Genomic DNA, 57,671 nt, shown 5'->3' on the forward strand with positions numbered 1-57,671 from the left:
TACGTGGACCCGACGGGGCGGGGGGGATGCTGCCCAGGTAGGGACGTGGTTGTGCCCCCGGCAGGACTCGAACCTGCGGCCAAGCGCTTAGAAGGCGCCTGCTCTATCCACTGAGCTACGGGGGCCGGACAGTGGCCGCGGCTGTCTCCGCCCCTGGGTGGTTCCGTGACCTCGTATCGCGGGGTCAAGGATAGGGCGTCGCAGGCATGCTGCCGGGCGCTTCACTCGCGTGAACGCTTGTGGAGGTTCGGTGAAGCGGTCCGATAATCGCAGGCAAGGCCAAAAGGTGCACCGCTTTTGACGGGTCGAAATCCTGCTGTTGTGCAGTCGTTATGCCGGTGGCTCATTCTGTCCCCTGCCTCCCGTACGTCACACGGGGAGCCCTAGCGGGCCGAATAGGGCAAATTGCCACGAATACGCTTCAAATGTTCCGCGTAGTGCGGCATTCTGCCATTGTGGTGATCTTGGACGTACGGCCCGAACTGATCGACGCGCTGTCCGCTCTGCGTGACCGTGTCGACGCCGCGCGTTTCCCCTTCCCACTGCCCGGAGCGGCCCGGGCCCGCCGCACCCGGCAGGAGCTTCTCACCCAGCTCGACGACTATCTGGTCCCCCGGCTCAAGTCCCCGGAGGCGCCGCTGCTGGCCGTCGTCGGCGGCTCCACCGGCGCCGGCAAGTCCACGCTCGTCAACTCCATCATCGGACGCCGCGTCAGCGCCTCCGGGGTGCTGCGGCCCACCACCCGCATCCCCGTCCTCGTCTGCCACCCCGAGGACCGCGCCTGGTTCGCCGACCCCCGGGTGCTGCCGCGGCTCACGCGCACCTGGTCCGTCAGGCAGCGCACCCGCGCCGACGAGGACGGCCCCGACCGGGCCGAGACCGAGCGCTCCGCGGCCGCGGAGGGACGGCCGGCCGAACTGCGGCTGGAGACCGACGACTCCCTGCCCCGGGGCCTCGCGCTCCTCGACGCCCCCGACATCGACTCCCTCGTCACCCGCAACCGGGAGATGGCCGCCGAGCTCATCTGCGCCGCCGACATCTGGATCCTGGTCACCACCTCGGCCCGCTACGCCGACGCCGTGCCCTGGCACCTGCTGCGCACCGCCCGGGACCACGACGTCACACTCGCCACCGTGCTCGACCGCGTCCCGCACCAGATCGCCGACGACGTCGGCGGCCACTACGCCGCGCTCCTGGCCAAGGCCGGACTCGGCGACGTCCCCCGCTTCACCGTCCCGGAACTCCCCGAGTCGGCCGGCGGCGGCGGACTCCTGCCGCAGACCACCGTCGCCCCGCTGCGCGCCTGGCTGGCCCACTGCGCGGAAGACCCGGCCGCCCGGCAGCAGGCGGCCCGCCGCACCGCGGTCGGCACCCTGGACTCGCTGCGCCGCCGGCTGGCCTCGCTCGCCGGCGCCTCGGCGGCCCAGCACGCCGCCGCCGTACGACTGGCCCGTGCGGCTGAAGACGCCTACCAGTCGGCCGCCGACACCATCGACACGGCGATCCGCACCGGCCACCTGCTGGCAGGCGAAGCCCTCGCTCACTGGCAGGGCTATCCGGCCTGCGGGCCCGAGGCGCTGCAGCGCACCCTCACCGACGAACTCGCCGCGCTGCTGCGGACCGAGACCGACGCTGCCGATGAGCGGATCGCCGAGGCCTGGCGGCGCGATCCCACCGGGACGGCGCTCCTCGAAGCGCCCGACACCCGCCCCGACCGCGACCGCGTGGCCGTCGCCGCCCGCATCGACAAGGGGGTGCGGCGCTGGCGCCAGACCCTCGCGGACCTCGCCTACGCCGAGGTTCGCGCCCTGCGCGCGGCCGAACGGCCGCCCGCCGACCCCGAGGACGTCACCGCCCTGCTCGTCACCGTGGTGCTCGGCGGCCGGGCGGGACGCGCCGCCGGCGAGCAGCTCGCCGAGACGGTGGGCGCGCAGTCCGCGCTGTCGCTGTGCGACACCGCGCGGGACCGGCTCGACGACGCCGTCGCCGCCCTGATGGGTGGCGAGCGCGAGCGGCGGCTGGCACCCGTCGACCGCAACGACGTCACTCCGGCCCAGCAGTCCGCACTGATCGCCACCTTGTCCGTACTGCAGAAGGAGAGGTGATCGGGTTGGCCACCACCCGACCGTCCCAGGCGGCCCACGCCGCATCGGCCGCCGTCGTCCGCTCCGGCGTTGCCACCCGCGGCGACGCCGACCCGCTGGGCGAGCGGATCGGCGCGCTCGGCGAACTCCTCGGCCTGTCGCGGACCCGCGTCAGCCCGGACGCGCTGGCCGAGCCGACCGAACTGCTGGCCCGCGTCGGGGAACGCCGGCGGCTGTCCCCCCACCACACCGTGGTGGCCCTGGCCGGTGCGACCGGGGGCGGCAAGTCGACCCTCTTCAACGCGCTCGTCGGACGGGAACTCTCCCGCACCGGCGTACGCCGCCCGACCACCGCCCGCCCGATCGCCTGCACCTGGGGACCGGAGCGGGCCACCGGACTGCTGGACCGCCTGGGCATCGCGCCCGAGGACCGCCACACGGGATGGGACTTCCCCGTGCAGGCGGCCCCCGGCGGGGCGGTCGGGGCTTCTCGGGGCCCTGCACACTGTTCAGTTGGCGACGAGGCGGGGACCGGTGAGGATCCCGGCGACGCCAAGGAGCGAAGCCTCGAAGGGCTGGTGCTCGTCGACCTCCCCGACCACGACTCCGCCGCGACGGGGCACCGCGAGCAGGTGGACCGCCTGCTGCGGCTGGTGGACGTCGTCGTGTGGGTGCTGGACCCGGAGAAGTACGCCGATGCCGCTCTGCACGAGCGCTATCTGCGGCCCCTGGCGGGGCACGCCGACGTGACCGTGCTGCTGCTCAACCAGGTCGACCGGCTGCCCGGCGACGCGGCCGATCTGGTCCTCGACGACCTGAGGCGGCTGCTCGACGAGGACGGGCTCGCGGTCGGCGAGCACGGAGAGGCCGGGGCCGTCGTGCTCGCCGCCTCCGCTCTCACCGGGCAGGGCCTGCCGGACCTGCGCGCCACGCTGGCCCAGATGACCGCCGAGCGCGCCGCGTCGGGGCGGCGGCTGGCGGCGGACATGGACCACGCGGCGAGCACGCTCCATCCGCTCTACGTCGGCGAAGGCGGCGCCGGGCTCACCGATCCGGCGCGGGAGGAGTTCATCGACCGGCTCGGCGACGCGGTGGGCGCCTCGGGAGCCGGTCAGTCGGCGGAAAGGGAATGGGGACGTGCCGCCCGGGACGCGTGCGGCACACCGTGGACTCGGATGATCGGGGAACGGGCGGGCAGCCAGGGCTGTTCCCGATTCGGCCGGAAAACGCCTGGTTCACGCGTTCGAGTGATGAGGGCGCCGGCGGCCCGGCCGCCGGCCGCCCGAACGGCCGCCGGCCCCCCGGCCCGCCGCCCGCGGCCCGCCGGGTCCCGCGCCTCCAGGTCCGCCGTGGACGAGGCCGTGCGCTGCCTCGCCGCCGACGCCGCCCGCGGGCTCCCGGCGCCGTGGGCCCAGGCCGTCCGGGAGGCCGCGCGGCGCGGCGGCGAGGAACTGCCGGACGCGCTCGACACCGCGCTCGAACGGGCCCGGCCGGGCGGTCCCGAGCGGCCGGGCTGGTGGTCGGCCGCCGCGGGAGTGCAGTGGCTGCTGATGACTCTGGTTCTCACCGGCACGGTCTGCCTGGTCGCGGTGCTCACCGGCTCGCTCGGCTGGGCGTGGTGGCTGCCCCTGGCCATGATCGCCGCCGGAGCGGCCGGCGGCCCGCTGGTCTCGGCGGCCTGCCTGCTGGCTGCCCGCGGGCCGGCCCGGCGGTACGGCCAGGCCGTCGAGCGGCGGCTGCGGGACGCCGCCGCGGACTGCGGGCGGGCACGCGTCCTCGAACCGGTCGCGGCCGAGTTGATGCGGTACCGCGAGGTCCGCGAGCAGTACGCGGTCGTCGCCGGAGCCGCTCCAGGACCGCGTCGCCACTCACACGAGTGACGAAGATATCCACAATCTCGCGGTTATCCACAGATTCCAGCCGATTTCTCCATGAAGGCCGGAATTCGAGCACGATGTCCTCAACGCGGTCCGCACGGGACCGCGGGTGATGGAGGAGGACAGTGCGATGAACGAGACCTTGCTGACCGTCGTGGGGAATGTCGCCACCGAGCCCGAGACGCAGGTGACGGCCACGGGTGTGAGCGTCACGCGGTTCCGGCTGGCGACCACCACGCGCCGCTTCGACGCCGAGCGCGGCGCCTGGACGGACGGCCCCACCAGCTTCTACACCGTGCGCGCGTGGCGCGCGCTCGCGGGGAACATCAAGGATTCGGTCTGCCTGGGCGAACCCCTCGTGGTCCAGGGCAGATTGAGGATCCGGGAGGAGGAGGTGGAGGGGCGCCGCTTCGTGTCCGCGGAGATCGACGCGCAGTCCCTCGGCCACGACCTGTCGCGCGGCGTGGCCCGGTTCACCCGCACCCACTCCAACCCTGCGGCGCCACGCCGGCAGTCAGGAGCCCCCGCGCCGCCGCAGCCCACAGCGGTGCCGTGACCCGGGGGGACGCGGGCAGGCGCTCACCGGGCGGGCCGAATTCCGCCGGGCAGCGTCGTACCTGGCGGACATCGTCGCCGAGCTGCGAGCGATCCGACGTTCCGGCCCGCCATGCTCGCGGTTCCCGAGAGCTTCGGCTTGGACGACGAGGAGGGCGCGTAGGCACCTGCTGGGCCGTCTCGGGGCCGTCTCCGGGCCGTGCGGGGATGATCGAGGAGCCTGACGGCGACCAATGGCGACGAACGGCGACCAATGACGACCAATGACGACCGGCGACGAGGGCCGGTCACCGGCGGCGCGGCGAGGGAGCGCGGGTCAGTGCAGGCCAGGAGCCTGGGGCGGGCCGCTGGAGTACCCATTCGCCCCCATGGGTGGACGTACGGCAAGATGGGGTGTATCTGCCCTCACACGGCGGAGCCGCACATTGGCCCCTCTCGAATGCCGGACGGTTTCTCTTGGCTGAGTACATCTACACGATGCGCAAGACGCGCAAGGCGCACGGCGACAAGGTCATCCTCGATGATGTGACGCTGAGCTTCCTGCCCGGTGCGAAGATCGGTGTGGTGGGCCCCAACGGCGCCGGTAAGTCCACCGTGCTCAAGATCATGGCCGGCCTGGAGCAGCCGTCGAACGGCGACGCGTTCCTGTCGCCCGGGTACAGCGTCGGGATGCTGCTGCAGGAGCCGCCGCTCGACGAGTCCAAGACCGTGCTGGAGAACGTGCAGGACGGTGTCGCGGAGACCAAGGCGAAGCTGGACCGCTTCAACGAGATCGCCGAGCTGATGGCGACCGACTACTCCGACGAGCTCCTCGACGAGATGGGCAAGCTCCAGGAGCAGCTGGACCACTCCAACGCCTGGGACCTGGACGCCCAGCTGGAGCAGGCCATGGACGCCCTGGGCTGCCCGCCCGGGGACTGGCAGGTCACCAACCTCTCCGGTGGCGAGCGGCGCCGCGTGGCGCTGTGCAAGCTGCTGCTGGAGGCGCCGGACCTGCTGCTGCTGGACGAGCCCACCAACCACCTGGACGCCGAGTCCGTGCAGTGGCTGGAGCAGCACCTGGCGAAGTACCCGGGCACCGTCGTCGCCGTCACCCACGACCGGTACTTCCTGGACAACGTGGCGGAGTGGATCCTCGAGCTCGACCGCGGCCGTGCGATCCCCTACGAGGGCAACTACTCCACCTACCTGGAGAACAAGGCGTCCCGTCTGAAGGTCGAGGGGCAGAAGGACGCCAAGCGGCAGAAGCGCCTCAAGGAGGAGCTGGAGTGGGTCCGCTCCAACGCCAAGGGGCGGCAGGCCAAGTCGAAGGCGCGACTGGCCCGCTACGAGGAGATGGCCGCAGAGGCCGACAAGATGCGGAAGCTGGACTTCGAGGAGATCCAGATCCCGCCGGGCCCGCGCCTGGGCTCGGTCGTCGTCGAGGTCGAGCACCTGTCGAAGGCGTTCGGCGAGAAGGTCCTGATCGACGACCTGTCGTTCACGCTGCCGCGCAACGGCATCGTGGGCGTCATCGGCCCCAACGGAGCCGGCAAGACCACCCTGTTCAAGATGCTGCAGGGCCTGGAGCAGCCGGACTCCGGCACCATCAGGGTCGGCGAGACGGTCAAGATCTCCTACGTCGACCAGGGGCGCGCCAACATCGACCCGAAGAAGACGCTGTGGGCCGTCGTCTCCGACGAGCTGGACTACATCAACGTCGGTCAGGTCGAGATGCCGTCCCGGGCGTACGTGTCGGCGTTCGGCTTCAAGGGCCCGGACCAGCAGAAGCCGGCCGGAGTGCTCTCCGGCGGTGAGCGCAACCGGCTCAACCTGGCGCTGACGCTCAAGCAGGGCGGCAATCTGCTGCTCCTCGACGAGCCGACCAACGACCTCGACGTCGAGACGCTGTCGTCGCTGGAGAACGCGCTGCTGGAGTTCCCGGGTGCGGCCGTGGTCGTCTCCCACGACCGCTGGTTCCTGGACCGGGTCGCCACGCACATCCTCGCGTACGAGGGCGACTCCAAGTGGTTCTGGTTCGAGGGCAACTTCGAGTCCTACGAGAAGAACAAGGTGGAGCGGCTCGGAGCGGACGCCGCCCGGCCGCACCGCGCCACCTACAAGAAGCTGACCCGCGGCTGATGGCACGCCACGTCTTCCGCTGCCCCCTGCGCTGGGCGGACATGGATGCCTACGGGCACGTCAACAACGTGGCCTTCCTCCGGTACCTGGAGGAGGCGCGGATCGACTTCATGTTCCGCCTGGCGCCGGGGGAGGGGGACGCGTCCTTCACCGGTGGTTCGGTGGTGGCCCGGCACGAGATCGACTACCTGCGCCCGCTGGTCCACCGGCACGAGCCGGTGGTCATCGAGACGTGGGTGACGGACATCAGTGTCGCGTCCATGACCGTCCGCTACGAGGTCAAGGACGAGGACGTCCTCTACGCGAAGGCGTCGACGGTCGTGGTGCCGTACAACCTCGCACAGCAGCGGCCGCGGCGGATCAGCGCGGAGGAGCGGGAGTTCCTGGAGAAGTACCGGGACGACGAAGGGGTCGTGGCCGCATGACGGTGCGGCTGGGGCTCGCCGGGGATCCCGGCGCCGTCCAGGCCGTGGAAGGCCGGCTGGCGGCGTTCCTCGGGCGATTGGTCCGGTGGGACAAGACCGCGGTGGTGCGGTTGCGTTCGGCCGAGGGCGAGCCGGCGCTGGGAGTGTTCGGGCACCCGCCGTTCGGCGGGGTGCTCGCGGTGCAGAGTCTCGCGCTGGGCGGCCCGGCGGTGGCGGCCCCGGTCGACGCGACGGTGTCGGCGGGGGAGCTGCTGGAGGGGCTGGGCACGACCGGGCGGAGCGCGGAGTTCGCCGTCCCCGCGTCGGTCACCGGACCGGCCTGGGCGGGGCTGCTGCCACCGCGCGGCGGCTGGCACCGCGAGGCCGTACTGGAACCCGGGGCGGTCCGGGAGGCGGCGGCGCGCACGGTCGCCGAGTTCCGCTCGCGTTCCGAGGAGCTCGTCCCGCACCAGCGGACCCGGGCCGAGATGGACGCGCTCGCCGAGGAGTTGTGGACGAGGCCGCTGCCCGGTCCCGTCCGCGGGGTCACGCTGCGGATGGTGCACGCCGCGCACGCGCTCGGCTTCCTCCAGCCGGGAGCCGTGGCGGAGGCGGCCGGCGAGCGGATCGCCGTGCTGTCCGCCGGGCCGTGGCTGCGGCTGCGCACCGGCTACGGGTCGGTCGCGATGCGCAGCGCGTCGGCCGCGTCGGGGCTGACGGTCTCCCCGCGGTCGTAGTCGGGCTGACCGGGGCCCTGACGCCGGCGCCGGCCCGGGCGGCCGTGCGGCGCCCGGACCGGTCCCTTGGCGGGTCAGTCCCGCTGTTCGGGCTTGGCCTCGCCGGGGCGGTCGGGCCACACGCCGATGTGGTCGGACTCCAGCTCCAGCAGTACGCGGGTGCGGATGTCGAGGGCGTCGGTGTAGTCGCGGGGGAGCTGCAGGCGCCCGGCACGGTCGACGGTGGCGTACTCGCGGGCGACCACCGACTCCTGGCCGTGCTCGTCGACCTCGGTGTGGCGGACGACCTCGGAGGCGGTGCGGCCGTCACGGATGGCGACCGTGCGGCGCACCGCGTTGGCGACGGCGTGGTCGTGCGTGACGACCACGACGGTGGTGCCCAGCTCCTCGTTGGCGGTGCGGAACGAGGCGAAGACCTGCTCGCCGGTCGCGGAGTCCAGCTCGCCGGTCGGCTCGTCGGCGAGGATCACCGAGGGGTTGTTGGCGAGGGCGACCGCGATCGCCGCGCGCTGCTGCTCGCCGCCGGACATCTGCCCGGGGCTCCGGTCGTGGCAGTAGCCGACGCCGAGCATGTCCAGCAGCTCGGTGGCGCGGGCGGCACGCTGCCGCTTGGCACGGAAGCCGCCCCGGCGCCCGGCGAGCTGCATGGGCAGGATCACGTTCTGGGCCGCGGTCAGATAGGGCAGCAGGTTGCGGGCGGTCTGCTGCCACACGAAGCCGACGACGTCGCGCCGGTAGCGCAGCCGGGAGCCGGCGTCCATGGTGAGCAGGTCGTAGCCGCCGACGGAGGCCGCGCCGGCGGTGGGGACGTCCAGCCCGGCGAGGATGTTGAGCAGCGTGGACTTCCCGCTGCCCGACGCCCCGACCAGCGCCATCAGCTCGCCCTTGCCGACCAGCAGGTCGAGGCCCTGCAGGGCCTGCACCTCGACGCCGTCCGCGGTGAAGATGCGTACCAGCCGGTCGCAGGTGATCAGCGCGTCCTCGCCGTACGCGGGCCCCCGGCGGCGCGCGGTGACCTCCCGCTCCAGCTCCGCCAGGCTCCGCACTCCGCCGCCGTCGCGCACGCTCGTCGCGCCGTCGGCACCGGTGGTGCCGCTCGCACCGCCGCTCGCGGCGGCCGCCTCGTCCGTACCCTGCCGCACCGTGTCCTCGCCAACCTCGCCGCTCATGTCCGGTCCCCCGCTCTCAGTTCCTGGCTCTCTCGCCGTCGCCCGCTCACCCACGCCTGCGCCAGCAGCACCACGCAGGCCAGTACCACCAGTCCGGCCGACGGCAGGGCCAGCGACCACACGTCGGCGTGCAGGCCGAGTCCGAAGTCGACCGGGGCCAGGGACTGCGGCCCGGTCCCGAAGGTCAGCGACCGCAGGTCCACGCCCGGCCCCAGCAGCGGTATCACCGCCAGGCCGACGAGGACGCCGCCGATCGCGGCCAGCAGTGCCTGCGGCAGCATCTCCAGCAGCACCAGCCGCCGCGACTGCCGCTTCGTCATGCCCATCGTGCGCAGCCTGGCCAGCAGCGTGGCCCGCTGCGGCGCCGCCTGCAGCAGCGACAGCAGCAGGGCCAGCGCGCTGTACAGGGCCCCGGCCGCGACCGCCCACAGGTAGATGGTGCGGGCGCCGTGCTGGAGGGCGCTGTCGGTCATCGCGGCCCGCTGCTCGCCGCGGGTCAGCACCGTCACGTACGCGGTGCTGTGGCTGGCCGTCCGGTGCAGCGCCGCGGCGTCGATGTGCCGGCCCGGCGCGTCCATCGCGAGCAGTGTCGTCGCGCCCAGGTACTGGTGGAACGCGGCCATGTCCGGGTGGACGGCGGCCAGTTGGGCGGACGACACGATGACGAAGTTGTCACCCGGCGCGGCCGGGGTGGTCGGCAGCGTGCCCGCGCGGCGCACCTGGATCTCCCCGACGCCGGCGGAGATGGGCGCGGTGTCGTGGCCCAGGGCCTGCGCCATCTTCGTCGACAGCACCGCGGGCAGCGGTCCCGTGCCGTGCCAGCCGCTGTACACCGAGGCCGGGAACGCGGGCAGCCCGATCTCCCGGGTGAGCGCCGCGTAGTCGGCCGGGGCGACGATCACCAGTGAGTACGGCATGGGGAACTGCGTGTTGGGCCCGTTGGGTTCGACCCGCGCGGTCACCACGTGCCCGACGCCCGGCACCTTCTTCACCTGGCCCGGAAGCTGCTGGGGCAGCGCGGTCGCGGCGTCGATCCGCGCGTCGGCGCCGACCGTGGCGGTCGCCGCACGGTCCCGCCCGTGGTCGATGCCGGCGAGCACCGAACCGCCGAACGAGGCGACGGTCAGGGCTACCAGCAGGGCCAGCAGGGGCAGTTGGTTGGTCGACGGCGTGCGGCCCGCCCGGGCCAGGCCCAGATGGGTCACCGCTCCGGTCAGCCGCGAGGCCGGGCGGGCCAGCAGCCGCAGCGGCAGCGGATAGACCCGCAGCAGCACCAGGGCCGCGGCCACCGCGACCAGGACCGGCGCGGCGGCCAGGAACGGGTCCGTGCCGTGACCGGTGCCGCGCTGCCGCAGGGCCACCACCGCGCCCACCACCAGCACGGTGACGGTCAGTTCGGCGACCAGCCGGCGGCGGGAGGGACGGGCCGCGGCGATGTCCTCGCGCTCGGCCGGCCGGGGCCGCCGGGCCGCCCAGGCGCCCCGCAGCGGCAGCGCCACCACGGCGATCACCGTGACCAGCGCGCCCAGGAACACCGACATCGTCCAGCGCTGGGTGGGCAGGACCAGCAGGGCGAGCGCGATCCCGAGGACCCCGCCGGGCAGTGCGGCCGCCGTGGTCTCCCCGGCGAGCCGCCGCGCTATCCCGCGCAGCGAGCCGCCGCGCGAACGCATCAGCGCGATCTCGGGCCGCCGCCGCTCGGCGGCCAGGCCGCCGGCCATCAGCAGCACCGCGAACGCCGTGGTGCCGACGCCGATGGTGGCGATCAGCACCAGCGGCCACGCGGCCGTGCGTGCGGCGCTGAAGTCGTCCAGCAGTGAGCCGATGTTGCCCTCGATGTGCGCCATCGACTGGGTCCTGTTCTGCAGGGTGACCGCGACCGGCCCGCTGTCGAACGAGGCCAGCTCGCGCTGCAGCGCGGGGACCTGGTGCGCGGCCAGCGCGCCCGTGTCCAGGGGGTGGTGCCAGTACATGGTGACGCTCTGGTCGAGCACCGGGACGCTCAGCATCGCCGAGATGTCCACCAGCACGGTGAAGTGCCAGTAGGGCTTCGCATCGTCGCCGGGCGGGACCGGCGGCACCGAGACCAGCGGGCGCTGCAGGTCGTTGTCCTCGTTCCAGTACGCGGCGGCCGGGTCGCGCGGCGCGACGATGCCGACGACGGTCACCGCGACGTTGGTCGGCGGGACGCCGTTCAGGTGCACGACCTGGCCGACCCTGATGTGCAAGACCTGCGCGATCTTCTGGGTCACGACGCCCTCGACGGCCTGCCCGTTGCGCGAGTGCACCTGGCGCGGCAGCCGCCCGGAGACGATCCGCACGTGGTCGTCCAGGTGCTGCTGCCAGACCAGGGACGCGGCCGGGAGGTGCTCCGACATGCGCGGGATCTGCGGGTCGGGGACGTCGACCTCCCTGGCCTGGCGCATGCCGACCACGGCCTGGCCCTTCAGCAGCCGCAGCGGGGGTGCGACGAGCTTCTGGAACTCGTCCTCGACCATCTGCATCCGGTCGATCGACGGGGGCTGCGATCCGTCCATGGCCGTGGCGGACCAGTCGTCCATCACCGAGATGCCGCGCGTGTGCACGGGCGCGCTCTGCACGGCCCGGCGCAGCGCGGTGTCCTCGTAGCGGTCGACCGCGCGCGGGAGTGCCGCCGCCAGGAACGCGGTCACCAGCACCAGCAGGCCGGTCGCGACCGCCGCGGCCGGCGCCGACCGGAGCCTGACCCGCACCCAGTCCAGCCCGTCCCGCGCCTCCGGCCCCGACGCGCCGTCCGCCCGGCCACCGCCCGTCCGGCCGGCCGTCTCCGGCCCCTCGGGCTCCGGGCCGCCGGTCTGCCCGGCTCCTGCCTCCACGCCGCCCCGCTCCGCGTTCTGCTCGTCCGCCATCTCAGTCCTCCCCCTGGCGCCGCAGCGCCGACGCCGGATCGCCGCGCCGCAGCGCGGTGGCCACCACCACCAGCAGCGGCACCACCAGCACCACCCCGAGCAGCTCGGCCAGCGGCCCGACCGGCATCGACACCCGCAGTTCGGGCACCGGCCGGGTGGCCTGCGTGGTCAGCACGATCAGCGGCGTCACCAACTGCGTCAGCAAAGCACCCAGCACCACCCCGACGATCAGCGAGACGAGCACCAGGAGCCCCTGTTCCGCGGCGATCATCCGGGCCAGTCTGCGGCGCGGCGCGCCCAGGGCCCGCAGCACCGCGAACTCCCCGTTGCGCTCGCGGATCGCGCCCACCGACGCGACGGCGAAGCCGACCGCGGCGAGCACGGCCGCCGCGATCACCGCCGCGGGCAGCGCCGACTGCGGGCCGGCGCCCAGCGGGTCGCCGCGCAGCTCGTCCGCGGACTCCTCGCGCACCAGCACGGTGTCGACGTCGGTGCGGCTCCGGAGCGCCGCCGCCACCTTCGCGCTGTCGCCGGGCGCGGTCGCCAGCCACCACTCGGAGGGCGTCAGGGGGCGGGCGTCGTTCGCCTGCAGCACCTGGTCGAGGGCCCGCAGGTCGAGCAGCAGCGCCCCGGCGTCCTTGGCCTGCGTGACCGTGTCGACGGAGGCGCCGGTCGCCGGGGCGTCGGAGAACGTGGGGTCGTTGCCCGTGGCGGGCATCTCCTTGACCGCAGCCGTGATCCGCACCGGTATGACGATCTGGTTGATCTGCACGTTCACCTGGTTCCCGACCTTCGCGCCGACCGCATTGAGGTAGGAGTCGGTGGCGATGCCGGCCAGCGCCGGCAGCGGGCCGGAGTGGTCCGTCCGCAGCCGCAGGGTGATGCCCGGCGTCTCGCCGTAGGGCTGCGGGATGTTGATCTCGGAACCGGTGGTGTAGTCCACGGTCATCACCGGGCCGCCGCTGAAATCGGGGTCGGTCGCCGCGGGGTTCACGACCCCCGGCAGCGTGTTGGTGGCCTCGTTGTCGTAGGCGGCGAACGACGACCAGGACGAACGGGCGGGCATCCGCAGCATTTTCGTGCTGCCGTTCCGGTCGGTGGTCTGCACGGCGGAGATGGTCAGCCGGCCCTTGTCGGCCTGCTGGGGCACGGCATAGGCCATGTCGATGCCGGTCAGCTGGAGCGATCCGGAGGGGGAGCCCTGGCTGCCGGACTGGGCGGCCAGCGACAGGACGAGCCGGTGCGGCCTGCCGTCCGCCGGAAGCTGGCCGGCGCTGAAGGGGTAGTCGACGCCCCAGGCGTCGGTCAGGTTGGCCACGATGGCGGCGGGCGTCGCCGTGGCGTCCGGCCGGCCGTCGGCCTTCCCCAGCGCTGTCAGCGTCGCGGTGAACGTGATGTCGCGGGTGGTGCCCGGCACCATCGGGCCGCTGGCGGTCCCGCTGGTGGCGGTCTGCAGCGGCTTCATCAGGTCGGCCGCCTTGCGTCCGCCCGTCAGGTCGGAGCGGAACAGCATCGTGCTGCCCGCCGACTTGGTGTCGACGGCGAGGGCGGTGGCGTGCCTCTGCTCGGTGAGGAGCAGGTCCTGGCGGGTCGCGGGGGTGGCGGCCTTGATCCCGGGCGTCGAGGCGAAGATGCCGGCCTGCCCGAAGGGCGGGGTGGTCATGCCGGTGACCCGGATGTCGGAGCCCACCGCGAAGTCGGCCTGGTCGCGCTGCGAGCGGTCCCAGCTCGCGCCCTGCCCGATCGCGAACATGCCCATCGCGACGGCCAGGACCAGCAGCAGCGCGGCGCCCGCGCCGCGGCGGGGCCGGCGGGCCAGCTGCCAGCCGGCCAGCGGCCACGCGAGGCCGCGGCCGCGGGCCGCCCGCCGCTCGCCGAGCTTGGCGACCACCGGCAGCAGCCGCAGCACGAGCACGGTGCCGGCCAGCAGGCACAGGGCCGGCGCGGCGACCAGCACCGGGTCGATGCCGAGGCCGCCGCCGGTGGTCGTGCTGAGGGCGCCGCCGCCGGAGGCCCTGCGGTGCAGCTGCCAGAACGCGATGCCGGCGACCAGCAGCAGGGCGACGTCGCCGCCGGCCTGCACCGCCCCGGGGACGGCGCCGCGCCGGAAGCGTGCCGCGCGCTGCACCGCGAAGGCGCCCCCGGACCGCAGCGCGGGCACCACGACGGCGAAGGCGCAGGCCAGAGCGGCGACCACGGCGACCAGCCAGGCCCCGGGGCCGCCGGCGCCGTTCAGGCTGACGCCGGTGCGGGCCATCGCGCCCGTCCCGGCCAGCAGGCGGGTCACCGGACCGGCCAGCAGCGGGGCGACGAGGGCCGCGGGCACGGCCAGCAGCAGCGCCTCGATCGTGGCGAGCCGTCCCACCCGGGCCCGGGAGCCGCCGCGGGCCCGCAGCAGCGACGTTTCACCGGCGCGCTCCTCGGCCAGCAGCTGGGCGACCAGCAGCAGGGCGAACGCGGCCAGGATCACCAGCTGCAGCGCGCCGATCAGCAGCGTGGAGCGGGTGACCAGCATGCTGCGGCGCAGCGAGTCGATCAGGTCCGGCAGCGAGCTCTGGGACTGCGCCTGACCGGTGGCCCGCGCGTTCTGCAGGTTCTCCAGCGTCTGCTTCACGGAGTTCTCGAGCGTGCCCATCCGCGCGGCGGACGCCTGGCGGAAGTCGCCCACGGCCTGCCAGACCATGGCGGCCGACGCCACGCGGCCCGAGGTGAACGTGCCGCCGTCCACCACCATCGGCCCGTAGGTGGTGAAGGCGACGGTGTGCACCCCGCGCCCGTTCAGCGGGTCGAGCTGCCAGTACGGGGAGGTGCTGTCGGTCGGCTTGTAGACGCCGGTGACGTGGATCCGCAGCGGCGGGCCGCCCAGCCGGTTGGTCAGGGTGACGGACGTGCCGGGCGTGGTCCGCAGCGCCTCGGCGGCGACCTGCGGCACGGCCACGTCGACCTCGGTGGCGCCCTTGGCCGCGGGCGCCGGCCAGGAGCCGGAGACCAGGGTCAGGCGCGACCGGTCGAAGGTCGCCAGCAGGGTCAGGTCGGGGTCGCTGCTCTTGACGCTGCCCGGGGCCCGCAGCGAGAACGGCAGCCCGTACGGTCCCGACTGCGTGCTGCGGTGCACCGTCGCGGGCGGGCTGCCGAACGATCCGGCCAGTTGCCGCTGGACGGCGGCGTCCAGCGGGCCGGGCGCGGTGCCGGAGACGTCCGCCCGCACGTCGACGGTCGCCCGGTCGGCCGCCTGGTGCTGGAGCGTCCTGCGCAGCGCCGCGTCGCCGATGGCGCCGGTGAACGCCGTGAAGGTGGCCAGCACGCAGGTGGTGAGGACCACGGTCAGTGCGGCGGCGGCGAGCAGGAGTCGGTGCGCGCGCACGCGCAGCAGGACAAAGCCGGTCACCAGCATTCCCCCCGTTCTGTTACTGAGCGGATGCTCTCAAAGGGGGGCGCACTGTTGAACCATGGCGGAGATTGTCGCAATGCGATCGTGACCGACCGCACGGCGAAAAGGAATCCCGCAGTCCGGCAGAAAACCGTCTGCGGGGAGGAAATCCCAGGTCAGCCCGCTGTGTTGACCATCGAAGCGGCCGCATACACCAGGTAGTCCCAGAGTTGCTGCTCGTGAGCGGGCTGCAATTGCAACTCGTCGACAGCGGTACGCATATGGCGCAGCCACGCATCGTGAGCGGCCCGGTCCACGGCGAAAGGCGCGTGGCGCATGCGCAGCCGCGGGTGCCCGCGTTCGTCGCTGTACGTGCGCGGGCCGCCCCAGTACTGCACGAGGAACAGCCGCAGCCGCTCCTCGGCCGGGCCCAGGTCCTCCTCCGGGTACATCGCCCGCAGCTCCGGGTCCTCCGCCACGCCCTGGTAGAAGCGGTGCACCAGCCGGCGGAAGGTCTCCTCGCCGCCCACCAGCTCGTAGAACGTCTGCTGCTGGAGCGCGCCGCGCGGGATCTCAGTCACCCCCCTATGGTCGCAGACGCCCCGGCCGAGGACCCCGGTCGTAGGACCCCGGCCCGGGGAGCACGATGGAACCATGGCCGGGGCTGCCTACGAGGCCGGTTACGACGAGCGCTACCGGGTGGCGGCGCGGGCCCTGCGCGCCCGGATGGTGCGCAGGATCGTCGCGGGCGGCGGGCTCACCGACCCGGCCTGGCGGGCGGCGTTCGCCGAGGTGCCGCGGCACCTGTTCGTGCTCGGCTACGGCCTGGACGAGCCGCCGGCCGACGACGGCGATCCGCGCCGCGGGCTGCGGCTCCTGGCCTCCGCCTACGCGGACCGGCCGATCGCCACGCACGTGGTCGGCGGCGAGCTGGTCTCCTCCAGCAGCCAGCCGTCGCTGATGGCCCTGATGTGCGAGGCCCTCGAGGTGGACGACGGCCAGCGGGTGCTGGAGATCGGCGCGGGCACCGGGTACAACGCGGCGCTGCTCGCGTACCGCCTCGGACCGGACACCGGCACCGTCACCACCATCGACATCGACGAGGTGATCACCGGTGCCGCCCGTGCGCACCTGGACGCCTACGGGACGCCCGAGGCCCGCTCGGTCGCCGTCGTCACCGGCGACGGGGCGCTCGGCCACGCCGCCCGCGCGCCCTACGACCGGATCGTGGCGACCTGCGGGCTGCCGTCGATCCCCGAGGCGTGGACGGAGCAGTGCCGGCCCGGCGGGCTCGTCCTCGCGCCGCTGGCGACCGGACTCGTCCTGCTCACGGTGCTCGGACCGGGGCGGGCGGAGGGCCGCTTCCTGCACACCCCCGCGTTCTTCGTGTCGCTGCGCGGCGCGGCCGCCGGCAGCGCGCACCGCCGCCTGGGCGACGAGCTGTTCGGCGGCCGGCACCCGGACCGCAGCCGGTTCGGCATGACCGTGGACCGGGAACGGCAGTGGCTGTGGCTGGACGACCCCGGCGGCCCCGACACCTGGGAGATCACCGGCTGAGCGGCCGGTGCGGCGGTGTGCGTACCGCTCAGCGGGTCGGCTCCCACACCGACGCGTCGTGCGCGAACAGCACCCGCCTCGGGTCGAACTCCAGCAGCCGCCGTGGCCAGTCGTCGGGTTCCGGCAGCGGGGGGCGGGCGCCTTCGGCGACCGCGGTGGCCGCCAGCCGGGACGCGGCGAAGTCGGAGGCCGTGGCGTGGGTCTGCCCGGCGAGGACCACCGTGCCGTCGGGCCGCCTGACGACCAGCGACTGGTGCCCCGCGGTGTGCCCGGGCGTCGGCACCACCCACAGGCCGGGCCGCACCTCCGCCTCGCCGGACAGTTCCTCGTACGCGGCGCCGGGGAAGTCCACCAGGTGCTCGGGGGTGTGCTCGCCGCCGCGCACCAGCGCCATCTCCGCGGCCTGGACGAGGATCGGGGTGCCCGCGAACAGCGGGTTGCCGCCGATGTGGTCGAAGTGCAGGTGGCAGTTGACGACCACGGACACGTCCCCGGGCGCGAGACCGGCCGCGGCCAGCGCCTCGGACAGCGGGCGCCGGAAGGGCCGGTAGTGCGCGTCGGTCCCGGCGTCGGCGGTGCCGATGCCGGTGTCGAACAGCAGCACCTCGCCGCCGTGGCGCACCAGGTAGGCCAGTGCCGGTTCCACGCGTGGCGCCCCGCCGGCGGTCTCCGTGCCCGGCCGGACGAACCAGCCCAGGTCCAGGCGGCGCACCGCGGGCTGCTCTGCCATCGGATCGGCTCCTTCCGGCCGGAACGCGGGCCCGGTCAGGCCCGCATGAGGGTGATCGTCGTCCAGGCGCCCACGTGCACCCGGTCGCCTTCGGCCAGCGGCACCGGCGTGTACGGCCGGATCGACTCCTCCGCGAGGTTGACCGTCGTGCCGTTGGTGGAGTCCTGGTCCACCACCGACCAGGTGCCGTCGGCCTGCCGCACCAGCACCGCGTGCTGGTGGGACACCCCCGGGTCCTCGGGTGCCCGGGACAGGTCGATGTCCGGCGCCTCGCCGGTGCTGTGCCGGCGACGGCCGATGGTGACCTGGTGGCCGTCCAGCGGCAGTCGCACCTCGGGCGAGAACGCGGGGAAGTACAGGGCCTGCGCGTCCGGACCGCTGCGGGCCATCATCGCGGTGAAGTACTCGCGGTCCGCCGCGACCACCACCGTCCACGACGTGCCGCGGTCCGGCTGCTGCGGCACGACCGTCGGCACCGAGGAGGGCGCCGGGGAGACGGCGGTGGCGGACGACGCCGGGGCGGGTGCGGACGGGACGGCGGTCGCGGCGGGGCCGGCGGCCTGACCCGGGTGCGGCACGGGCACCGAGGGTGGTTCGAGCAGGAAGTCGCCCGACCCGGCCAGCGTCACCGACTCCGAAGGCACCGGCTCCGCCGGGCGGTTGATCTGCGAGGGCCGGGACCGCTGCGACTCGTGGCGCTGGTACGGCGGATAGCCCGGGGCGGTGGGCGGCACCCCCGTGGGCGCACCGGTCGGCACGCCCGTCACCGGGCCGGGCGGCATCCCGCGGCCCGGCGCCGGGACCGGCCCGAGCGGCGACGCGGCCGCCGGGGCCCGGAAGTTGTACCGGCACTCCTCGCAGAACAGCGCCGCGCCCTCCCGGGGCGTGCCGCACCGCGGGCACGCCTCGACCGCGGCCGTCAGGTCCGGGGCGAACCCGGGCGGCTGCGGCGACGACGGCGGCGCCGACGCGGGCGACACCGACGACGAGGAGTAGGACGACGGCTGGTGTGAACCGTGACTCGACGCGGTCGAGGCCGGGGGCGGAGTCATCCGCATCCCGCAGACCTCGCACCAGTCGTCGGTTCCCGACTGGTGTCCGTTCGGACAGATCGGCATGGCACCGGCTCCCCCTCCGCCCACCGGGGGCGGATCCACAGGTCGTGCGCGAGCACTATGTACCCGTCGGCTACTTCTTCACGCGTACGGTCTTCGTCGACCGCGTCTCCAAGGTCATCTCGTCGGCGTCGGCCACCCTGGCCTTCAGCCGCACAGTACCGCTCGCCGCGTCGACGACGTCGACGACCTTGGCGAGCAGCTTGGCCGTGTCCTCGTTGCCCGACGCGCTCGCCAACTGCACGGCGCGGCCCAGCTTCGCGGTCGCGCTGTCCAGGTCGCCGGCCTTGCGCGCCTCCAGTCCCTGCTGGATCACCTGGGCGAGTTCGGCCTGCCCCGTGTAGTGCGCGACCTGCGGGCTGATCCGGGTGGAGGCGGCCATGTCGTCGGTCCACACCGCCCGGACCAGGCCCTGCGCCAGCACCTCGGAGGCACCGCCGGACTGCGGCAGCACCAGCGACACCCGGGCGGCCAGCATCTCCTGGCCGATGCCGGCGGCCGGCACGCGCACGCACACGTGGTAGTCGCGGGACTCGTCGCCCCACGACCCGGTCGGGTAGTCGCCGGCCCGCGGACCGGCCTCGGTGCGGCGGCCCGTGAGGTCCTCGACGGTCGGCGCCACCTGCTTGACGTAGGCGATCTCCGAGCCCTGCGGGGTCCACAGGCGCAGCGCGACGTCCGCGACCTCCTTGCCCATGGCGTTCTCCATCATCGCCTGGAAGTCCGCGGCCAGGCCCTCGGGATCGGCGACGATGTCGACCGAGCCGAGCATCGCCGACGCGATCCCGGTGAGTTCCTTGACCTCCCAGTCGGTGCCGACCCCGCGCGCGTCGCACGTGAAGCGGCCCGCGCAGGCGGCCAGGGCGGCCTGCAACTCCTCCGGCTTCTCGTGCTCGTTGCGGCCGTCGGTGAGCAGGATGCCGTGCCGTATCGCCACGTCGCCGGTCGCCAGCAGCCGGTCGGCGAGCTTGAGCCAGGTGCCGATGGCGGTGCCGCCGCCCGATGTCAGCTTGCGCAGCGCCTGCTTGGCCTGCGCGCGCGTCGCCGGATCGGCCGTCGCCAGCCCGCCGTCGGCCGGGTAGACCTCCCGTGCCTGGTGGGTACCGGCGACCACCGCGAAGGCCACGCCGTCGCGCAGGGTGTCGATCGCCGCGGCGGTGGCGTCGCGGGCGTTGCGCATCTTCGTCGGCGGGTACTCCATCGAGCCCGAGCAGTCGACCATGATGACCACCGCGGCGCTCGTCCCCGGCGCGCCGTCCAGCGGCCGTCCGCCGGACGTGCCGCCGCCGGTCGCGGTGACCGTCACGATGGCGTTGACCTCGCGGGCCCCCTCGGGCAGGAACTCGTTCTGGTAGACGTCGACGCTGAACTGCGGAACGTTCGACTTGGAAAGACTCGGCATTGCCCACCCCTGTGCTCGTGAAGCCCTCTTGCCTGACCTGCTGCCCCGACCCCGCTCCGGTCCGCGGCGCCGCCGCGGGCCCGGCCGCTCCCGGACCGCCCCGGTCTTCCGGGTGTCCAGGTGTCCGCGCGTCCGGGCGTCCGGGTGTCCGGAGTGCCCGGGCCTCCGGACACCCGGGTCCTCCCCGGGCTTCCCCCGCCGGTTCAGGCGGAGGGGGATCCTGCCCGCGACACGGCCGCCGGGAACGGCAGCACGGCGACTGTTACGTTGTCGTGGCCGCCGCCGTCCAGCGCCAGGCCCAGCAGGGCGCGGGCGCTGTGCAGCGGCCGGGCGCGGGCGTCGGCGGGAACGGCCTCGGCCATCTCCGCCGCCGACTCCGCGTAGTTCCACAGCCCGTCGGTGCACACCAGGATCACCCCGGGCTCGTCCGGCTGGAACGCGGCGACGTGCGGATCGACCTCCACCGCGTCCGCGCCGAGCCACCCGGTGATGGCGTGGGCCCGCGCGTCCGCGTAGGCCTCCGCCTCCGACATCAGCCCGGCGGAGACCATCCGGGCCGCCCACGAGTCGTCCTCGGTGAGCCGCGACGGCGGCCGCGTGCGGTCGTCGGGGATCCAGTAGGCGCGGCTGTCGCCGATCCAGCCGACGGTGAACACGTCCCCGGTCACCACGGCGCTGACGCAGGTGCAGGCCGGGGCGTTGTGGTGCGGCCGGCCGCCGGGCTCGGGCTCCTCGTCGGCGAGTGCGGTCACCGCGTCGAACGCCGCCATCAGCGCGCCACGCATCGCGTCGTTCGCGCTCGCCCCCCGCTCCAGCGCCTCCAGCAGCGCGTCGCTGCCGGCCGCCGAGGCGGCCGCGGAGGCGTCGTCCGGCCGGTACGCGGTGGACACGCCGTCGCACACCACCGCGGAGACCGCGGGGGTGCCGTCGGGCAGCGAGGCCGCCGCGAGGGCGAACGCGTCCTCGTTGCGGTGGTGCCGCAGGCCGCGGTCGCTGACCGCGGCCACGCCCTCCAGCTCCTTCTCCTGGTGGTCGCGCTGGCGCGGCTGGGCGTGCCCGCAGTGCTCGCAGTAGCCGTCCTCGTCCACGCCGCCGAGGCCGCACGCGACACACACCGGGCCGCTGTCCGCGGCCGCCGCCGGTTCCTCCTCGCGCGGGTCGGACAGGCGGCTGGGCACGCTGAGCACGAGGGTGTCCTCGGCGCCGTCGCCGGCCCCCTCATCGGCCGCGGCCCCCTCACCGGCTCCGTCGCCGCCGGGCGCGCCGTCACCGGCGTCCGCGCCGGCCGTGCGTCCGGCCGGCACCGCGGGGGCGGCGGCCGGTCCGGCGGACGGCGGGGCGATGCGGAACCCGCCGGAGGCGTGCCCGTCGCCCTCTCCCGCGCCGCTCCCGCCGGGGGCCGCGCCGGGCGGGGTGCCTGCCGCGCCCCGCGGGCCGGGCGGCGCCTCGGCGGTGCGGGCGGCGGCCGGCGGGGCCGTCACGTCCTGGCCGCAGTGGCCGCAGAAGCGGTCCTCGGCGTCGAGTGGTTCGGCGCACGCCGGGCAGGCCGCGGGGATCGCGGGGGCCGCGGAGGGCGCTGACTCGGGCAGTGGTGGCATGTGGTTACACCCAGGTCCTGGGGCGGAAGCGGTTGGCGCGCTCCACCAGTTCGATCCTCGCACCGTCCTGGCGGGCGAGCCGGGCCAGCACCCGGTACGAGCGCTCCAGGCCGAACCGCAGCCCGCGCTCGCTGAGTTCGGCGCCGAGCACGCCCTGTCCCGCCCCCGACGGTACGCCCGCAGGGGCGCCGTGGGGCGCGCCGACACGTCCGGCCAGCACCCAGTCGAGCGCGCTGCCGAGCACCTCGGTCGCCAACTGCTCCCGCCGGTCGCTGTCCAGGCCCTGCCGCTGCAGCGCCTCCACCTGCAGCGCCGCGGCCTGCAGGTCGGACAGCAGGGGATCCTGGGGCGAGCGGTCCCGCAACCGGGATCTGATCGCCGCGACACGTGCCGCGGTGAAGTGGATCGACGACTCCGGCACCGACTCCAGGGTGCGCACGGCCCGTTCCCGGTCGCCGGACTTCAGCAGCACGCGGGCCAGGCCGAACGCCGCGCTGACGTAGGCCCGGTCGGTCGTCCACACCAGCCGGTAGTACTCGGCGGCATTGTCCAGCTGGCCCAGCACCTCGGCGCAGGCGCCCAGCGCCAGCTTCGGCGCGGGCTCGCCGGGGAAGGCGTCGTAGACCGCGTCGAAGCTCAGTGCGGCGGTCGTGTTGTCGCCCTGGCACAGCGCGCTCAGCCCGCGGTGCCACACCACGCGCCAGTCGTCGCCCTCCTCCGCGGCCTCGTCGGTGAGGTTCCGCATCACCTGCCGGGCGCCCTCCGCGTCGCCGAGTTCGAGGCGGGCGCGCAGCTCGCGCAGCCGCAGCTCCGGCGACTCGGCGGGTGCCGACGCGAGGGCCGCGACGAGTTCGGCGGGTGCGGTGGCCGAAAGCCCGGCGAGGAAGCCCGCGTTGGGGTCGGAGGGGTCGACGTGCGGGACGGGCAGGGCGAGTGCGGCCGCGACCGGGTCCATCCGTGCCATCGCCGGGGCGCCGCCGCGCAGCCCCGGGACGCCGGGCAGTGCGCCGCCGCGGCCGGTCAGCGCCGGCGGGGGAGGGCCGAACCCGGCCGGGACCGCGCCGCCCGCCGGTCCGGCGGCCCTCGCGGGCGGGTTCGCCCGGTCGCGCCTGCGGGCCGCCTTCTCCAGCGCCCGGTCCGCACCCAGCACGGACGTGTCGCCGAGCAGGGGCATCACCAACTCGGTGTCCACCACGCGCAGTTCGGGGCCGAACAGGGTGGACAGGGCCGGCCGCGGCACGCCGGTCTCCAGCGCCACGACCTCCCGCAGCACACCGAGGAGCTGGTCGGACATCTCCTCCGCGGAGGCGAACCGCTTGCCCGGGTCGGGGTCGGTCGCCCGCACCAGCAGGCGGTAGAACGACTCGTACCGGGAGAACACCTCGATGTTCGCCGGGTCCGGCAGGCTGTCCACGAACACGTTCGTGTAGCCCTGGAAGTCGAAGGTCAGCACCGCCAGCGTGCGCGCCACGGTGTAGAGGTCGGACGCCACCGACGGACCCACCTCGGCGACCTCGGGCGCCTGGTAGCCGACCGTGCCGTAGATCGCCGACTCGGTGTCGTCCATCCGCCGGACGGCGCCCATGTCGATGAGCTCCAGCCGGTCCTCGGTCTGGATCGCGTTGTCGACCTTGAAGTCGCAGTACAGCAGGTTGCGGCTGTGCAGGTGGCCGAGGGCGTCCAGTGCCTCGATGGCGAACGCGATGGCCTGCGCGACCGGCAGCGGTTCGCGCCGGCCGTCGGGCGTGCGGCGCTCGTTGGCGATCTCCTTCAGCGACTTGCCGCCGACGTAGGCCATCACGATGTAGCCGTCGAGGGTGCCGCTGCGCTGGTCGAGGTGCTCGACGAAGTTGTAGATGCGCACGATGTTGGGGTGCTCGATCTCGGCGAGGAACCGCCGCTCCGAGACCGCCGCGGCCAGCGCGTCCTCGTCGCCGGTGTCCAGCAGGCCCTTGAGCACCACCCAGCGGTCGGAGACCGCGCGGTCGATGGCCAGGTAGATCCAGCCGAGGCCGCCGTGCGCGAGGCAGCCCACCACCTCGTACTGCCCGTGGACGACGTCGCCGGGGCGCAGCTTGGGCGAGAACGAGTACGGGTGGCCGCACTTGGTGCAGTAGCCCTCGGTACGGCCCGGGCGGTCGCCGCGGCTGCGCCCCACGGGGGACCCGCAGTCGCCCTTGCTGCAGTACCGCTTGCGCTCGGGCACCTCGGGGTTGCTCATGACGGCCGCGACCGGGTCGGGGCGCGGGATCGGTGGCACGCTCACCAGGCCGGCGCCGAGCTTGCCGCGCGACGGGCCGCTGCCGGTGCCCTTGCTGCTGCGCACCGACACCGAACGGCCGCTGCCGGAGCCCGACATCGCCTGTGAGAGCCGGCCGGAGACCGAGCGCCTGGACGCCTGCGAGGTGGACCGCGACGAGCGCGAGGAGCGGCTGGACGAGGAGCGGCCGGAGTCCGCCCCGGCGCGGGCCGCGGGGATCGCGGGGGAGGCCTGCGCGGGCGGCAGGGACGTGCCCTGCGCCGGCGGCACGGCGGCGGGCACCGGTGCCAGGCCGCAGGTGTCGCAGTACAGCACCCCGCCGCCCATGTCCTCCAAGGTTCCGTCGCACCCTGGCCGTTGGCACTTGCTCACGGTCTCCCCCTCATCCTTCCCCTGACACACGACGTGACGCCCGACGGCACTCGCGGCACCGGCGCCGCCGCTCGCACCGCCACTCGCAACGGACCTGCACGGCACGGCACTTCACTGGTGAGGACGTCTGCGACGGCCCCTGCGGATCCGCGGATCGGCGCGATTCGCGCAATCGCGCCGGACGCGCGGCGGGCGGGCGGTCACGCCGGTCCCCGGCGGTCGCTGGGCGCGGTGGGCGGGGTGCCGAGGTCGGCCAGCGCCTGCTGGTACCGCTGCACCGAGCGCTCGGCCGCGGCCAGGTCGCACGGCGCGCTCCACAGCAGGCGCCGGGCCTGGTCGTACCGCTCGATCAGCAGCGGGTCCTCGGCCATGCCCAGGCGTGCCACCTTCGCCCGGTAGGCGTCGAGGCGGCCGCGCAGCTCCGCCCGCACGGCCAGCGGCGCGGTCACCGCGGTCAGCGAGTCCCGGGCCCGCAGCAGCTCGTCGTCGGCGTGGTCCTCCAGGGCGTCCAGCAGCGGCGACAGCCGGTGCCACTGTGCGGTCCTGGCGAACTCCTCGGCGCCGGCCAGCTGTTCGTGCAGCGCCGCGGCCGGGCCGCTGACCGCGGGCACGTCCGAGGCGAGGATCTTGGACAGCACCTCGACGCGGGCGGCCCGCGCCTCGGTGAGCGTGCGGTCGGCGCGCGAGAGGACGTCCCGCAGCCGCTTGAGCCGGTGCTCGGCGTCGTCGCGGACGTGCAGCACCGCCTCCACCTCGCGGCGGATGTCCTCCAGCCGGTGGCCGCACGCGTCGTAGCGGGCCATGTCGGGCCGGCCGGGCGCCGGCCGTGCCCGCCAGAACGACAGCGGGTCCGAGACGCTCCGCGCCCGCAGCGCCGCCAGGTCCGCGACCAGGCCCTCCAGGTCGTCGCCCGCCGGGTGCGTCCCGGGGCGCACCCCGACGGAGTGGGCGAGCGAGCGGACCCGCTGCGTCTCGGCGGCCAGCAGGTCGATCCTGGCGGGCAGGGCGGACCACACCGAGTCGGCGGCGGCGACCGTCTCCATCGCCTGGTCGTACCAGCCGTTCATCCGCCGCAGCAGCTCGTCCAGGCTCAGCTGCTCGGTGAGGCGGGCCGGACCGGTCAGCGAGCGGGCCGCGTCGGGCACCGCGGCGCCGGTGACCGTCACGCCCTCGCCGCGCAACAGCTCGGTGAGGCGGCCCAGTTCGGTCTGCGTGGGCCAGCGGCGGCGGGCCCGCAGCGTGCGGGCGTCCTCCAGCGCGGCGGTGTACGCCTCGAAGTGGGTCCACAGCACGGTGATCGCGGCGTCGGTCTCCGCCCACCGCTCCTTGGTCGGACCGGTGAGCTCCGCGCCCTCCAGCAGCCTGCGGCCCGAGTGGTCCTGCAGGGCCAGCAGGGACGACTCGATCGCCTCGTGCTCGGCGGCGAGCCGCGCCAGGGCACGGTCCACGTCCTCCCGGCTCATCACCGGCCCGGATGGTCCAGCGACCGCCATCGCACCCTCTTCCGTCACGTCCGTCACCCCCCGGCCGCCGCCGATTCCGCCCGGTCCGCCGTCACTGCCGGTACTTCGGTGCCGGCGGCCCGGTGAGCCCCGGCAGGTCCTGGGCGAGCCAGCGGCGGTACGACGTCATCCACTCGCTGTCCGCGCCACCAGAACGGTACGCGGCCAGAACGGCGTTGACCTTGCGTACCAGATCGGGCTCGCCGGTGTTCATGGCCACACCGTACGGCTCGTCGGTGACCGGGTGGCCGACCAGGTGCACCGACGGGTCCTGCGCCGCCTGTCCGGCGGCCAGCGCGTTGTCGGTGAACACCGCGTCGGCCAGGCCGAGTTGCAGCCTGACCAGGCAGTCCAGCTGGTTGTCCACCAGCAGGATCGAGGCGCCGTGCCGGTTGCCCTCCAGGGTCTGCTCGCCGGTCGAACCCCGCGCGGTGCACACCGTCTTGCCCTGGAGCGAGTCGTCGAACCCCGTGACGGACGAGCCCTCCGGGGCGAGGATCTGCTGCCCGGCCTCGAAGTACGGGGTGGAGAACGCCACCGGGTTCTTCGGGTCGTCGACCCGCTGGCAGTTGATGGTCATGGTGCGCACCACCATGTCGACCGTGCCGTTCTTGATCAGCGGGATCCGCTGGCTGGTGGGCACGGTCAGGAACTGCACCGCGTCGGGGTCGCCGAGGATCGACCGGGCCAGGGCGTGCACCAGGTCGATGTCGAACCCGGCGAGCTGGCCGGTCGCCGGGTCGCGGAAGCCCCACAGGTAGCTGTTCTGGTCCACGCCGACCTTCAGCCGGCCGCGCTGCCTGATCCGCTCGACCGCCGGGCCGTCCGTGGGGCCCGTCGAGGGGTCGAGGCTGGCGTCGCAGTTGTCGTGCGCCTGCTGCGGCGCGGACGCGTAGCGGGCCGTCGTCAGGGGCGTGGCCGCGCCTCGGCTGATCGGCCCCCGGTCGCCCAGCGGCGTGAGGGTCCCGCCGATCGCCAGCGTGCACACCGCCGCCATCGCGGCGACCCCGCCCCAGCCGCGCCGCCGCCACAGTCTGCGGCCCCGCAGGTATCCCCAACCGCTCACCGCACGCCTCCCGCCCGGTCCACCGGGCACCCCTCTCACCGGTACTCCGCCAGCCGGCGCCCGATGCCGAGCGCCGCCCCCGCCGCCGCCAGCACCGCGAGCACCGCGGCGCCGTAGGGCAGCATCGCCATGGCGTTCCTCCCGGTCTCGGCGGCCGTCCTGAACTCGTCCTGCTCCTGGGCCACGGCCGTGCCCAGGCTGGCGTCCACCGTGTGGAAGCACTGCGCGGTCGTGGCGGTGACGGTCCTGCCGCTGCCGTCCTTGCCGCCGATGACCTGGGCCACCGCCGAGGCGTAGTCGCCGTTGTCGTCGCTGGCCCGTTCCGTGGCGTGCCGGTCGCGCCAGGCCTGGACGCCCTTGATCGCCGCGTTCACCGGGTCGCGGCCCTTCGGCGCGTCCGCCAGCGCCAGCGCCTGGGCCAGTTCGCCGCCCACGCCGTGCGGGTCGCTGCCTGCCAGGTCCGTCATGCCCGTGCTGAAGTCGTCGTCGTAGCCGGGGTCGGAACCGCGCGCCACCAGCGTCAGGTTCTCGTTGCTGCGGGCCTGGAGCACGTGGATCCGGGCGTCGTTGAGGACCTGCATGGACCGGGCGCCGTGCGTGTAGGAGTCCGCCAGCTCGCTGCGGGCGACGGTGTGCCCGACGACCAGCCACAGCAGGGCCAGCGCGCAGGCCGTGCTGGCCGCGAGCATGCCCCGGTTGAACACCCGGTTGGTGCGCCGGTAATGGCGGCGCTGCGCCCACAGCAGCGTGCCGAGCGCGGCAGCGCCCAGCACCCAGGCCACCCACGGCAGCGACTTGGCGTCGGCGTAGTCGGCGTCGAGCCGGCCCGTCTGGGCCCGGTACAGCTGGTCGGCGAGGTCCAGCAGGCCGCCCTTGCCCTGCATCTTCTGGTCGGCGTACCGCAGATAGGCGCCGCCCAGCGGCAGGCCCTGCCGGTTGTCGGCCTGCGCCGTGGCCACCAGGTTGGTGTAGACCGGCAGCCAGGTGTTGAGCTTGCCGATTAGGGCGATGGCCTCCGCGGAGCCGTCGCTGTTCGCGGCGGCCTCGGTGATCAGGCGCGCGGCGTTGTCGATGTCGTCCTGGTACTGGCGGGAGACGTCCCTCGGCTCCTGGCCGCCGGCCAGGAAGCCGCCCGCGACGGTCGCGTCGGCGTCCGCCAGGGAGCGGTATATCTCGGCGGCCTCCGCGCTCAACGGGCCGCTGTGGTGCAGCACATGGCCGGTCGCGGTGGACCGCTCGCTGATCTGCCAGGCGGTCGCGGTGCCGAACGCGAGGACCAGCAGGGCCAGTACCGCGCCGATGACGCGCAGCCGGCCCGGCTCGGTGGCCGCCGACGCGCGCATCCGCGCGGCCGACTCGGCCCACGCGGTCCTGCGCCGCGGCACCTGCGGGCCCCCCGGTCCGCCGGCAGCCGGAACCCCGCTCCGTGTCGGCGACTGCGTCTGCGTCACACACCCTCCCCCGGCCACTCTCGCACGTCCGCCAGCAGTATGGCCGTGATCGGCCCCACTCCTCCAGCGTCCTTCGGGGATCATGCCCGGCCCCGCCCGTCCTCACCTGCCCACACGCCGCCGCGCCGCGACCGGTTCCGCCGCGCGTCCCCGCGCACGACGCACCCGGCCCCGGCCGGCGAACTCCCGGCCGGGGCCCCGGAAACGTTCCCGGCGGTCCCGGCGGTCCCGGCGGTCCCGATGGGAGCCGGCCGGGTGCGCGGCGCGGGCGGGCGGCGGCGGTACCGGCGGGCTGCCCCGGCCCGTGCGTCAGGCGTAGTGCGCGCGCAGCGCGGCCTGTGCGGCGGCGGGGGCGCCCACATGGTCCAGGCCGAGCAGCGCGGCACCCAGCACCGGCGGCGCCGTCACCACGTGCGCCCGGGCCTTCGGCGCGCGGGCGGTCAGCCGCTCGTCCAACGCGTCCATCAGGTACGGGTTCCGGGCGGCCATCACCCCGCCGCCCAGCACCACGTCGGCCTCCTCGTCGAGCAGCCCGAGCCGGCCGAGCGCCACCGTCGCCAGCGCCACGATCTCGTCCGCCTGGCGGTCCAGGATCGACCGCGCGACCGGGTCGCCGGCGTCGGACGTGGCGAACAGGACCGGTGTCAGCTCGTACTTGGCGGCCGCGGGTATCCGCTCCAGGTGCAGCGCCTCGATCAGCGCGTACATGGAGCCGAGACCGAAGTGCGCGGGCAGTGTCGCCGCCAGCGCGGTCGGGCCGCCGCGCCCGTCCTCGGCGCGCGCCGCGAACCACAGCGCCTCCTCGGCCAGGCCCGAACCGCCGCCCCAGTCACCGGAGATCTTCCCGATCGCGGGGAAGCGGGCGGTGCGCCCGTCCGGCAGCATCCCGACGCAGTTGATGCCGGCCCCGCAGACCACGGCGACGCCGCGCGGCTCGTCCACGCCCGCCCGCAGGATCGCGAACGTGTCGTTGGCCACCCGGGTGCTGCGCGCCCAGCCGCGGGCGTGCACGGCGGCCTCCAACTGCTGCTCCTCGACGGGCAGATCGGCGTTGGCCAGGCAGGCCGAGGTGTGCTCCACGAGCGGTGTCCCGCCGCTCGCGCCGCCGGGCAGGCCGGCGTCGGCCGCCGCGCGCTCCACGATGCGCGCGACGACCTCCACCGCCGCCTCGACTCCGACGATCGGCGGCTGGAAGCCGCCGCCGCGGGCGGCGCCGAGCACCGTCCCGTCGGCGGCGACCAGCGCCACGTCGGTCTTGCTGTTGCCCGCGTCGACGGCCAGGACGCCGCCGGGGACGAGCGGTTCCCCCGTCATGCCCACGCGAGGTGCTCCCGGTTGTGCGCGAGGAGCCGGTCGGTGAGGCCCTCCGCGTACGTGTACTGGCCCACCAGCGGGTGCGCCAGCAGCGCGGTGAACACCGCGTTCCGCCCCTGCGCGGAGGTCGCCCGGCCGTCCAGCACGGCGGCCCGCAGCGCCAGGTCCTCGTACGCGGTGACGCCCGCGATCAGGCCCGCGTACAGCGGCTCCAGCGTGGGGACCGGCAGCGGCGTGGCGCCGTTGGCGTCGACCACGGCCGGCACCTCGATGACCGCGTCGTCCGCGAGGAACGGCAGCGTGCCGTTGTTGTAGGTGTTGACCACCTGCACGTCGCCGGTGTCGCGCAGCAGCGAGGAGGCGAGTGCCACGGCCGCCTCGGAGTAGTAGGCGCCGCCGCGCTTGGCGAGCAGCGCGGGCTTCTCGTCCAGCGCCGGGTCGCCGTACATCTCGAGCAACTGCTTCTCCATCGCCGCGACTTCGGCGGCACGCGACGGCTTGGTGCCCAGCTCGCGCACCACCTCGTCGTGCGCGTAGTAGTAGCGCAGGTAGTACGAGGGGACGACGCCGAGCCGGTCGACGATCTCCTTGGGCATGTGCAGGTCCGAGGCGATGGCGTCACCGTGCTCGGCCAGCAGCTTCGGCAGCAGGTCGGCGCCGTCGGGGCCGCCGAGGCGCACCCCGCGCTCCCACGTCAGGTGGTTGAGGCCCACGTGGTCCAGGTGCACCTGGTCGGGCGCGACGTCCAGCAGCGCGGCGAACTTGCGCTGGAAGCCGATGGCCACGTTGCACAGCCCGACGGCCTTGTGCCCGGCCTGCAGCAGCGCGCGGGTCACGATGCCCACCGGGTTGGTGAAGTCGATGATCCACGCCTGCGGCGCCACCCGGCGGACCCGCTCGGCGATGTCCAGCACCACCGGCACCGTCCGCAGCGCCTTGGCCAGGCCGCCCGCGCCGGTGGTCTCCTGCCCGATGCAGCCGCACTCCAGCGGCCACGTCTCGTCCTGGTTGCGGGCGGCCTGCCCGCCGACGCGCAGCTGGAGCAGCACCGCGTCCGCGCCCTCGACCCCCGACTCCAGGTCGGCGGTCGTCACGATCCGGCCGGGGTGGCCCTGCTTGGCGAAGATCCGCCGCGCCAGGCCTCCCACCAGCTCCAGACGGTCGGCCGCCGGGTCGACGAGCACCAGCTCCTCGATCGGCAGGGTGTCGCGCAACCGCGCGAACCCGTCGATGAGTTCGGGTGTGTACGTGGAACCGCCGCCCACGACTGCCAGTTTCATCCCTTGACTCCCGTCAGGGTCACGCCTTCGATGAAGGCCTTTTGTGCGAAGAAGAACACCATGATCACCGGTGCCATCACGAGAACGGTGGCGGCCATGGTCAGATTCCAGTTGGTGTGGTGGGCCCCCTTGAACGACTCCAGCCCGTAACTCAGTGTCCATGCGGCCGGGTTGGAGCTGGCATAGATCTGCGGCCCGAAGTAGTCGTTCCAGCAGTAGAAGAACTGGAACAGGGCCACGGCCGCGATGGCGGGCCTGATCATCGGCAGGATGACGGTCAGCAGGGTGCGCACCTCGCCGCAGCCGTCGACCTTCGCGGCCTCGGTGTACTCCCTGGGGATCGTCAGCAGGAACTGGCGCAGCAGGAAGATGGTGAACGCGTCACCGAAGGCCATCGGGATGATCAGCGGCCACAGCGACCCGTCCAGGTGCAGCTGCTTCGCCCAGAACAGGTACATCGGGATGATGATCACCTGCGGTGGCAGCATCATCGTCGAGATGACCAGCATCATGATCACGTTGCGGCCGCGGAAGCGGAACTTCGCCAGCGCGTAGGCGACCGGCAGCGACGAGACGACCGTCAGGACCGTGCCCCCCACCGCGTACAGCAGCGTGTTGCGCCACCAGGTCAGGAAGCCCGGGGTGTCCCACACCGTGCGGAAGTTGGACCACTGCCAGGTGTGCGGCCACAGGTCGCGGGTCAGTGCCTGGTTGTCGCTCATCACCGCGGTGAGGAAGACGAACACGAACGGCAGGACGAAGAACGCGGCGGCGGCGATGCCGAGCGCATGGACGGCGATCCAGTGCAGGGCGCGCCTGCGCTGCGCCGTCCGCCGGGCGCGTGCGTCCACGTCGGCGCCGGACCCGCGTACCGGGATGTCGCGGTCGAGTGTTGCCTGGGTCATGGCGTCAGTCCTCCCCTCTCATCTGTCGGCCTTCCTGTTCACGCTCTCCGCGGACGGCTTCGTTCCTCAGCCGTCCACTCCGATCGCTCATGCGTCAGTCCTCCGCCGAAAGGAAGCCGCTGCGGCGGCGCATCAACAACGCGGTGAACGCCATCGAGAGGGCGAACAGGACCAGGGCGATGACGCAGGCGGAGCCGTAGTCGAAGCGCTGGAAGCCGAGGTTGTAGACCAGTTGGGGCAGGGTGAGGGTCGACTTGTCCGGGTAGCCGGGCTCGAACTGCTGGCCCGAGTTGCCGATGATCCCGGAGGCGACCTTCCCCGCCACGAGGGGCTGCGTGTAGTACTGCATGGTCTGGATCACCCCGGTGACCACCGCGAACATCACGATCGGCGAGATGTTCGGCAGCGTGACGTACCGGAACCGCGACCACGCGCCGGCGCCGTCCAGCTCCGCGGCCTCGTACTGCTCCTTCGGCACGTCGAGCAGCGCGGCCATGAAGATCACCATCAGGTCGCCGACGCCCCAGACCGCGAGGATCGTCAGCGCCGGCTTGGACCAGTGCGGGTCGGTGAACCAGCCCGGGGTGGGGACACCGATCCCGCCCAGGATGTGGTTGACCGGCCCGGTACCGGGGTTGAGCAGGAAGACGAACGCCATGGTGGCGGCGACCGGCGGGGCCAGGTACGGCAGGTAGAACGCGGTGCGGAACAGCCCCGCGCCGGTCTTGATCTTCGTGATGAGCATGCCGACGCCCAGTCCGAAGACCACCCGCAGCGTCACCATCACCACGACCAGCCACAGCGTGTTGCGCAGCGCCGGCCAGAACAGCGGGTACTCGGTGAAGACGTACGACCAGTTCTTGCCGCCCGTCCACGTCGGGTTGTTGAACCCGGTGTAGTGCATGAACGAGAAGTAGACGGTCGAGATCAGCGGGTAGGCGAAGAAGACGCAGAACCCGATGATCCACGGCGACAGGAACGCCAGGTTGCGCAGTGCTTCCTTGCGGCGCTTGGCCCGCAGCAGGGGGTGGACGGAGGCGCTCATCACTTGGCCTGCGCGATGTCCTTGTCGACCTGCGAGTCGACGCCCTTGAGGCCCGCCTGCAGGTCCTTGGCCTTGCCGGACTCGTACGCGTAGCCGAAGTCCTGCAGCGTCACCTGGTAGGCGCCGCCGTTGATGCTCGCCGGGGTGGTGGTGCTGTCCGGGTTCTGCGCGATGTCGATGAAGGTGCGGAAGCCCGGGTCGGGGTCCAGCTTCGGCGACTTGAGAGCGGCCAGCGTCGAGGGCACGTTGTGGATGGCGTTGGCGAAGGACACGACCGCATCGGTGTCGGTCGCCATGAACTTCACCAGTTCCCAGGCGGCGTTCTTCTTCGTCGAGGTGTTGGCGACGCCGACGATCGTGCCCGACAGGTAGCCCTTGCCGTAGGTGCTCGCCTGGTCGTCGGGGACCGGGAACGGCGCCACGCCGAGGTCGTTCATGCCCGCGTCCTTGGCCATGCCGAGCCGCCACTCGCCGTCGATGCCCATCGCGACCTGGCCGGTCTGCAGCGGGTTCTTCGCGCCGAACTCGTCGCCGAACGTGGACCGGTACTTCTCCAGCTTGGCGAACCCGCCGAGCGCCTGCACCATCTGCTGCTGCCAGGTGAACATGGCCGCGAAACCGGGGTCCTTGGCGACCTGCGACTTGCCGTCGGCGTCGAAGTACTTCACGCCCCACTGCGCGGCGACGTGCATCGGCGTGCTCTCGTAGCCGTGGAAGTCGGGCATGAAGCCGAGCTGGGCGTACGAGTCGCCGCTGGACTTCGTCAGCTTGACCGCGTCCGCCTTGAACTCCGAGAGGGTCTTCGGCGGCGCGGTGATCCCGGCGGCCGCGAACTCCTTCTTGTTGTAGTAGAGCCCGTACGCGTCACCGAGCAGCGGCAGCGCGCAGCGCTTGCCCTGGAACTGGGTGTACTCCTGCATCGGCTTGGGGAACGTCGTCGCGGGGTCGATCTTGTCCCGGGACAGGAACGGCGCGAGGTCGGCGAACGCGCCCGAGGAGCAGAACTGCCCGACGTTGTCCGTGGTGAACGAGGAGACGACGTCGGGGGCCTTGTCGCCACCGGCCCGCAGCGCCTGGTTGATCTTGTCGTCGGTGATGTTGCCCTGGACCTTGACGTGGATGTTGGGGTGCGCCTTCTCGAAGAGGGCGATGTCGTCGTTGATCGCCTTGAGCTCGTTCGGGGCGCTCCAGCCGTGCCAGAACGTGATGGTCACGTCCTTGCTGGCGTCGTCGTTCGCCGACGAGGTGCTCTGGCCCGTACACGCTCCGGCGAGCAGGGATATCGCGGCGGTTGCCGCGACGGCGGCGGCAGCCTTGGTCAGACGGGACACTGCTCTCTACCTCCGGGTACGAGGGGGTGCGCGGGTAGGGGGTGCCGACGGAACGGCGGGGAGGGTGCCGTTCCGCTCGCGGGGGGACAGGGGCGCGGGGTCGGGGGTGCGGGTCTCGGGTCAGCGGGAGGTGTCGAACACCTCGTCGCGGGTGGTGGCGAGCGCGCTTTCCAGCGCGCCGGTCAGTACGGGGTGCATCTCCACCGCGCCCAGCACCAACCGGGGCCGGGGGACGGCGAGTTCGGCGAGTTCGGACTGAATGAGGGCACGCAGCGGCTCGCCGCCGGAGACGGTCACGTCGCCGGCCAGCACGATCAGCTCCGGGTCCAGCAGCGAGACGATCGAGGCCAGGCCGACGGCGTGGCCGGTGGCGCAGCGGGCCAGCAGCTCGGCGTACGGGCCGCCGTCGGGCTCCGCGCCGTCCTGCTGGGCGGCGGCCGCCGCGCGCAGCAGCGTCGCCGCGGCGTCCGGCAGGCTGCCCTGCGGGACCTCGATGCCCAGCTCGCGGGCGGTGCGCAGCACCGCGTTGCAGCCGGCCAGCTCCTGGAAGCCGCCGTTGTTCGCCTTGGTGACGTTGCGGACCAGCGGCGTGCCCGGCACCGGCAGGAAGCCGACCTCGCCGGCGCCGCCGGTCCAGCCGCGGTGCAGCCGGCCGCCGATGACGAGGGCGGCGCCCAGGCCCTCCTCGTTCCACAGCATCACGAAGTCGTCGTGGCCGCGGGCGGCGCCGATCCGCTGCTCGGCGACCGCGGCCAGATTCACGTCGTTGTCGTACTCCAGCGGCATCGGCAGCGCGGCGGCCAGCTCGTCCAGCAGCGCGGGGGAGTGCCAGCCCGGCAGGTGGCTGGCGTAGCGCAGCCGGCCGGTGCTCGGGTCGAAGGCGCCGGGGGTGCCGATGACGATCCGGTGCAGGTCGGTGCGGCCGAGCCCGGCGGCCTTGGCCGCGCCGTCGACGGCCTGGACGACCTGCTCGACCGCACTGCCCGCCCGGCGGTGCGGGGTGGGCAGCCGGAACGAGCCGACGGTGCGGCCGGTGATGTCCGCGACCGCGGCCCTGATCCGCTCCGTGTTGACGTCGAGGCCGGCGACGTGGGCGGCGGCGGGGTTCACCGAGTACAGCTGGGCGTTCGGCCCCGGGCGGCCCGCGGTGGTCCCGGTCGCCAGCACCAGGCCTGCGGCCTCCAGCCGGGCCAGCAGCTGGGACGCGGTGGGCTTGGACAGGCCGGTGAGCTTGCCGATCCGCGTCCTGGAGAGCGTGCCGTGCTCCAGCAGCAGGTCGAGCGCGGCGCGGTCGTTCATGGCGCGCAGTACGCGCGGTGTTCCAGGGGTGCCAGCCATGCGCGCCATCCTCCCTCAGTTCACTGTTAGGAAACTTTCCTATTGGCGAAAGTCAAGGTAGGCCCGCTGTCGGCGGAGCGTCAAGGGGGACCGGCGGTCCCTCGCCCAAGTCGTTACCAACCTCGGCGTGGACGCCGCCGCGGAGGGCGCCGCTCGCGGCGGTCGGCGCGGGCCGTGAAGGCCGGCCGTGGACGCGGGCGGTGGACGCGGGCGGGCGGCATGCGGACGGCCCCTGGCAGGACAAGCGTGCCAGGGGCCGTGCGGGAGGAACAGAGGGCGTACGGGTGTCTGTGGGCCGGTGTGCCGGGCCGTGCCGTCCGGTGGGGCGGTCGGGGGTCCGGGGGCCCCTCAGGAGCGCCCGGGGCCGGTCAGGAGCGCCCGGGGCCGGTCAGGAGCGCCCGGGGCCGTCCGAGCGGGGGCGGACCGGTGCCGGGGGCGCGCTCTGCGACGGGGCCTGGGGCGGGACGGCGGTCGGGCCGGCGGACGGGCCCGCGGGGGTCGCGGGCGCCTGTGCCTGTGCCTCGGCGGGCGCGGGTGCGGGCGGGACCTGGGTGCCGGGCTCCGAGCCGGAGGACGCGCCGGCCGCCGGGGTCGGCGCCGCGGGTGCGGCCGGCCCCGCGGTCACGTCGACCACCCCCGCCGCACCGCCGACGGTCTCGACACCCTCACGGTCGAAGGTCTGCTTGATCCGCCAGCGCAGCTCGCGGCCGACCCCGGCAGCCTGCCCCGGCATGGTCTTCGCCTGCACCCGGACCACCACCGAGTCCGCGGCGACCGACTCCAGGCCGAGCAACTGCACGGGCTCCCAGAGGCGCTCGTCCCAGGGGTCCTCCTTGGCCATGGTGTCGGCGGTCTCCGCGATCAGGGCCTTCACCCGGTCCAGGCTCTCCTGCGGCGCCACCTGGACGTCGACCACGGCCGTCGCCCAGCCCTGGCTGAGGTTGCCGATGCGCTTGACCTCGCCGTTGCGCACGTACCAGATCTCACCGTTGTCGCCACGCAGCTTCGTCACCCGCAGTCCCACCTCGACCACGGTGCCGGAGGCCACGCCCGCGTCGATGACGTCGCCGACGCCGTACTGGTCCTCGAGGATCATGAACACGCCGGACAGGAAGTCGGTGACCAGGTTGCGCGCGCCGAAGCCGATGGCGACACCGGCGACACCCGCGCTGGCCAGCAGCGGCGCCAGGTCGATCTTCAGCACGGACAGCACCGAGAGCGCGGCGGTGCCCAGGATCACGAACGACGCCACGCTGCGCAGCACCGAGCCGATCGCCTCGCTGCGCTGTCTGCGCCGCTCCGCGTTGACCAGCAGCCCGCCCAGGGCGGTGCCGGCCGCGGCCTCGGCGCCGCGGTTCATCCGGTCGATGAGCCGGCTGAGCGTCCGGCGCACCGCGGTGCGCAGGACGATCGCGATCACCAGGATCAGCAGGATGCGCAGGCCGGCGTTCAGCCAGCCGGCCCAGTTGTCGTCGATCCAGCTGCTGGCCTGGGCGGCGGTGCGGGGCATTGCGTCGAGCGTTACGGCCGCACGAGGAGTCGCGGTGGACACGTTCGGGAACCTCCGTCGGGGAACGAAGCTTCCAATCTAGCCGCCGACCGATGCCGTCTCGTTGCCTCGTTCGAGGAGCGGAACCGCTTCGAGCAGGGGAGTAAAGGAGTGTGAGCCGGCATTGAAGGAGGGGAGTGTGGTTCAAAACACCCTCGGTCCGTTACCCGGGCATGGTGGCGCGGTGCCCTGCCTTCCGGAGAGACTGAGACAGATCGTCCCGACGCGAGCCACGCGTCGCCGGCGTTAAAGGAGGCATCCGTGCCGCATGTCCTGGTCCTGAACGCCTCGTACGAGCCGCTCGGCGTCGTACCGCTGAGGCGCGCGCTCGTCCTCGTGCTCAACAACAAGGCTGTGTGCCTGGAGGAATCCGGCGCGTACCTGCACAGCGAGACCCAGGCGCTGCCTGCGCCGAGTGTCGTGAAACTCACCAAATTCGTGCGAGTCCCCTTTCGGGGCACCGTGCCGCTCACCCGGCGAGCCCTCTTCGCCCGGGACGGCGGCAAATGCGCGTACTGCGGAGCCGCCGCAACCAGCGTCGACCACGTCATCCCCCGCAGCCGCGGCGGCCAGCACGCCTGGGAAAACGTGGTGGCCGCCTGCAGACGCTGCAACCACGTCAAGGCAGACCGCCACGTCGCCGAACTCGGCTGGCGCCTGCGCCACCAACCCGCCCCGCCCTCCGGTCTCGCCTGGCGGATCATCGGGACCGGACATAGGGACCCGCGCTGGCTGCCATACCTGCAGCCTTTCGGCGCGGACGACGCCCTGGCCCGGATCGACGGCATATCAGCCTGAGATCCGGGCTTCAGCTTTTCCAGGACCGCTTCTGCCCCGCGCCCCGCAGGCCGGAAGCGGTCCCTTCGCTGCCCTCGGGGAGGGTGACGGGGCCGGGGCGGCCGGTGCCGGTCCAGGTGATCGTGCAGGTGGCGACGGCCCGGAGGACGGAGGGGCCCGGTTCCGGGTGGCGCTGAGGTTGGTCACCCCGCACGGCGTGTCGTCGCCGGCGGCGCCCTTCCGCAGCGGGTGCCGACGGTGCCATGGACGGCGACGGGGGAGTCACCCGACGCGGGGGCGAGCGAGGCGTCCTGTGCGCCGGGAGCGATGCGCGGCCCGACCGGAGTGGCCGTCGCCGCGGCCTCGATGGCGGGCACCGGCACTCACGCCCGCGCGTCAAACGGCCGCTCTGGCAAGGAGATCGGCGATCACGGCCTCCAACGCCGGCTTGTCGTAGGCGGGGAGGGCAGCGTCGTCGCGAGGGGAGCCTCGCAGGAGGTGGGCCGAGACGCCGTCGCTGGTGACGCGGACGCGTGCGGTGGCCGAAGGGCGCTTCCCGTCCGGGTGGTGGAAGACGGAGAGGACTCGTGCCGGGAGCGGAGCCGCGGACCCGCCCGAGGACGGATCCGGAGGCGGCGGAGGGCGCATCGACAGGTCGGCGAGGAGGGTCGCGGCGACCTGCGGGGTGACGAGGAGATAGCGGTACAGCCAGCCCAGCGGGCCGAGCTTCCTCGCGTGCGGGAAGTCGTCCGCGTGCTCGGCCGGAAGGGGCTCGGGTATCTCGACGACCAGGGGGCGCGCCGCGTCACCGGGCGTCGCCGGGGCGAAGAGGCGAGGCGTCCGGAGCGCGCGCCCTTCGACCTCGGTCACCACGGCGTAGTGGGGGCGGCCGCGTGCCCACAGGGGCAGGGCGAGTCGGGGGTCGAGAGCGTACGTGCGGCCCGAGAGTTCCACGGTGCCGGGGAGAGCGGGCGGCTGCTCGGTGAGGAGGCCGCGGCTCACCAGGCCCTCGGTGGCGAACTCGGCGGCCCTGGAACGGCTGCGGCGGGGGAAACGGGACCACGCCGTGCCGATCGACTCGTCGCCCAGCGCGTGCCGGTGCCCGCCGAGGGTGCACAACTCCAGCCCGTACAGGGGCTTGAGCTCCACCCGGCCCTCCTCCCGCGCCCGGTCCAGGAGGCGTCGCGCCCCCTCGGCCGAGGCCGCGGCCTCGACCGCCCGATCGACATCCATGACGCGCCCCCGTTCTGCACGAACTCCGCGCGTCCACACCCTCGCACAGCGCGACGGCAGACCCTAGGGTCGTGGGGGCGCCGAAACGCGGAAAGCAGGGCGGGGCATGGGGGATCTGGTCGTCACCGAGGCGGACATGCACGCGCTCGGCGGCGCGTTGACGGCGGTACTCGACGATCTGCAGGCACTGCAGGGCGCGTTGCTGCGGATGGACGCGGCATGCGTCGGCGCGGCGCCCCTGCTGGAGTCCCAGCGGACGTTCACCGACACGCGGCGCGGCGACCTCACCGCGCTCGGCAAAGGGATCGCGGACCGGCACGGCGAAGTGGAGCAGGTCGCGCCCACGCTGCGGACGACCGACCACCGGCTGGCCGGCGACGCCCAGCGGCGCACGGACTGAAGGGCGGCAGCACCGTGGGCACGTCGTCGTACCCGACGCTCGGCTTCGACCCCTGCCCGGGGGACCCGGACGACGTCCGGGCCCTGGCCTCCCGGTGGCGGGACGCCGCGTTCGTGACCACCGAGGCGGCGCTGCGCCTCGACGGGACGGACGAGGTGCAGGCGCGATGGCACGGCCAGGCCGCCGACGCGTTCGGGTCGCGGCTCGGCGCCCACCGTGTCGTGCTCGGCAAACTCCGCGCCGCCTACGAGCAGAACGCCGCCCTGCTCGACGAATGGTCAGGCCGCTTACGGGAGTTCCAGCAGGAGGCCGCCGCGCTGGAGGCGCGGGCCGCGCATCTGGACACGCAGCGGCGGCAGCAGGCCACCGGCGACGTCACGGCGCGGATCGGCGAAGTCAGCTCCCAGGCAGAGCAGTTGCGGGAACGCTATCTGGCGGCGGCGCGCGCACTGGCCCGCCGCGTCGACGCCCTGCTGCACCTGCCGTCCGGTGACACCGGCTGGTACGGCCGCACCGCCGACACCGCGCAGGCATCCGCACTGCTGACCGCGGCGACCGGCCGCGACGGCGGCCCGATGCCCGTCGACCCCGCGCTGCGGGCCCTGTGGTGGAAGGGCCTGACCCCGGACGAACAGGGCGCCGTCGCGGCCGACTACGCCGACGCCGGGATGGACGTCACGCAGGGCCTGCCCGCCGACGTGGCCGACCAGCTGAACCGGCTCCGGCTGCGGGCGGCCGTGGCGCGGCCCGGCTGCCCGCAGCGGCTCCGCGACCTGTGGCAGCACCTGACCGACCCCTCGGACCGGCTGCACCGCTCCGACATGTTCCTGCTCGGCTTCGACGACGTCGCGCGCGGCCACGTGGCGCTCGCGTACGGCGACCCGGACCTCGCCGCCGACACCGCGGTGTACGTGCCCGGCACCGGTTCGAGCCTGGACGGGGCGTCCGGCGACCTCAACCGGGCGCTGACGCTGTACACCTCGGCGAACGGCCGGCGACGCGGCTCGACCGCTTCCGTCTACTGGCTCGGCTACGACGCGCCCACCTGGAGCGTCCCGGGGCCCGCCGCTCAGGGCTTCGCCGACGCCGGCGCCCCGAAGCTCGCCGCGTTCGTCAACTCCCTCGGTACGAACCACCGCGGCTCCGGCCACCTCACGGTGATCGGGCACAGCTACGGCTCCACGGTCGTCGGCGACGCCTTCGCCCACGCCGGGATGAAGGCCGACGAGGCGATCTTCGTCGGCTCGCCCGGCGTGACCGCGGGGACCGCGTCCCAACTGGGCCTCGATCCGGCCCATGTGTGGGCGAGCAAGGCCAAGTTCGACCCCATACCCGAGATTTCGGCGCCGCTGGACCCGCTCGACTGGTACGACGACCACAGCGTCCGGTTCGGCGACGATCCGACGTCCTCGGCGTTCGGCGGCCGCACCTTCGACGCGGGCGACGGCAGTTCGGTCGCGCACGCGCACAGCGAGTACTGGGACCAGGGCCCGTCGCTGGACAACATGACGCACATCGTGCTCGGCGAGCCCGGCGAGGTCACCGCGATGCCCACCGAGGACAAGGGCGGCGTCATCCCGAACCTCGCCGACCTGCCGCTGCCGACCGTCGCGGTCCCGGACATCGGCGGTGCCGCGCTGCAGAACCTCGGCCATAAGGTGGGAGGGAGTTGGGGCGCCTCGATGGAGGACGCGGGCGACTCCCTGCACGAGTTCGGACAGGCCCAGAACGACGTGCTGGGCGCCGTCGGCAATGCCGTCACCGGTGACGTCGACGGCGCGATGCACGACCTGCAGGACGTCGGCGGGGACGTGGAGGACAGCGGCAGGAACGCGGCCCGGTCGGTGCGGGATCTCTTCGACTGACGACGGGCAGGGACGGACCGACCGCCTGACTGCGTGACTGCGTGACTGCGTGGCTGCGTGACCGAGAGCTCGACCGACTGACCGAAGTGACCGACTGACCGAAGTGACCGAGCGACGTTCGGGTGAAGGACGCATGGGCCACAGTGAGCGAACGGCGAAAGGCGCCGCGGCCGCCCTTCTGGCGGTGGCGGCGGCCGGGTGCGGAGGGGCGATGGACAAGGGCAGTGTGTCGCCGGACTCGGTCGAGCAGAAGGCGCGCACGCTCGCGCAGCGGACGCTCGACTCGATCCGTCCGGTGATCGGGTCCGCGGGCACGTCCGTGGGCCGGACGCAGTGGCAGAAGTGCACCACGGACACGCCCGGCCAGCACCGGTTCGACTACAGCTACCAGGTGACGCTGGACGTCCCCGAGGAGGGCTCGAAGGCCGTGATGGACGCCGCGGAGGCGCACTTCGCGAAGGAGGGCTACGTGCCCGACCTGCCGGACCCGAAGACGCCGCGCGTCGGCGCGAAGGACCCGCACTCCTCGTGGTGGGTCGGGGTGGGCGTGGCCAACGGCGATGCGTCCATGTTCATCAGCGTCGACTCCGCCTGCGTCTTCACCACCCACGACCCGCCAGGGTGACGGGCGCCAGGTCAGGGCCCTCGGAGTGATCCGGAGTGATCCGGAGTGATCCACGGCGATTCGAACGATTCGAAACGATTCGGAGCGATTGGGAGCGATTCCGGGCGCGCGGCTCGCGAACCGCGGAAACCCCGTGCCCACCAGGGACGCGCGAGTTGTCCACAGGGGATCCGCGGGGGTGGCCCGTGGCGTGCAAGGATGGCCGTCTCACCTAGCGAGAAGGAGTGGGCCACCGTGGCTGGAACGAACCTCACGCGCGAGGAGGCGCAGGAGCGTGCGCGCCTGCTCAGCGTCGACACGTACGCGATCGAGCTGGACCTCAGCGGTGCCCAGGACGGCGGCACGTTCCGCTCGGTGACGACCGTGACCTTCGAGGTGCGCGAGGCGGGCTCCACCTTCATCGACCTCGTCGCCCCGACCGTCCACGAGGTCGTGCTCAACGGCGCACCGCTGGACGCGGCGGCGGTGTTCACCGACTCCCGGATCGCCCTGGCGGACCTGCCGGCCGGCCGCAGCGAGCTGCGGGTCGTCGCCGACTGCGCCTACACCAACACCGGCGAGGGCCTGCACCGCTTCGTCGACCCGGTCGACAAGCAGGCCTACCTGTACACGCAGTTCGAGGTGCCGGACGCGCGCCGCGTCTTCGCCAGCTTCGAGCAGCCCGACCTGAAGGCGTCCTTCGCCTTCACCGTCACGGCTCCGCAGGGCTGGACGGTGATCTCCAACTCGCCGACGCCCGAGCCGTCCGCGGACGGCGTGTGGACCTTCGAGCCCACCCCGCGCATCTCGAGCTACATCACCGCGCTGATCGCCGGGCCCTACGCGTCCGTGCACAGCAGCTGGGAGGGCGACGGGCGCAGCGTGCCGCTCGCCATCTACTGCCGCCCCTCGCTCGCCGAGCACCTGGACGCCGACGCGATCTTCGCCGTCACCCGGCAGGGCTTCGACTGGTTCGAGGAGAAGTTCGACTACGCGTACCCGTTCGCGAAGTACGACCAGCTGTTCGTGCCGGAGTTCAACGCCGGCGCGATGGAGAACGCGGGCGCGGTGACGATCCGCGACCAGTACGTGTTCCGCTCGAAGGTGACGGACGCGGCCTACGAGGTGCGGGCCGAGACGATCCTCCACGAGCTGGCCCACATGTGGTTCGGCGACCTGGTCACCATGGAGTGGTGGAACGACCTGTGGCTGAACGAGTCGTTCGCCACCTACACCTCCATCGCCTGCCAGGCGCACGCCCCGGGCTCGAAGTGGCCGCACGCCTGGACCACCTTCGCCAACTCCATGAAGACCTGGGCCTACCGGCAGGACCAGCTGCCCTCCACCCACCCGATCATGGCGGAGATCAACGACCTGGACGACGTCCTGGTCAACTTCGACGGCATCACCTATGCCAAGGGCGCCTCGGTGCTCAAGCAGCTGGTGGCCTACGTCGGGATGGACGAGTTCTTCGCCGGCGTGCAGGCGTATTTCAAGAGCCACGCCTGGGGGAACACCCGGCTCAGCGACCTGCTGGGCGCCCTGGAGGAGACGTCCGGCCGCGACCTGAAGACGTGGTCGAAGGCGTGGCTGGAGACCGCGGGCATCAACGTGCTGCGGCCGGAGATCACCGTCGACGCCGACGGCGTGCTGACGTCCTTCGCGGTCCGCCAGGAGGCCCCCGCGCTGCCGGCCGGCGCCAAGGGCGAGGCGGTGTTGCGCCCGCACCGCATCGCGATCGGCGCGTACGACCTCAAGGACGGCCGCCTGGAGCGCACCACGCGCGTGGAGCTGGACGTGGACGGCGAGCTGACGGCCGTGCCCGAGCTGACCGGCGTCCGCCGTCCCGACGTGATCCTGCTCAACGACGACGACCTGTCGTACGCCAAGGTGCGGATGGACGAGCAGTCGCTGGCCACGGTCCGCGACCACCTGGGCGACTTCACCGAGTCGCTGCCGCGCGCCCTGGTGTGGGCGTCGGCGTGGGACATGACGCGTGACGGTGAACTGGCCGCCCGCGACTACGTGGAGCTGGTGCTGCACGGCATCGGCAAGGAGTCCGACATCGGCGTGGTGCAGTCGCTGCACCGGCAGGTCAAGCTCGCCCTCGACCTGTACGCCGACCCGGCCTGGCGCGAGACGGGCCTGGCCCGCTGGACCGAGGCCACCCAGGAGCACCTGGCCGCCGCCGCGCCCGGCAGCGACCACCAGCTCGCCTGGGCCCGCGCGTTCGCGGCCACCGCGCGCACCCCCGAGCAGCTCGACCTGCTGGCGGGGCTGCTCGACGGGTCCGAGGAGTTCGCGGGCCTGGACATCGACACCGACCTGCGCTGGGCGCTGCTGTCCCGGCTCGCCGCGACCGGCCGGGCCTCGGACGAGGCGATCGACGCCGAGCTGGTCCGCGACCCCACGTCGGCCGGCGAGGAGCACGCGGCGGCGGCCCGTGCGGGCCGGCCCACGGCCGAGGCCAAGGGCGAGGTGTGGGCCTCGGTCGTGGAGAGCGACAAGCTGCCGAACGCCGTGCAGGAAGCGGTGATCGGCGGATTCGTGCAGGCCGACCAGCGCGACCTGCTCGCCCCCTACACCGAGCGGTACTTCGCCGCGGTCAAGGACGTGTGGGAGTCCCGCAGCCACGAGATGGCGCAGCAGATCGTGGTCGGGCTGTACCCGGCGCTCCAGGTCTCGCAGGCCACCCTCGACGCCACCGACGCGTGGCTGGCCGGGCAGGACGCGGTCCCGGCGCTGCGCCGCCTGGTCACCGAGGCCCGCGCGGGCGTGGAGCGGGCGCTGCGCGCCCAGGCCGTGGACGCCGCCCGCTCCTGACCACGCGGCGTTCCGGGGAGTGGCCCCGCCGCTCCCCGGAACGCGGTCGGCGCGCCAGCCGGTGCCAATCCGCGCCTGAGGGTGCGTGAGGCTGTCTGGGGCGCCGCGCCACGGGTGACGGGCTCCCGAGGGCGCCAACCCGCGCCTGAAGGCGCCACCTGCGGCCTGACGGCCACTGACGGCGCCATGGGCACCGTCACCAGCCCGGGGTCGTGACCCTCGCTTGCGGCCCGCGTGGGCCCGCCCCCGGGGGCGGATTGCGGCGGGGCGCGCGGCGGCGGGTGGCAGGATGCCCGGATGGACGACGTCGAGGTGCGGTTGCGCACCGCTCACACCGCTGAGCTGGACCGCGTGGAACTGGCCGCGATCCGCACCCTGCTCGACGACGCCTTCGCCGGGCACGCGGACGGCGAGTTCACCGACGCCGACTGGGACCACACCCTCGGCGGCACGCACGTCATGGCGTGGGAGGGCGACGCGCTGATCGGGCACGCCGCCGTGGTGCAGCGGCGGCTGCTGCACGGCGGGCGGGCGCTGCGCACCGGCTATGTCGAGGCCGTCGCGGTCCGCGCCGACCGCCGCCGCCGCGGGCACGGCGGCGCGCTGATGACGGTCGCCGAGCGGTACGTCCGCGGCGGCTACCAACTGGGCGCGCTGGGCGCGGCGGAGGAGGCCGTGGACCTCTACGCCGGCCGCGGCTGGCTGCTGTGGCAGGGCCCGACGTCCGCGCTCACGCCGGACGGCGGGGTCGTCCCGACCCCCGACGTCGACGGCTGGATCTACGTCTTCCCGCTGGACCACACCCCGCTGGACCCCTCGGCGCCGCTGACGTGCGACTGGCGCGACGGCGACGTGTGGTGAGCGGCGCGGCGCCGCCACTCCACCACCCCGCCGCGCCACCCCGCGCCAATCGGGTGATCCGACTTGTCGGGTGATCCGGTTCGGTGATGGCCCCGGCGTGCCTGCGGCGCCGTCCGGACGCGCCGGGTCATGGTGAGGCCAACCGCTTCCTCCTCGTTGGTCACTTGTTCACCCACAGCCCCCATCGCACCACACCGGACCTCCCGAACCATTCTCCGCAGGGATCCCGCCACGGACGGATCGGATCCCGGCTCCGGCAGCTCCAGGCTCAACGCTCACGTTTCGCGCGCGAAGGCTCCAAGCTCTAGGGAGGAACGTCCATGGCCGAGTTGACACGACGCCGGCTCCTCGGATCGGCGGCGGGTGCGATCGGCGGCGCGGCGGCGCTCTCGCTGCTGCCGCCCAGCGTCAGGAAGGCGGTCGCCGCGGGTGCCCCCGCGGGCGGCTCGATCAGCGACATCAAGCACGTGGTCCTGCTGATGCAGGAGAACCGCTCCTTCGACCACTACTTCGGCACGCTCTCCGGGGTCCGCGGCTTCGCCGACCCGGACGCGCTCACGCTGTCCACCGGGCGCTCGGTGTTCTACCAGCCCGACTCCGTGAACCCCGACGGCTACCTGCTCCCCTTCCACCTGGACACCAAGTCCACCAGCGCCCAGGCGATCCCCTCCACCAGCCACGCCTGGTCGGTGCAGCACCAGGCGTGGAACAACGGCAGGATGGACAAGTGGCTGCCCGCGCACCGTTCCGCGGACGGCGCCAACGGCCCCTACGTGATGGGCTACTACACGCGGGACGACATCCCGTTCCAGTTCGCGCTGGCCGAGGCGTTCACGGTGTGCGACAACTACTTCTGCTCGGTGATGGGCCCGACCTGGCCCAACCGCCTCTACTGGATGACCGGCACGATCGACCCCGGCGGCACCAAGGGCGGCCCGGTCATCTCCAACAGCGCGCCCAAGCCGTACCGCTGGACCACCTACGCCGAGCGCCTGGAGGCGGCCGGCGTCAGCTGGAAGGTGTACCAGCAGAGCGACGACTACGGCTGCAACGTGCTGGAGTACTTCGGCAACTTCCAGAGCGCGCAGCCGGGTTCCGCGCTCTACGAGAAGGGCGTGCGGCCGCAGGCGGAGGGCACGTTCGAGGACGACGCGCGCAACGACCGCCTGCCGGCGGTCTCGTGGATCATCCCGACCAGCACCGACTCCGAGCACCCCGACTACCTTCCGGCGGCCGGCGCGGACTTCGTGGCGCGCAAGCTGGAGGCCATCGCGTCCAACCCGGACGTGTGGGCCAAGACCGCGTTCATCCTCAACTACGACGAGAACGACGGCCTGTTCGACCACGTCCCGCCGCCCACCGCGCCCGCCGGCACGGCCGGCGAGTTCGTGTCGAACCTGCCGATCGGCGCCGGGTTCCGGGTGCCGGCGATCGTCGTGTCGCCGTGGACGGTCGGCGGCTGGGTGGCGAGCGAGGCGTTCGACCACACGTCGCCGCTGCGGTTCCTGGAGGCCGTCACGGGCGTCCGGGAGACGAACGTCTCGGCCTGGCGGCGGCAGACGTTCGGCGACATGACCTCGGTGTTCCGGTTCGCCGACACCCAGACCGACCCGCCGGCGCTGCCCACGGACACCGCGGCCCAGCTGGCGCAGGCCGAGCAGGAGGTCGCCACCCTGCCCAAGCCGAAGCTGCCCGGCGCCGCGCAGAACATCCCGCAACAGGAGCCGGGCAGCCGCCCGCACGTGTAAGGCCGATCGCCGGCGCCAGCGCAGGCTGCCCCCGCCCGGTCGCGCTTGCGGCGGGTACGGCACCGGCCCGGGTCCGGGACGGCCGGAGTAATTCGGTTGGCCCGGACCCCGGCCCCCGCTACGGTCCTGTCTTTCGGCCCGTGCCGCGGACTCGCCGCATGCGCCAGGAGCGGCGGGCGGAGGGCACGGACGATGGCGCCGGGCAGGACCAGACGACTCGGACGGCGCGGACTTCCCGGCTCCCCACGGCGGTTCGCCGGTCTGGTGCGTCCCCGGCCCTCCGCGGACCCGGCACCGGGCGAAGGCCGCACGGGCGGGCCCGGCGGCCTGGGCCGCCGCTTCCACACGCTGTGGGCGGCCAACTCGGTGTCCACCCTCGGCGACGGGGTGGTGGAGACCGCGGCACCGCTGCTCGTGGCCTCGGTGTCCGACGACCCCGTACTGATCGGCTTCGCCGCGCTCGTCGGCCAACTTCCCTGGCTGATCTTCTCCTTGGTGAGCGGCGTCGTCGTGGACCGGCTCGACCGGCGGCGGCTGATCGTGGCGGTCGACGTGCTGCGCGGCCTCGTGACGGCCGTGCTGACGCTGGCGGTGGCCACCGGGCACGCGACGATCCCGGTGATCTACGCGTGCGCGTTCCTCCTCGGCACGGGGGAGACCCTGGCGCAGACCGCCGCGTCGAGCCTGGTGCCCGCGGTGGTGCCGTCCGACCTGCTGCCGCAGGCCAACGCCCGCCTGCACGGCTCGTTCTTCGTGCTCAACAGGTTCGCCGGACGGCCGCTGGGCGCCTGGCTGTTCGTGCTGGCGACCGCGCTGCCGTTCGGCCTGAACGCCGCCTCGTTCCTCGTCTCCGCGGCCCTGATCGCCACGCTGCGCGGGCTGCGCCCGGAACCGGCCGCGGGCTCCGGCGCTCGTTCCGGCGCTCCTGCCGGCGGGAACTCCGGTCAGAGATCCGGTCAGGAATCGGGTGGGAACTCAGGCCGGACCTCGGACGCCGCCGCGGGCGGGAAGGGGACCGGGGCTCGGGAGCCCGAAGGCCGGTCCGTGCGGCGCGACATCGCCGAGGGCGTGCGCTGGGTGTGGCACGAGCCGGTGATCCGGATGATGTCGCTGACGTTGTGCCTGATGAACGCCACCCTGCTCGCCGGCTTCTCGATCATGGTCCTGTATGCCCGGGACCGGCTGGGTCTGGGCGCCGTCGGCTACGGCGTGCTCATGGGCGCCAGCGCGGTCGGCGGGATCCTGGGCGCGCTCGTGGCGCCCGCGCTGCAGGCCCGCTGCTCCGCCTCGCTGTTGCTTCGCGCGGGCCTGATCATGGAGACCCTCACCCATTTCGGGCTGGCGCTGGCCGGCGCGCCCTGGGCCGCGGGCGCGGTCCTGGCGTTCTTCGGCATGCACAGTTCGGTGCTGGGCGCGGTCGAGACGACGTTCCGGCAGCGGCGGGTGCCGGAGGAACTGCGCGGGCGGGTGCAGAGCGTGTTCTTCATGTTCGCGATCGGCGGGAACGTGGTGGGCGCGCTGATCGGCGGGCCGCTGGTGCGCTGGCAGGGTGTCACCGCGCCGTTCTGGTGCTCGGCGGTGGCGATGACCCTCGTCACGGTCGTGGCGTGGCGGCCGTTCGGCCGGAACCTGGACCGCTCTCCGTCCCGCTCCCTCCCGGTGGCCGCCCAGCCGTGACCTCCGCGGGCGCCGGACGGGACGCGCCCCCGGGGGCCGCCGCACGGCCGGCACCCGCCGACCGCTGCCCGGCCAGGCTGCCGCCCAACGCCAGTGCCATGCCCAGCAGTTGCCAGCCGCCGAGTGCCTGGCCCAGGGCCACCCAGCCGATCACCGCGGCCGACACCGTGCTCAGGAACGTCAGCAGGCTCACCGAGGCGGCCGGCAGCCGCCCGATCCCGCGGAACCACAGGACGTACGCCAGCGCGCTGTTGACCAGGGCGAGGTAGGCGTAGCCGAGGACGTTGCGGCCGTCCAGCGCGGGCGGCGGTCCCTCGGCCAGCAGCGCCACCGGGGCGATCAGCAGGCCGCCGGCGGTCAACTGCCAGCCGGTGAAGGCCAGCGGGCCGACGCCCTCCGGCCGCCCCCACCGCTTGGTGAGCACGGTGCCCGCGGCCATCGACGCGGCGCCCACCAGACCGGCGAGCACGCCCACCGGGTCGAGCGCGGCGCCCGGCCGCAGCACCACCAGGCTCACCCCGAGGGCGCCGACCACGGCCCCGGCGACCGTGCGGGCCCCCGGCCGCTCGCGCAGCAGCACCGTCGACAGCCCGGCGACGCACAGCGGCCCCACCGCGCCGACGACCGCCGCGACCCCGCCGGGCAGCCGGTAGGCGGCGAGGAACAGCAGCGGGAAGAACACCCCGATGTTCAGGGCGCCCAACACCGCCGCCTTCCCCCACCAGGCGCCGCGCGGCAGGGTCCGGGTGGCCCCCACCAGCAGCAGCCCCGCGGGCAGCGCCCGCATCAGGCCCGCGAACAGCGGCCGGTCGGGCGGCAGGAACTGCGTGGTGACGGCGTAGGTGGAACCCCAGGCGAGCGGTGCCAGGGCGGTCACGGCGACGGTGGCCGCCGTGCCCGCCCTGGAGCCGCCGGGGGCCGTGCGGGGGCCCGTGCCCTCGAGGGCCGGGGCCGTGCCCGGGGATGCGGTGGTGCCGGTGGATGGGGTGGTGCCGGTCGTGGACACGGGGTCCTCCGGGGGATCGGGCTGCGGGTGGCCGGGCTGCGGGAGAGCGAGGACTTCGCGGGCTTCGGTGACTCCGTGGATCCCGGTGCGCCGGAGCCGGGGCGCGGGGAAGAGGGCCGGGCGAGGTCAGACGCGGGCCGGGCGCGGCGCGGCCGGCGTGGAGGTGAACACCGGTGCGGGCGCGGTGAGATGGACCGCGTCGGCGGGCAGGTGCCGCTCCAGCGCGACGAGGAGCGCCGCCGCGGACAGGGCCGTGCCGGTCAGCACCAGCCACGGCAGCCGTGCGTCGGCCGCCTCCAGCAGCGTGAACAGCGAGGGGGCCAGGGTGCTCGCGAGCGACCAGCTCAGCTGGTAGGCGGCCATGTAGCGGCCGCGCAGCTCCTGCGGCGCGGCCGCGACGGCCAGCGTGCTGGAGGACGGGCTGTGCACCAGCTCGGCCCCCGTGTAGAGGCCGACCAGCGCGAAGAGCACCACCGGCACCACCCAGCCGGACTGCGGCCGTGCCGCGGCCAGCGCGGCCAGTCCCGCGAAGGCGGTCGCGAACAGCACCGCGCCGAGCGCCGCGGCCCGCGTACGCCGGGCCCCCCGCCGCCGCACGCCCGCGGCGACCGTCACGCCCCCCACCGCGCACAGCACGGTGTTGACGGTGAACGCCGCGCCGGTGAGGGCCTGCGGCTCGCCGAGGGTGCCCCCGATGAACAGCGGGAACAGCACGGCCAGCGCCGAATAGCCCAGCGCGGTGAGGAAGTTGGCGCCGGTCAGGCCGAGGAACGGCTTGTCCCGGAACACCGTCCGGTAGCCGCCGGTCCGCGCGCCCGCGACCGTCGCCGCCCTCGCCGTCGCGGACGCCCCCGCCGTCCCCACGCCCCCGAGGTCGGCCGCGGGCCGCCGTTCCACCCGGACCCGGCGCATCAGCAGGGCCGCCGTCGCGAAGCTCGCGGCGTTCAGCCAGGCCGTCAGCACGAAGCCGCGGTCCCCGCACAGCGCGACGACCAGCGAGGCCAGCAGGGCGCCCGAGCCGAGGCCCGCGTTGCGCAGGGCGCGGGCCGAGGCCTGCAGCCGGTCCCGGTCGGCGCCCTGCGCGACCTCGCCGATCCACGCCTGCTGGACGGCCGGGAAGGCCCGGTCCCCGGCGGCCGTGACGAGCGCGACCGCGGCGAACGCGGGCAGGGCGGTGGCGAGGGGGTAGAGGGCGAACCCGGTGCCGCGCACCCCGTAGAGCAGCAGTTGCACCCGCCGGGCGCCGTACCGGTCCACCGCCGCGCCGGCCAGCGGCAGCGCGGTCATCCCGATCAGGCCGACCGCCGTGAGCACCGCGCCGACGACCGTGAACGACAGGCCGGTGATGTGGTGGAAGAAGACCAGGCTGAACGGGACGTACATGCCGGAGCCGAGGCTGTCGACCGCCATGGCGGCGAGCATCGAGCGCTCGCGGGGCATCCGGGCGGACGAGTCGCGGGTACGGAGGCGGCTACGGGTCACGGCGTCACGGCTCCCTGGGAGTAGGTCGTTGGTAAGTAGCTTAGCGCTAAGCTACTTACCGTCAAGCTACTTTCTTGCGACCAAGCGAACGGGGAGCGATACTGGGGCCATGCCGCAGCAGAAGCAGCCCCTGACCGCGATGGATGCGACGGACGCGATGGACACGACCGATCAGGCGGACGCGATGGACACGGCGGACCGGGCGAACGGGACCGACGCCCCCGCCGACGCCGTCGACGCGATCACCGGGCAGTGGAACCGGGAGCGCCCGGACCTCGACACCCTGCCGATGGCCGTCTTCGGCCGGATCTACCGGCTGTCGCGGATCATGGGCGACCGGATGGAGAAGGAGTACCAGCGGTACGGGATCGGGCGCGGCGAGTTCGACGTGCTGGCCACGCTGCGCCGTTCGGGGGCGCCCTACACGCTGTCGCCGCGCCAGCTGTCGGCGACGCTGATGCTGACCACCGGCGGGATGACGGGCCGGCTGGACAAGCTGGAGAAGGCCGGGCTGCTGGAACGCACGCCCGATCCGGGGGACCGCCGCGGTCTGCGGGTCACCCTCACGGACAAGGGGCTGGGCGTCATCGACCAGGCGGTCGGCTCAGGTCTCGCGCTGCAGCGCGAACCCGTCGACGGCCTCGGGCCGCAGGACGCGGAGCAGCTCGCCGTCCTCCTGCGGCGCCTGATGGCGGCCACGGACGCGAGCGGCCGCGGCGCCTGAGCGGCCGCGGCACGGGTGTCCCCTGCCCCGCGCCCCTGGGAGCGCGGGGTTCACCTTCGAGGGATCAGCCCTGCTGCTTGCGGGACTTGTCGGTGACGATGACGAGTCCGGCGATGATCCCGAAGAGGACCAGCGGGAGGGCGACGAACAGGCCCAGGGTCTGGGCGACGTTCAGCCCGGAACCGGGGTCGTCCCCGTCGTCGTGGGCCAGCGCGAACGCCGGCGTCGACATGAGCAGCAGCAGCGCCGTACCGGCGGTCACCACACCGGCGCGCAGGGCCTTCTTGTTGAGCTTCTTGTCCACACGGCCAATGTAGTGACCACCTCCGCACGCCGCGCGCCCGGGGGTGCCTTACGGGTGCCGGGCGCCCGGCGCGGCACTCCCGGCGGCACTTCCCGCGGGGCCCGGCGGGGAACCCGCCTCGGCCCGTGCCACCGCCCGGCGCACCTCCTCGGCCAGCGCGTGCAGCCGGGACGAGGCGGCGAGCTGCTCCAGCGTCAGCGGGTTCCCGCCCGGATCGGCGATCGGCAGCCGCCAGTTCGGGTACTCGTCGGACGTCCCCGGCAGGTTCTGCGGGCGCCGGTCGCCGACGCCGTCCGGCAGCCACACGCCCACCATCCGGGCCGGTGTGCGGGCCAGGAACCGGTGCACCGCCTTGACCACCGCCTCCTCCTCCGCGGCGCCCTCCGGCAGCAGTCCCAGCCGGCCGAGCAGCGCGATCCACTCGGCGACCTCGGCCGCGTCGTCCGCCTCCTCCTCGGCGAGCGGGCGGGTCAGCAGGCCGAGCCGGTGCCGCAGCTCCACGTGCTCGCCCGTCAGCCGGGCCGCGGTGCTCGGCAGGTCGTGCGTGGTGGCGGTCGCCAGGCACGCCTCCCGCCACGCCGAGGGCGGCAGCGGCCTGCGGTCGGCGTCCTCGCCCGTGTAGTTGCGCTCGAACCACAGCACCGAGGTGCCGAGGATCCCGCGGTCGGCCAGTTCCTCGCGCACGCCCGGCTCGACCGTGCCCAGGTCCTCGCCGATGACCACCGCGCCCGTCTCGTACGCCTCCAGGGCCAGCAGGCCCAGCATCGCCTCCGCGTCGTACCGCACGTACGTGCCGTCGGTCGGCGGCCGGCCCTCCGGCACCCACCACAGCCGGAACAGGCCCATCACGTGGTCCATCCGCAGGCCGCCCGCGTGCCGCAGCATCCGCGCCACCAGGTCGCGGTAGGGGGCGTAGCCGGTCGCGGCGAGCGCGTCGGGGCGCCACGGCGGCAGCCCCCAGTCCTGGCCGCGGGAGTTGAAGGCGTCCGGCGGCGCGCCGATCGAGATGCCGCCGGCCAGTACGTCCTGCATCGACCAGGCGTCCGAGCCGCCCGGGTGCACGCCCACCGCCAGGTCGTGCACGATCCCGATCGGCATCCCCGCGTCCCGGGCCGCGCGGTGCGCCGCGGCGAGCTGGCTGTCGGTCAGCCAGGTCAGCCAGCAGTGGAAGTCCACCCGGTCCAGGTGCGTGGTGCGGGCCCTGGCCACCTGCGGCGAGCGCGGGTCGCGCAGGCCCGCGGGCCAGGAGTGCCAGTCGGGGCCGTGCAGTTCGGCCAGCGCCGACCACGTCGCGTGGTCGTCCAGGGCCTGCCCCTGCTCGGCGAGGTAGTCGGCGTAGGCGGCGCGCCGGCCCGGGCTCAGCGGCACCGACCGCAGCAGCTCCAGTGCCCGCGCCTTCAGCTCCCACACCGCGTCACGGTCGATCAGCGCGTCCTTGAGCAGCACGCCGTCCCGCAGGGCCGCGGCCTTGCGCAGCAGGGCGTCGAGCTCGCCGCGGGCCTCCCGCGGCAGATGGGCGAACTCCGGCACGTCCTCGATCCGCAGGTACACCGGATCGGGGAAGCGGCGGGAGGAGGGGCGGTACGGCGAGGGGTCGGTCGGCCGGCCCGGCACGCCCGCGTGCAGCGGGTTGATCTGGACGAAGCCCGCACCCAGGGCCCGCCCCGACCACGCCGCCAGGTCCGCGAGGTCGCCCAGGTCGCCGCGGCCCCACGAGCGCGAGGACAGCGTGGAGTACAGCTGGGCCATGAACCCGAAGGTGCGGCCCGGCGGCCCGGACAGCCGCGTCGGGGCGACGACCAGGTCGCCGTGCGCCGTACGGCCGTCGGCCCCGGTGGCCCGCAGCACGTAGCGGCCGGGGGTGCGCGGCGGGTCGGCCAGCTCCTCGCCGGCCTGCGTCTCGGTCCGCAGCCGGGTGCCCTCGGGCAGGTCGGGAAGGGCCTGCTTGAGGGTCCGCCGGCCCGGGCGCACGACCGTGCACGGCGGCAGCAGGCGGTGCGTCCTGCGCTGCTCGGCCGCGGCCAGCGCGTCCCTGACGGCGCGCGGGGTGCCGGCGTCGACGCCGAGTGCGGCGAGGACGGCGACGACGGTGTCCTCCGGAACCGGAACGTGGACGTCCGGCGCGGGGCTGTACGTCACGTCCACGCCGTACATGGCGGCAAGCCGGTCCCGGTCCATCGGGCCTCCGTCCTCACAGTCTGTCCGGGAACCCTTCCCGGGGGTGCCTGCCTTCTACCCTTCCTTCCCCTCCTACCCGGGTTGCCTTCCGGCGACCGCCCCGACGCCTCGCCGGTCCGCCCGCCGTGGTGGCCGTCCTTTCCGGCCGCCACAGCGGGGGAGGGCATGGGGGGTTGTCCCCACCTTCGGGACGCCAGGGGACGCCATGGTCCGGCCGCGGCGCGCTCCGTAGCGTCGGAAGCGTCGTCAGGAGAGGAGCCCCCAGGCCATGGCATCGCGCCGAAAGACCACGCCGACCCCACCCACCGACGCGGAGCACCGCCCGTCGCCGCACGCCGTGGAACTGCGCGCCGTCCGCCGCACCTACGGCAGGGGCGACGCCGCCGTGCACGCGCTGCGCGGCGTCGACCTGGCCCTGCCGCGGCGCACCTTCACCGCCGTGATGGGCCCGTCGGGCTCCGGCAAGAGCACGTTCCTGCAGTGCGCGGCCGGACTGGACCGGCCGAGCGCGGGCCAGGTGCTGCTGGGCGGCCAGGACATCACCGGGCTGAGCGAGAACCACCTCACCAAGCTCCGGCGCCGGCGCATCGGCTTCGTCTTCCAGTCCTTCAACCTGCTGCCGTCGCTGACGGTGCAGCAGAACGTGCTGCTCCCGCTGCGGCTGGCCGGGGCCCGGCCGGACCGGCGCAGGGCCGCGGAGCTGCTGGCCCGGGTCGGCCTCGAAGGGCACGGCAGGCGCCGGCCCGGCCAGCTCTCGGGCGGGCAGCAGCAGCGGGTGGCGCTGGCCCGCGCCCTCATCACCGAGCCCGAGGTGATCTTCGCGGACGAGCCGACGGGCGCGCTCGACACCGGGACCGCCCGGGAGGTGCTCGGGTTGCTGCGGCAGGCCGTCGACGGCCTCGGCGCCACGGTCGTGATGGTCACCCACGATCCCGTCGCCGCCTCCTACGCCGACCGCGTGCTGTTCCTCGCCGACGGCTCGCTCGCCGGTGAGCTGGCCGACCCCGAGCCGGCGGCCGTCGCCGACCGCATGGTCGCGCTGACAGCCTCAGCCGGGTCCGCCGGATCCGCCGGGCGGCCCGCCGCCGGCGGGCCCTCCGGCTCCGGGCGGCTGGGGGCGGCGGCGTGAACGGCCTCGCCCGCGCCTCGGTGCGGTTCCGGCCCGCGGCCTTCGTGGGCACGTTCGTGGCGCTGCTGTTCGCCGCCGCGGTCGTCACCGCCTGCGGCACCATGCTGCAGACCGGCGTCACCGCCCACGTGGCGCCCGTCCGGTACGCGCACGTGCCCGTCGTGGCGGCCGCCGACGCGCAGGCGCGGATCGTCACCGGCCACGGCGACAGCCGTGACACCGAGGCCGAGCCCCTCACCGACCAGCCGCGGCTGGACACCTCGCTGGCCGCCCGGATCGCCGCGCGGCCCGGCGTCGCCGCGGCCGTCCCCGACATCGCGTTCCCCGTCCAGGCCGCCCACCTGCCCGCGCTCACCGGACGCGACTGGGCCGCGCACGCCCTCGACGGCGGGACCGCCGTCGAGGGGCACGCGCCGCTCGCCGGCGAGGTCGTGCTCGACGCCGCGACCGCGAGGTCCGCCGGGCTCGGCGCCGGTGACGCCGTCGCGCTGACGGCGCCCGGCGGCACGCGCACGTACCGGATCGCCGGTGTGGCCCAGGAGGCCGCCCCCACCGCGTACTTCGCGGACAGCGCGGCCGGCACCCTGTCCGGGCACCCCGGAAAGGCGGACGCCATCGCGGTGTTCGCCCGCGCCGGGGTGCCCGTGGACCGGCTCGCCGAGCAGACGCGCCAGGCCGTGGGCGGGCACGCCGTGGTGCGCACCGGCGACGGACGCGGCGAGGCCGAGCAGCCCGGACTCGCCTCCGCCCGGGAGATGCTCACCGCGATCGGCGGGTCCTTCGGCGGCATCGCCACCGCGACCGCGGTGTTCGTCGTCATGGGGACCGTCGCCCTCGCGGTCGGCCAGCGCGGCCGGGAGATCGCGCTGCTGCGCGCGGTCGGCGCCACCCCGCGGCAGATCCGGCGGATGGTCGCCACCGAGGCGCTGCTCGTCGCGCCGCTGGCCGGCGCGGCCGGCATCCTGCCCGGAATCGCCCTGGCCCGCTGGTGGTTCGGCCAGCTCGTCGACAAGGGCGCCGTCCCGCACGGCGCTCACCTGTCGGTCGGCTGGATCCCGATGGTCGCCGCGGTCGGGGCGGGGATGCTGAGCGCGCTGGCCGCGGGCCGTCTCGCGGCGCGGCGGCCGTCGAAGGCCCGCCCGAGCCAGGCGCTGGGCGAGGCCGCGGTCGAGCGCCGGCGGCCCGGCGTGGTCCGCACCGTGCTGGGCGCGGTCGCGACGGCTGGCGGCGTGGTGCTGGCCACCGTCGCCTCCCACCTGACGGGGGACGACGCGGCGTCGGTCGCGCTGTCCGTGGTGTTCTGCTTCATGCTGGCCGTGGCCCTGCTCGGCCCGGTGCTGGCGTGGCTCGCGGCGGCCGTGTTCGGGCTGCCGCTGCGCGCGGGCGGCGCGCCCGCCGCGCTCGCCGCCGCCAACACCCGTGCGAACGCCCGCCGGCTGGCCTCCGCGATCACCCCGATCGTGCTGGTCACCGCGTTCTGCGGCACCCTGCTGTGCATGCAGGGCACGATCACCCACGCCGCGAGCCGGCAGATCAGGGACGGGGTGGTCGCCGACCAGGTGGTCGGCTCCGGCGGTGCCGGGCTGCCGGCCGGCACCGCGGACCGGGCGGCCCGCCTGCCCGGTGTCGAGACGGCGGTCGGCGTGCTGCGCACCGGCGCCCTGTACCGCGCCGGCGGCGCGCTCGACTCCACGACCGTCCTCGGCGTCGGCGGTGACCCGCGCCACCTGGAGCCGGTCCTCCGGCTCGGTGTGCGGGACGGCTCCCTGGCGAACCTGACCGGGGACGGGCGCACCGTCGCCGTCGACGCGCTGCTCGCCGGCACCGCGCACGTGAAGGT

Annotated in this window: 43 protein-coding genes and 1 tRNA gene (1 of these 44 running past the window's edge); 19 read left to right on the forward strand and 25 right to left on the reverse strand. The window is 74.1% G+C overall.

Going from position 1 to position 57,671, the window contains the following annotated elements; all coding sequences use genetic code 11:
* Positions 1 to 52: 52 nt before the first annotated feature.
* Positions 53 to 125, reverse strand: a tRNA-Arg gene (locus BMW99_RS03150).
* 339 nt (positions 126 to 464) lie between these two features.
* On the opposite strand from BMW99_RS03150, the gene BMW99_RS03155 reads away from it, so the two are divergent.
* The 6 genes from BMW99_RS03155 (at position 465) to BMW99_RS03180 (ending at position 7,778) form a co-directional block, all read left to right on the forward strand.
* A complete protein-coding gene (locus tag BMW99_RS03155; RefSeq protein WP_069464398.1) occupies positions 465 to 2,105 on the forward strand; it encodes a dynamin family protein in 1,641 nt (546 codons plus the stop codon).
* Between the two features lie 5 nt (positions 2,106 to 2,110).
* Positions 2,111 to 3,964 (forward strand): GTPase, encoded by a 1,854-nt coding sequence (locus BMW99_RS03160; protein ID WP_245791163.1) that lies wholly within the window; start codon positions 2,111 to 2,113, stop codon positions 3,962 to 3,964.
* Positions 3,965 to 4,091: 127 nt separating this feature from the next.
* Positions 4,092 to 4,517, forward strand: a complete 426-nt coding sequence (locus BMW99_RS03165) for a single-stranded DNA-binding protein (protein ID WP_079138551.1) — start codon at positions 4,092 to 4,094, stop codon at positions 4,515 to 4,517.
* A gap of 455 nt (positions 4,518 to 4,972) precedes the next feature.
* A complete protein-coding gene (gene ettA / locus BMW99_RS03170) occupies positions 4,973 to 6,637 on the forward strand; it encodes an energy-dependent translational throttle protein EttA (protein ID WP_069464395.1) in 1,665 nt (554 codons plus the stop codon).
* A complete protein-coding gene (locus tag BMW99_RS03175) occupies positions 6,637 to 7,062 on the forward strand; it encodes an acyl-CoA thioesterase (RefSeq protein WP_069464394.1) in 426 nt (141 codons plus the stop codon). The genes ettA and BMW99_RS03175 overlap by 1 nt, the downstream gene beginning before the upstream one ends.
* Positions 7,059 to 7,778 carry a hypothetical protein gene (locus BMW99_RS03180; protein ID WP_069464393.1) on the forward strand — a complete coding sequence of 240 codons (720 nt, stop codon included), beginning with the start codon at positions 7,059 to 7,061 and terminating at the stop codon, positions 7,776 to 7,778. The genes BMW99_RS03175 and BMW99_RS03180 overlap by 4 nt, the downstream gene beginning before the upstream one ends.
* 74 nt (positions 7,779 to 7,852) lie before the next feature.
* Here the strand turns inward: BMW99_RS03180 and BMW99_RS03185 are convergent, their stop codons facing one another.
* From BMW99_RS03185 to BMW99_RS03200, 4 genes are all read right to left on the reverse strand, one after another.
* Positions 7,853 to 8,947 carry an ABC transporter ATP-binding protein gene (locus BMW99_RS03185; RefSeq protein ID WP_079175905.1) on the reverse strand — a complete coding sequence of 365 codons (1,095 nt, stop codon included), beginning with the start codon at positions 8,945 to 8,947 and terminating at the stop codon, positions 7,853 to 7,855.
* Complete coding sequence (locus tag BMW99_RS03190) at positions 8,944 to 11,835, reverse strand: FtsX-like permease family protein (RefSeq protein ID WP_079138953.1); 2,892 nt, start codon at positions 11,833 to 11,835, stop codon at positions 8,944 to 8,946. Before BMW99_RS03190 ends, BMW99_RS03185 begins: the two co-directional genes overlap by 4 nt.
* 1 nt (position 11,836) lies before the next feature.
* Positions 11,837 to 15,229 carry an FtsX-like permease family protein gene (locus BMW99_RS03195; protein ID WP_245791164.1) on the reverse strand — a complete coding sequence of 1,131 codons (3,393 nt, stop codon included), beginning with the start codon at positions 15,227 to 15,229 and terminating at the stop codon, positions 11,837 to 11,839.
* A gap of 152 nt (positions 15,230 to 15,381) precedes the next feature.
* Positions 15,382 to 15,786: a globin gene (locus BMW99_RS03200; RefSeq protein WP_069461959.1), complete on the reverse strand. Its 405-nt coding sequence runs from the start codon at positions 15,784 to 15,786 to the stop codon at positions 15,382 to 15,384.
* 73 nt (positions 15,787 to 15,859) lie between these two features.
* Between BMW99_RS03200 and BMW99_RS03205 the strand changes: the two genes are divergently transcribed.
* Positions 15,860 to 16,762: a methyltransferase domain-containing protein gene (locus BMW99_RS03205; RefSeq protein WP_069465858.1), complete on the forward strand. Its 903-nt coding sequence runs from the start codon at positions 15,860 to 15,862 to the stop codon at positions 16,760 to 16,762.
* A 28-nt stretch (positions 16,763 to 16,790) separates the two neighbouring features.
* On the opposite strand, the gene BMW99_RS03210 is transcribed toward BMW99_RS03205, so the two are convergent.
* Both BMW99_RS03210 and BMW99_RS42860 read right to left on the reverse strand, forming a co-directional pair.
* Positions 16,791 to 17,492: an MBL fold metallo-hydrolase gene (locus BMW99_RS03210; RefSeq protein ID WP_069465859.1), complete on the reverse strand. Its 702-nt coding sequence runs from the start codon at positions 17,490 to 17,492 to the stop codon at positions 16,791 to 16,793.
* 35 nt (positions 17,493 to 17,527) lie between these two features.
* Positions 17,528 to 18,226, reverse strand: a complete 699-nt coding sequence (locus tag BMW99_RS42860) for an FHA domain-containing protein (protein ID WP_322899769.1) — start codon at positions 18,224 to 18,226, stop codon at positions 17,528 to 17,530.
* On the opposite strand from BMW99_RS42860, the gene BMW99_RS42865 reads away from it, so the two are divergent.
* Complete coding sequence (locus tag BMW99_RS42865; RefSeq protein ID WP_322899770.1) at positions 18,216 to 18,488, forward strand: hypothetical protein; 273 nt, start codon at positions 18,216 to 18,218, stop codon at positions 18,486 to 18,488. The two genes, BMW99_RS42860 and BMW99_RS42865, sit on opposite strands and share 11 nt — an antisense overlap.
* 192 nt (positions 18,489 to 18,680) lie before the next feature.
* Here the strand turns inward: BMW99_RS42865 and BMW99_RS03220 are convergent, their stop codons facing one another.
* The 13 genes from BMW99_RS03220 to BMW99_RS03280 all read right to left on the reverse strand — a co-directional run bounded on the left by BMW99_RS03220 (position 18,681) and on the right by BMW99_RS03280 (position 36,981).
* Positions 18,681 to 20,009 (reverse strand): vWA domain-containing protein, encoded by a 1,329-nt coding sequence (locus BMW99_RS03220; protein WP_069465861.1) that lies wholly within the window; start codon positions 20,007 to 20,009, stop codon positions 18,681 to 18,683.
* Between the two features lie 203 nt (positions 20,010 to 20,212).
* Entirely contained in the window at positions 20,213 to 21,607 is a 1,395-nt protein-coding gene (locus BMW99_RS03225) for a PP2C family protein-serine/threonine phosphatase (protein ID WP_075016187.1), read from the reverse strand.
* 4 nt (positions 21,608 to 21,611) lie between these two features.
* Positions 21,612 to 24,194, reverse strand: coding sequence for a serine/threonine-protein kinase (locus BMW99_RS03230; RefSeq protein WP_075016188.1), 2,583 nt, complete (start codon positions 24,192 to 24,194; stop codon positions 21,612 to 21,614).
* Positions 24,195 to 24,439: 245 nt separating this feature from the next.
* Positions 24,440 to 25,732 (reverse strand): hypothetical protein, encoded by a 1,293-nt coding sequence (locus BMW99_RS03235; RefSeq protein ID WP_075016189.1) that lies wholly within the window; start codon positions 25,730 to 25,732, stop codon positions 24,440 to 24,442.
* Between the two features lie 61 nt (positions 25,733 to 25,793).
* Positions 25,794 to 26,738: a glutamate ABC transporter substrate-binding protein gene (locus BMW99_RS03240; RefSeq protein ID WP_079139023.1), complete on the reverse strand. Its 945-nt coding sequence runs from the start codon at positions 26,736 to 26,738 to the stop codon at positions 25,794 to 25,796.
* Between the two features lie 104 nt (positions 26,739 to 26,842).
* Positions 26,843 to 28,258, reverse strand: a complete 1,416-nt coding sequence (locus tag BMW99_RS03245) for a hypothetical protein (RefSeq protein ID WP_069467064.1) — start codon at positions 28,256 to 28,258, stop codon at positions 26,843 to 26,845.
* 309 nt (positions 28,259 to 28,567) lie between these two features.
* On the reverse strand, positions 28,568 to 29,572 hold the full coding sequence (locus BMW99_RS03250; protein WP_075016267.1) for an N-acetylglucosamine kinase: 1,005 nt from the start codon (positions 29,570 to 29,572) through the stop codon (positions 28,568 to 28,570).
* Positions 29,569 to 30,852: a 6-phospho-beta-glucosidase gene (locus BMW99_RS03255; RefSeq protein ID WP_069463717.1), complete on the reverse strand. Its 1,284-nt coding sequence runs from the start codon at positions 30,850 to 30,852 to the stop codon at positions 29,569 to 29,571. The genes BMW99_RS03250 and BMW99_RS03255 overlap by 4 nt, the downstream gene beginning before the upstream one ends.
* Positions 30,849 to 31,757 (reverse strand): carbohydrate ABC transporter permease, encoded by a 909-nt coding sequence (locus BMW99_RS03260; RefSeq protein WP_069463716.1) that lies wholly within the window; start codon positions 31,755 to 31,757, stop codon positions 30,849 to 30,851. The genes BMW99_RS03255 and BMW99_RS03260 overlap by 4 nt, the downstream gene beginning before the upstream one ends.
* A 94-nt stretch (positions 31,758 to 31,851) precedes the next feature.
* Positions 31,852 to 32,802 (reverse strand): carbohydrate ABC transporter permease, encoded by a 951-nt coding sequence (locus BMW99_RS03265; protein WP_069463715.1) that lies wholly within the window; start codon positions 32,800 to 32,802, stop codon positions 31,852 to 31,854.
* Entirely contained in the window at positions 32,802 to 34,133 is a 1,332-nt protein-coding gene (locus BMW99_RS03270; RefSeq protein ID WP_075016190.1) for an extracellular solute-binding protein, read from the reverse strand. Before BMW99_RS03270 ends, BMW99_RS03265 begins: the two co-directional genes overlap by 1 nt.
* A 120-nt stretch (positions 34,134 to 34,253) precedes the next feature.
* The gene (locus BMW99_RS03275; RefSeq protein ID WP_075016191.1) at positions 34,254 to 35,480 is read right to left on the reverse strand and encodes an ROK family transcriptional regulator; all 1,227 of its coding nucleotides are present in this window, start codon (positions 35,478 to 35,480) and stop codon (positions 34,254 to 34,256) included.
* Between the two features lie 379 nt (positions 35,481 to 35,859).
* Complete coding sequence (locus BMW99_RS03280) at positions 35,860 to 36,981, reverse strand: mechanosensitive ion channel family protein (RefSeq protein WP_079175906.1); 1,122 nt, start codon at positions 36,979 to 36,981, stop codon at positions 35,860 to 35,862.
* Between the two features lie 300 nt (positions 36,982 to 37,281).
* On the opposite strand from BMW99_RS03280, the gene BMW99_RS03285 reads away from it, so the two are divergent.
* The gene (locus BMW99_RS03285; RefSeq protein WP_075016193.1) at positions 37,282 to 37,818 is read left to right on the forward strand and encodes an HNH endonuclease; all 537 of its coding nucleotides are present in this window, start codon (positions 37,282 to 37,284) and stop codon (positions 37,816 to 37,818) included.
* A gap of 375 nt (positions 37,819 to 38,193) precedes the next feature.
* On the opposite strand, the gene BMW99_RS03290 is transcribed toward BMW99_RS03285, so the two are convergent.
* Positions 38,194 to 39,030: a hypothetical protein gene (locus BMW99_RS03290; RefSeq protein ID WP_069467587.1), complete on the reverse strand. Its 837-nt coding sequence runs from the start codon at positions 39,028 to 39,030 to the stop codon at positions 38,194 to 38,196.
* Positions 39,031 to 39,136: 106 nt separating this feature from the next.
* On the opposite strand from BMW99_RS03290, the gene BMW99_RS39895 reads away from it, so the two are divergent.
* From BMW99_RS39895 to BMW99_RS03325, 7 genes are all read left to right on the forward strand, one after another.
* On the forward strand, positions 39,137 to 39,430 hold the full coding sequence (locus BMW99_RS39895) for a hypothetical protein (RefSeq protein WP_069467586.1): 294 nt from the start codon (positions 39,137 to 39,139) through the stop codon (positions 39,428 to 39,430).
* A 14-nt stretch (positions 39,431 to 39,444) separates the two neighbouring features.
* The gene (locus tag BMW99_RS03300; RefSeq protein WP_075016194.1) at positions 39,445 to 41,295 is read left to right on the forward strand and encodes an alpha/beta hydrolase; all 1,851 of its coding nucleotides are present in this window, start codon (positions 39,445 to 39,447) and stop codon (positions 41,293 to 41,295) included.
* Positions 41,296 to 41,506: 211 nt separating this feature from the next.
* Positions 41,507 to 41,920, forward strand: coding sequence for a hypothetical protein (locus BMW99_RS03305; RefSeq protein WP_069467414.1), 414 nt, complete (start codon positions 41,507 to 41,509; stop codon positions 41,918 to 41,920).
* Between the two features lie 234 nt (positions 41,921 to 42,154).
* Positions 42,155 to 44,722, forward strand: coding sequence for an aminopeptidase N (gene pepN, locus BMW99_RS03310; protein WP_069467413.1), 2,568 nt, complete (start codon positions 42,155 to 42,157; stop codon positions 44,720 to 44,722).
* A 297-nt stretch (positions 44,723 to 45,019) separates the two neighbouring features.
* Complete coding sequence (locus tag BMW99_RS03315; RefSeq protein ID WP_069467412.1) at positions 45,020 to 45,583, forward strand: GNAT family N-acetyltransferase; 564 nt, start codon at positions 45,020 to 45,022, stop codon at positions 45,581 to 45,583.
* 320 nt (positions 45,584 to 45,903) lie between these two features.
* On the forward strand, positions 45,904 to 47,331 hold the full coding sequence (locus BMW99_RS03320) for a phosphocholine-specific phospholipase C (protein ID WP_069467411.1): 1,428 nt from the start codon (positions 45,904 to 45,906) through the stop codon (positions 47,329 to 47,331).
* Positions 47,332 to 47,595: 264 nt separating this feature from the next.
* Positions 47,596 to 49,008, forward strand: coding sequence for an MFS transporter (locus BMW99_RS03325; RefSeq protein ID WP_069467410.1), 1,413 nt, complete (start codon positions 47,596 to 47,598; stop codon positions 49,006 to 49,008).
* Here BMW99_RS03325 and BMW99_RS03330 read toward each other — a convergent pair.
* Both BMW99_RS03330 and BMW99_RS03335 read right to left on the reverse strand, forming a co-directional pair.
* Positions 48,926 to 49,885, reverse strand: a complete 960-nt coding sequence (locus BMW99_RS03330; RefSeq protein WP_245791188.1) for an EamA family transporter — start codon at positions 49,883 to 49,885, stop codon at positions 48,926 to 48,928. The genes BMW99_RS03325 and BMW99_RS03330 overlap by 83 nt on opposite strands.
* A gap of 255 nt (positions 49,886 to 50,140) precedes the next feature.
* Positions 50,141 to 51,496, reverse strand: coding sequence for an MFS transporter (locus tag BMW99_RS03335; protein WP_245791165.1), 1,356 nt, complete (start codon positions 51,494 to 51,496; stop codon positions 50,141 to 50,143).
* A gap of 184 nt (positions 51,497 to 51,680) precedes the next feature.
* Here BMW99_RS03335 and BMW99_RS03340 point away from each other — a divergent pair, with 184 nt between their 5' ends.
* Entirely contained in the window at positions 51,681 to 52,220 is a 540-nt protein-coding gene (locus tag BMW99_RS03340) for a MarR family winged helix-turn-helix transcriptional regulator (protein ID WP_069465044.1), read from the forward strand.
* Positions 52,221 to 52,284: 64 nt separating this feature from the next.
* On the opposite strand, the gene BMW99_RS03345 is transcribed toward BMW99_RS03340, so the two are convergent.
* Together BMW99_RS03345 and malQ are read right to left on the reverse strand one after the other, a co-directional pair.
* Positions 52,285 to 52,524: a hypothetical protein gene (locus BMW99_RS03345; RefSeq protein WP_069465040.1), complete on the reverse strand. Its 240-nt coding sequence runs from the start codon at positions 52,522 to 52,524 to the stop codon at positions 52,285 to 52,287.
* Positions 52,525 to 52,572: 48 nt separating this feature from the next.
* Positions 52,573 to 54,702, reverse strand: coding sequence for a 4-alpha-glucanotransferase (gene malQ / locus BMW99_RS03350; protein ID WP_069465041.1), 2,130 nt, complete (start codon positions 54,700 to 54,702; stop codon positions 52,573 to 52,575).
* Between the two features lie 268 nt (positions 54,703 to 54,970).
* Between malQ and BMW99_RS03355 the strand changes: the two genes are divergently transcribed.
* Positions 54,971 to 55,831, forward strand: coding sequence for an ABC transporter ATP-binding protein (locus tag BMW99_RS03355; RefSeq protein ID WP_069465042.1), 861 nt, complete (start codon positions 54,971 to 54,973; stop codon positions 55,829 to 55,831).
* Positions 55,828 to 57,671: the 5' portion of an ABC transporter permease gene (locus BMW99_RS03360; RefSeq protein ID WP_075016195.1), read on the forward strand. Its footprint extends 649 nt past the window's final position; only the first 1,844 of its 2,493 coding nucleotides appear in the window; its start codon is at positions 55,828 to 55,830; its stop codon lies off the right edge, out of view. Before BMW99_RS03355 ends, BMW99_RS03360 begins: the two co-directional genes overlap by 4 nt.

Source organism: Actinacidiphila rubida (genome assembly GCF_900110255.1).
GTDB lineage: Bacteria > Actinomycetota > Actinomycetes > Streptomycetales > Streptomycetaceae > Actinacidiphila > Actinacidiphila rubida.

What these genes read in the sequence shown, in the direction of transcription:
- BMW99_RS03315 (WP_069467412.1), top strand. Translation starts at nt 45,020, where the DNA reads ATGGACGACGTCGAGGTGCGGTTGCGCACCGCTCACACCGCTGAGCTG.
- BMW99_RS03265 (WP_069463715.1), bottom strand. Translation starts at nt 32,802, where the DNA reads ATGAGCGCCTCCGTCCACCCCCTGCTGCGGGCCAAGCGCCGCAAGGAA.
- BMW99_RS03195 (WP_245791164.1), bottom strand. Translation starts at nt 15,229, where the DNA reads ATGCTGGTGACCGGCTTTGTCCTGCTGCGCGTGCGCGCGCACCGACTC.
- BMW99_RS03355 (WP_069465042.1), top strand. Translation starts at nt 54,971, where the DNA reads ATGGCATCGCGCCGAAAGACCACGCCGACCCCACCCACCGACGCGGAG.
- BMW99_RS03320 (WP_069467411.1), top strand. Translation starts at nt 45,904, where the DNA reads ATGGCCGAGTTGACACGACGCCGGCTCCTCGGATCGGCGGCGGGTGCG.
- BMW99_RS03175 (WP_069464394.1), top strand. Translation starts at nt 6,637, where the DNA reads ATGGCACGCCACGTCTTCCGCTGCCCCCTGCGCTGGGCGGACATGGAT.
- BMW99_RS39895 (WP_069467586.1), top strand. Translation starts at nt 39,137, where the DNA reads ATGGGGGATCTGGTCGTCACCGAGGCGGACATGCACGCGCTCGGCGGC.
- malQ (WP_069465041.1), bottom strand. Translation starts at nt 54,702, where the DNA reads ATGGACCGGGACCGGCTTGCCGCCATGTACGGCGTGGACGTGACGTAC.
- BMW99_RS03275 (WP_075016191.1), bottom strand. Translation starts at nt 35,480, where the DNA reads ATGGCGCGCATGGCTGGCACCCCTGGAACACCGCGCGTACTGCGCGCC.
- BMW99_RS03205 (WP_069465858.1), top strand. Translation starts at nt 15,860, where the DNA reads ATGGCCGGGGCTGCCTACGAGGCCGGTTACGACGAGCGCTACCGGGTG.
- BMW99_RS03260 (WP_069463716.1), bottom strand. Translation starts at nt 31,757, where the DNA reads ATGACCCAGGCAACACTCGACCGCGACATCCCGGTACGCGGGTCCGGC.
- BMW99_RS03190 (WP_079138953.1), bottom strand. Translation starts at nt 11,835, where the DNA reads ATGGCGGACGAGCAGAACGCGGAGCGGGGCGGCGTGGAGGCAGGAGCC.
- BMW99_RS03235 (WP_075016189.1), bottom strand. Translation starts at nt 25,732, where the DNA reads ATGGCGGTCGCTGGACCATCCGGGCCGGTGATGAGCCGGGAGGACGTG.
- BMW99_RS03210 (WP_069465859.1), bottom strand. Translation starts at nt 17,492, where the DNA reads ATGGCAGAGCAGCCCGCGGTGCGCCGCCTGGACCTGGGCTGGTTCGTC.
- BMW99_RS03340 (WP_069465044.1), top strand. Translation starts at nt 51,681, where the DNA reads ATGGACACGGCGGACCGGGCGAACGGGACCGACGCCCCCGCCGACGCC.
- BMW99_RS03290 (WP_069467587.1), bottom strand. Translation starts at nt 39,030, where the DNA reads ATGGATGTCGATCGGGCGGTCGAGGCCGCGGCCTCGGCCGAGGGGGCG.
- BMW99_RS03185 (WP_079175905.1), bottom strand. Translation starts at nt 8,947, where the DNA reads ATGAGCGGCGAGGTTGGCGAGGACACGGTGCGGCAGGGTACGGACGAG.
- BMW99_RS03240 (WP_079139023.1), bottom strand. Translation starts at nt 26,738, where the DNA reads ATGGCGGCGGTGTGCACGCTGGCGATCGGCGGGACCCTCACGCCGCTG.
- BMW99_RS03220 (WP_069465861.1), bottom strand. Translation starts at nt 20,009, where the DNA reads ATGCCGAGTCTTTCCAAGTCGAACGTTCCGCAGTTCAGCGTCGACGTC.
- BMW99_RS03280 (WP_079175906.1), bottom strand. Translation starts at nt 36,981, where the DNA reads ATGCCCCGCACCGCCGCCCAGGCCAGCAGCTGGATCGACGACAACTGG.
- BMW99_RS03230 (WP_075016188.1), bottom strand. Translation starts at nt 24,194, where the DNA reads ATGGGCGGCGGGGTGCTGTACTGCGACACCTGCGGCCTGGCACCGGTG.
- BMW99_RS03180 (WP_069464393.1), top strand. Translation starts at nt 7,059, where the DNA reads ATGACGGTGCGGCTGGGGCTCGCCGGGGATCCCGGCGCCGTCCAGGCC.
- BMW99_RS03250 (WP_075016267.1), bottom strand. Translation starts at nt 29,572, where the DNA reads ATGACGGGGGAACCGCTCGTCCCCGGCGGCGTCCTGGCCGTCGACGCG.
- BMW99_RS03165 (WP_079138551.1), top strand. Translation starts at nt 4,092, where the DNA reads ATGAACGAGACCTTGCTGACCGTCGTGGGGAATGTCGCCACCGAGCCC.
- BMW99_RS03255 (WP_069463717.1), bottom strand. Translation starts at nt 30,852, where the DNA reads ATGAAACTGGCAGTCGTGGGCGGCGGTTCCACGTACACACCCGAACTC.
- BMW99_RS03225 (WP_075016187.1), bottom strand. Translation starts at nt 21,607, where the DNA reads ATGCCACCACTGCCCGAGTCAGCGCCCTCCGCGGCCCCCGCGATCCCC.
- BMW99_RS03305 (WP_069467414.1), top strand. Translation starts at nt 41,507, where the DNA reads ATGGACAAGGGCAGTGTGTCGCCGGACTCGGTCGAGCAGAAGGCGCGC.